General features: G+C 63.5%; 44 protein-coding genes and 1 tRNA gene. 21 read left to right on the plus strand and 24 right to left on the minus strand.

Features of this window, described 5'->3' with window-relative positions; all coding sequences use genetic code 11:
• Nucleotides 1–277 precede the first annotated feature (277 nt).
• Nucleotides 278–805 carry a gamma carbonic anhydrase family protein gene (locus tag FJW06_RS27035; RefSeq protein ID WP_140756305.1) on the minus strand — a complete coding sequence of 176 codons (528 nt, stop codon included), beginning with the start codon at nt 803–805 and terminating at the stop codon, nt 278–280.
• 19 nt (nt 806–824) lie between these two features.
• Nucleotides 825–1,169 carry a hypothetical protein gene (locus FJW06_RS27040; protein WP_140756377.1) on the minus strand — a complete coding sequence of 115 codons (345 nt, stop codon included), beginning with the start codon at nt 1,167–1,169 and terminating at the stop codon, nt 825–827.
• A 110-nt stretch (nt 1,170–1,279) separates the two neighbouring features.
• On the opposite strand from FJW06_RS27040, the gene FJW06_RS27045 reads away from it, so the two are divergent.
• A complete protein-coding gene (locus tag FJW06_RS27045) occupies nt 1,280–2,008 on the plus strand; it encodes a hypothetical protein (protein WP_140756307.1) in 729 nt (242 codons plus the stop codon).
• 145 nt (nt 2,009–2,153) lie between these two features.
• Nucleotides 2,154–3,401, plus strand: a complete 1,248-nt coding sequence (locus FJW06_RS27050; RefSeq protein ID WP_140756309.1) for a cytochrome P450 — start codon at nt 2,154–2,156, stop codon at nt 3,399–3,401.
• A 102-nt stretch (nt 3,402–3,503) separates the two neighbouring features.
• On the opposite strand, the gene FJW06_RS27055 is transcribed toward FJW06_RS27050, so the two are convergent.
• The 5 genes from FJW06_RS27055 to FJW06_RS27075 all read right to left on the minus strand — a co-directional run bounded on the left by FJW06_RS27055 (nt 3,504) and on the right by FJW06_RS27075 (nt 7,573).
• A complete protein-coding gene (locus FJW06_RS27055) occupies nt 3,504–3,848 on the minus strand; it encodes a cupin domain-containing protein (RefSeq protein WP_140756311.1) in 345 nt (114 codons plus the stop codon).
• Between the two features lies 1 nt (nt 3,849).
• Complete coding sequence (locus tag FJW06_RS27060) at nt 3,850–5,130, minus strand: O-acetylhomoserine aminocarboxypropyltransferase (protein WP_140756314.1); 1,281 nt, start codon at nt 5,128–5,130, stop codon at nt 3,850–3,852.
• A 160-nt stretch (nt 5,131–5,290) separates the two neighbouring features.
• Nucleotides 5,291–5,812, minus strand: coding sequence for a CoA-binding protein (locus FJW06_RS27065; protein WP_140756317.1), 522 nt, complete (start codon nt 5,810–5,812; stop codon nt 5,291–5,293).
• On the minus strand, nt 5,809–6,564 hold the full coding sequence (locus FJW06_RS27070; protein ID WP_246674868.1) for a GNAT family N-acetyltransferase: 756 nt from the start codon (nt 6,562–6,564) through the stop codon (nt 5,809–5,811). Before FJW06_RS27070 ends, FJW06_RS27065 begins: the two co-directional genes overlap by 4 nt.
• 187 nt (nt 6,565–6,751) lie before the next feature.
• Nucleotides 6,752–7,573: an enoyl-CoA hydratase gene (locus FJW06_RS27075; protein ID WP_140756321.1), complete on the minus strand. Its 822-nt coding sequence runs from the start codon at nt 7,571–7,573 to the stop codon at nt 6,752–6,754.
• A 151-nt stretch (nt 7,574–7,724) separates the two neighbouring features.
• On the opposite strand from FJW06_RS27075, the gene FJW06_RS27080 reads away from it, so the two are divergent.
• The 4 genes from FJW06_RS27080 (at nt 7,725) to rpsI (ending at nt 10,084) form a co-directional block, all read left to right on the plus strand.
• Nucleotides 7,725–8,189, plus strand: coding sequence for a PaaI family thioesterase (locus tag FJW06_RS27080; protein ID WP_140756324.1), 465 nt, complete (start codon nt 7,725–7,727; stop codon nt 8,187–8,189).
• A 165-nt stretch (nt 8,190–8,354) separates the two neighbouring features.
• Nucleotides 8,355–8,882: a LysE family translocator gene (locus tag FJW06_RS27085; protein WP_246674869.1), complete on the plus strand. Its 528-nt coding sequence runs from the start codon at nt 8,355–8,357 to the stop codon at nt 8,880–8,882.
• Nucleotides 8,883–9,149: 267 nt separating this feature from the next.
• On the plus strand, nt 9,150–9,614 hold the full coding sequence (gene rplM, locus FJW06_RS27090) for a 50S ribosomal protein L13 (protein ID WP_040983169.1): 465 nt from the start codon (nt 9,150–9,152) through the stop codon (nt 9,612–9,614).
• The gene (gene rpsI / locus FJW06_RS27095; RefSeq protein ID WP_040999876.1) at nt 9,614–10,084 is read left to right on the plus strand and encodes a 30S ribosomal protein S9; all 471 of its coding nucleotides are present in this window, start codon (nt 9,614–9,616) and stop codon (nt 10,082–10,084) included. Before rplM ends, rpsI begins: the two co-directional genes overlap by 1 nt.
• Nucleotides 10,085–10,138: 54 nt before the next feature.
• Here rpsI and FJW06_RS27100 read toward each other — a convergent pair whose 3' ends face one another.
• Nucleotides 10,139–11,044, minus strand: coding sequence for a LysR family transcriptional regulator (locus tag FJW06_RS27100; RefSeq protein WP_140756326.1), 906 nt, complete (start codon nt 11,042–11,044; stop codon nt 10,139–10,141).
• A gap of 95 nt (nt 11,045–11,139) precedes the next feature.
• On the opposite strand from FJW06_RS27100, the gene FJW06_RS27105 reads away from it, so the two are divergent.
• Nucleotides 11,140–12,012: an aldo/keto reductase family oxidoreductase gene (locus FJW06_RS27105; RefSeq protein WP_140756329.1), complete on the plus strand. Its 873-nt coding sequence runs from the start codon at nt 11,140–11,142 to the stop codon at nt 12,010–12,012.
• Between the two features lie 201 nt (nt 12,013–12,213).
• On the opposite strand, the gene FJW06_RS27110 is transcribed toward FJW06_RS27105, so the two are convergent.
• Nucleotides 12,214–13,272, minus strand: coding sequence for a glycerophosphodiester phosphodiesterase family protein (locus FJW06_RS27110; RefSeq protein WP_140756331.1), 1,059 nt, complete (start codon nt 13,270–13,272; stop codon nt 12,214–12,216).
• Nucleotides 13,273–13,367: 95 nt separating this feature from the next.
• The gene (locus tag FJW06_RS27115) at nt 13,368–14,582 is read right to left on the minus strand and encodes an acyltransferase (RefSeq protein ID WP_140756333.1); all 1,215 of its coding nucleotides are present in this window, start codon (nt 14,580–14,582) and stop codon (nt 13,368–13,370) included.
• A 123-nt stretch (nt 14,583–14,705) separates the two neighbouring features.
• On the opposite strand from FJW06_RS27115, the gene speB reads away from it, so the two are divergent.
• The 3 genes from speB to FJW06_RS27130 are packed head-to-tail and all read left to right on the plus strand — an operon-like array spanning nt 14,706 to nt 17,508.
• Nucleotides 14,706–15,707, plus strand: a complete 1,002-nt coding sequence (gene speB / locus FJW06_RS27120; protein ID WP_140756335.1) for an agmatinase — start codon at nt 14,706–14,708, stop codon at nt 15,705–15,707.
• A gap of 28 nt (nt 15,708–15,735) precedes the next feature.
• Complete coding sequence (gene argC / locus FJW06_RS27125) at nt 15,736–16,668, plus strand: N-acetyl-gamma-glutamyl-phosphate reductase (RefSeq protein WP_140756337.1); 933 nt, start codon at nt 15,736–15,738, stop codon at nt 16,666–16,668.
• 6 nt (nt 16,669–16,674) lie between these two features.
• On the plus strand, nt 16,675–17,508 hold the full coding sequence (locus FJW06_RS27130; RefSeq protein WP_181178612.1) for an aminoglycoside phosphotransferase family protein: 834 nt from the start codon (nt 16,675–16,677) through the stop codon (nt 17,506–17,508).
• Nucleotides 17,509–17,518: 10 nt separating this feature from the next.
• On the opposite strand, the gene FJW06_RS27135 is transcribed toward FJW06_RS27130, so the two are convergent.
• On the minus strand, nt 17,519–18,610 hold the full coding sequence (locus tag FJW06_RS27135) for a COX15/CtaA family protein (protein ID WP_140756341.1): 1,092 nt from the start codon (nt 18,608–18,610) through the stop codon (nt 17,519–17,521).
• 151 nt (nt 18,611–18,761) lie between these two features.
• On the opposite strand from FJW06_RS27135, the gene FJW06_RS27140 reads away from it, so the two are divergent.
• Nucleotides 18,762–18,977: a DUF2842 domain-containing protein gene (locus FJW06_RS27140; protein WP_140756343.1), complete on the plus strand. Its 216-nt coding sequence runs from the start codon at nt 18,762–18,764 to the stop codon at nt 18,975–18,977.
• Between the two features lie 103 nt (nt 18,978–19,080).
• Here the strand turns inward: FJW06_RS27140 and FJW06_RS27145 are convergent, their stop codons facing one another.
• Nucleotides 19,081–20,139, minus strand: coding sequence for a polysaccharide deacetylase family protein (locus FJW06_RS27145; RefSeq protein WP_140756379.1), 1,059 nt, complete (start codon nt 20,137–20,139; stop codon nt 19,081–19,083).
• 91 nt (nt 20,140–20,230) lie between these two features.
• On the opposite strand from FJW06_RS27145, the gene FJW06_RS27150 reads away from it, so the two are divergent.
• Nucleotides 20,231–21,460, plus strand: coding sequence for a GNAT family N-acetyltransferase (locus tag FJW06_RS27150; RefSeq protein WP_140756345.1), 1,230 nt, complete (start codon nt 20,231–20,233; stop codon nt 21,458–21,460).
• A 94-nt stretch (nt 21,461–21,554) separates the two neighbouring features.
• Here FJW06_RS27150 and FJW06_RS27155 read toward each other — a convergent pair whose 3' ends face one another.
• The gene (locus tag FJW06_RS27155; RefSeq protein ID WP_140756347.1) at nt 21,555–21,989 is read right to left on the minus strand and encodes a peptidylprolyl isomerase; all 435 of its coding nucleotides are present in this window, start codon (nt 21,987–21,989) and stop codon (nt 21,555–21,557) included.
• Nucleotides 21,990–22,209: 220 nt separating this feature from the next.
• Nucleotides 22,210–24,447: an exopolysaccharide transport family protein gene (locus FJW06_RS27160; protein ID WP_140756349.1), complete on the minus strand. Its 2,238-nt coding sequence runs from the start codon at nt 24,445–24,447 to the stop codon at nt 22,210–22,212.
• Nucleotides 24,448–24,709: 262 nt separating this feature from the next.
• Here FJW06_RS27160 and FJW06_RS27165 point away from each other — a divergent pair, with 262 nt between their 5' ends.
• The 5 genes from FJW06_RS27165 to FJW06_RS27185 all read left to right on the plus strand — a co-directional run bounded on the left by FJW06_RS27165 (nt 24,710) and on the right by FJW06_RS27185 (nt 29,872).
• Nucleotides 24,710–25,273 (plus strand): polysaccharide biosynthesis/export family protein, encoded by a 564-nt coding sequence (locus FJW06_RS27165; RefSeq protein WP_042643955.1) that lies wholly within the window; start codon nt 24,710–24,712, stop codon nt 25,271–25,273.
• Between the two features lie 7 nt (nt 25,274–25,280).
• Nucleotides 25,281–26,411: a glycosyltransferase gene (locus FJW06_RS27170; protein ID WP_140756351.1), complete on the plus strand. Its 1,131-nt coding sequence runs from the start codon at nt 25,281–25,283 to the stop codon at nt 26,409–26,411.
• A 97-nt stretch (nt 26,412–26,508) separates the two neighbouring features.
• Nucleotides 26,509–28,044, plus strand: coding sequence for an undecaprenyl-phosphate glucose phosphotransferase (locus FJW06_RS27175; RefSeq protein WP_140756353.1), 1,536 nt, complete (start codon nt 26,509–26,511; stop codon nt 28,042–28,044).
• A gap of 104 nt (nt 28,045–28,148) precedes the next feature.
• Entirely contained in the window at nt 28,149–29,387 is a 1,239-nt protein-coding gene (locus tag FJW06_RS27180) for an O-antigen ligase family protein (RefSeq protein WP_140756381.1), read from the plus strand.
• 161 nt (nt 29,388–29,548) lie between these two features.
• Complete coding sequence (locus FJW06_RS27185; protein WP_181178614.1) at nt 29,549–29,872, plus strand: hypothetical protein; 324 nt, start codon at nt 29,549–29,551, stop codon at nt 29,870–29,872.
• Nucleotides 29,873–30,043: 171 nt separating this feature from the next.
• Here FJW06_RS27185 and FJW06_RS27190 read toward each other — a convergent pair whose 3' ends face one another.
• The 4 genes from FJW06_RS27190 to FJW06_RS27205 all read right to left on the minus strand — a co-directional run bounded on the left by FJW06_RS27190 (nt 30,044) and on the right by FJW06_RS27205 (nt 33,421).
• Nucleotides 30,044–30,646 carry a DUF4142 domain-containing protein gene (locus FJW06_RS27190; RefSeq protein WP_140756355.1) on the minus strand — a complete coding sequence of 201 codons (603 nt, stop codon included), beginning with the start codon at nt 30,644–30,646 and terminating at the stop codon, nt 30,044–30,046.
• A gap of 47 nt (nt 30,647–30,693) precedes the next feature.
• The gene (locus FJW06_RS27195; protein WP_140756357.1) at nt 30,694–32,091 is read right to left on the minus strand and encodes a cytochrome B6; all 1,398 of its coding nucleotides are present in this window, start codon (nt 32,089–32,091) and stop codon (nt 30,694–30,696) included.
• Nucleotides 32,092–32,253: 162 nt separating this feature from the next.
• Nucleotides 32,254–32,330 (minus strand) — tRNA-Pro (locus FJW06_RS27200).
• Between the two features lie 59 nt (nt 32,331–32,389).
• Complete coding sequence (locus FJW06_RS27205; RefSeq protein WP_140756359.1) at nt 32,390–33,421, minus strand: sugar-binding transcriptional regulator; 1,032 nt, start codon at nt 33,419–33,421, stop codon at nt 32,390–32,392.
• A gap of 152 nt (nt 33,422–33,573) precedes the next feature.
• Here FJW06_RS27205 and FJW06_RS27210 point away from each other — a divergent pair, with 152 nt between their 5' ends.
• Entirely contained in the window at nt 33,574–34,359 is a 786-nt protein-coding gene (locus FJW06_RS27210; protein WP_140756361.1) for a hypothetical protein, read from the plus strand.
• Nucleotides 34,360–34,376: 17 nt separating this feature from the next.
• Here FJW06_RS27210 and ptsP read toward each other — a convergent pair whose 3' ends face one another.
• Genes ptsP through FJW06_RS27235 form a run of 5 tightly spaced genes read right to left on the minus strand, consistent with a single transcriptional unit; the run spans nt 34,377 to nt 39,096 of the window.
• On the minus strand, nt 34,377–36,362 hold the full coding sequence (ptsP, locus tag FJW06_RS27215; protein WP_140756363.1) for a phosphoenolpyruvate--protein phosphotransferase: 1,986 nt from the start codon (nt 36,360–36,362) through the stop codon (nt 34,377–34,379).
• 47 nt (nt 36,363–36,409) lie between these two features.
• A complete protein-coding gene (locus tag FJW06_RS27220) occupies nt 36,410–36,790 on the minus strand; it encodes a PTS glucitol/sorbitol transporter subunit IIA (protein WP_140756365.1) in 381 nt (126 codons plus the stop codon).
• A gap of 26 nt (nt 36,791–36,816) precedes the next feature.
• Nucleotides 36,817–37,821: a PTS glucitol/sorbitol transporter subunit IIB gene (locus FJW06_RS27225; protein WP_140756367.1), complete on the minus strand. Its 1,005-nt coding sequence runs from the start codon at nt 37,819–37,821 to the stop codon at nt 36,817–36,819.
• A 15-nt stretch (nt 37,822–37,836) separates the two neighbouring features.
• Entirely contained in the window at nt 37,837–38,604 is a 768-nt protein-coding gene (locus FJW06_RS27230) for a PTS glucitol/sorbitol transporter subunit IIC (RefSeq protein WP_041008501.1), read from the minus strand.
• Between the two features lie 54 nt (nt 38,605–38,658).
• Nucleotides 38,659–39,096 carry a transcriptional regulator GutM gene (locus FJW06_RS27235; protein ID WP_140756369.1) on the minus strand — a complete coding sequence of 146 codons (438 nt, stop codon included), beginning with the start codon at nt 39,094–39,096 and terminating at the stop codon, nt 38,659–38,661.
• 191 nt (nt 39,097–39,287) lie between these two features.
• On the opposite strand from FJW06_RS27235, the gene FJW06_RS27240 reads away from it, so the two are divergent.
• On the plus strand, nt 39,288–39,929 hold the full coding sequence (locus FJW06_RS27240) for a hypothetical protein (protein WP_140756371.1): 642 nt from the start codon (nt 39,288–39,290) through the stop codon (nt 39,927–39,929).
• Nucleotides 39,930–40,018: 89 nt separating this feature from the next.
• Entirely contained in the window at nt 40,019–40,693 is a 675-nt protein-coding gene (locus tag FJW06_RS27245; RefSeq protein ID WP_140756373.1) for an HAD family phosphatase, read from the plus strand.
• Here the strand turns inward: FJW06_RS27245 and FJW06_RS27250 are convergent, their stop codons facing one another.
• Nucleotides 40,694–41,860, minus strand: a complete 1,167-nt coding sequence (locus FJW06_RS27250; protein WP_140756375.1) for a DUF930 domain-containing protein — start codon at nt 41,858–41,860, stop codon at nt 40,694–40,696.
• On the opposite strand from FJW06_RS27250, the gene FJW06_RS30415 reads away from it, so the two are divergent.
• A partial coding sequence (locus tag FJW06_RS30415) for a hypothetical protein (RefSeq protein WP_210238997.1) occupies nt 41,850–42,079 on the plus strand: 230 nt, incomplete at its 3' end. The genes FJW06_RS27250 and FJW06_RS30415 overlap by 11 nt on opposite strands.

The following is a 42,079-nucleotide window of genomic DNA, read 5'->3' on the forward strand; positions in this document are numbered from 1 at the left end:
TCCCCGTCCCCAACGACCGGGTTTTAGGAGCCGGCCCCTGTCCCCAGGGCCGGCTCCGCCATTTTCGGCCGCGCCGTCGAGGTAGACGATCGGGGGCCTGGACTGCCCTTTCCGAGCGAGGTGGCGGGCGCGGACCCGTCACTGAGAACCCGCATCGACGACTATGAGACGGCACTGGAAGGCGCCGAGCAGGCCGGCTTCGAAGCCGGCGTCCTTCTACTGCGTGAAGCGCTGAACAACCGCCGCCTATGATGAAGGGCGAAACGGGCCGCCGCCGTCACACAGCCTTCAGCTTGGCCTTGAAGCGTTTGGCATTGGCCACATAGTGGGCGGCCGAGACACGCAGCCGCTCGATCGCCGCTTCGTCCAGCGTCCTGATCACTTTCGCCGGTGAGCCGACGATCAGCGAATTGTCCGGAAAAACCTTGTTTTCCGTCACCAGCGCTCCGGCGCCGACCAGCGAGTTGTTGCCGATCCTGGCGCCGTTCAGCACGATGGCGCCCATGCCGATCAGGCTGTTGTCGCCGATCGTGCAGCCATGCAGCAGCGCCCTGTGGCCGATCGTGCAGCCTTTGCCGATGGTCAGCGGAAAGCCCGGATCGGTGTGCATGATCGTATGCTCCTGCACATTGGTGTCGGCGCCGATCGTGATGGGCTCGCCGTCGCCGCGGATGGCGACGCCGAACCAGAAGCCGACATTGCGGCCGATCCGGATATTGCCGATCAGCGTGGCGTCCGGCGCAATCCAGTTCGTATCGGCATCCTCGAACTCAGGCGCTTTCCCATCGATCGCATAGACCGGCATTGTTCGTCTCCGAATCGTCTCAACCAGCGAATTCGAAGGACCCTAAGTTCTCGGTTGCCCAGGATGCAATGGCGATGAGCACGATGCCGAGCGCCAGTGCCCAGGCAATGGCCGTGCAGCCGCAGGACAACAGCGCCATCGTGCCGATGCGGCCTTCGCGGCGGGCGGCCAAGGCCTCGTTGGTGAGCATGAACGGACCGGCGCAGGCGGTTGCCGCGAGCGAGCGCAGGATATGGACCGGCGAAACATAGGGTTCTGCAAAGGCCAGGCGCTGGCCGGACAACAGTTCCATGGCCGATCCGGCCAGTCCGCAAGCCGCGACACCAACCGCAAACGCGTAAAGAACAAGCACAACGGGATCCATATTTACCAACCGTTTACCATGAAAACGCACAGTCGTGCCAACGCGCTGCAAGAGCCATGCCGCGCGGGCTGTGCCGGCGAAAGACAGGCGGGCGGATCGGGGAAGAGCGAATGAGAGACGCAACGGCTGCCGAGAGCCCGAAATTCGAGGTCGTCGATTCGACCTTGATGAAGCGGGTCTTCTACATTTTCGCGGCGCTTGCGCTGCTTTCGGTGGCGATCAGCGTCGGCGGCAAATGGCTCGGACGGTCGATCGCCATGGCCGGCTATACGGACGATACCACGGTGCACCAGATCGTCATGGGCAACAATCTGATCAGCGTCCCGGCAAACTTCATCCGCTTCGACCAAGCTAGGCGCGACGGCGTCGCCTCGCGGCTCGATCTCTATCTGCGCTATCCCGAGATGGACGGCTACAGCACGGCTGCGCGCGACGACTTCAACCACACGACGACCAGGAAGATCATCTTCCTGTCGTTCGAGCCTCGCATGATGTCGCGCGACATGAGCGGCCGTTTCGCGCCGATCTACAGCGCCCTGATCGAAAAGCCCGGCACGCCCGCCCCTGGCGGCACGACGGTTTACGCCTTCACGGAAAAATCAGGCTATCTCAACGAGGTGCTGGCCGTCGCGGAACGTCCCGGCAAGGATCCGTTCGTCGCCCGCTGCCTCAGCGGTCCGAGTGCCGAGGAATCGCTGGCGCCCTGCGAGCGCGACATCCAGGTCGGCGACGATCTCAGCCTGACCTATCGGTTTCCGCGCGAGCTGCTGGCGAACTGGCCCGCGCTCGACGCGGCGATTGCAGCCAAGGTCACGAGTATTCTGAAGACTGGGCACTGACGCTGGCGGCTAGCCGAATATCCAACTAGATCATTTCGGCGCGCAGCCAGCGCTTCAGGCCGGCAATCTGGCTCAACGCTTCGATTTCACGGGCGCCAAGAATACGGTCTGGCATCGGGCTGACATGGCGCGCTAATGGTCAGGCATGACCGATTTGAAGCCTTCCTATCTTGAGTTTGATCTCGCCAGCCGCCGCCTGCGTCTCGACCCGCACGAGATAGCTTTCGTGCAGAACCCTTACGAGGCCTACGCCTTCCTGCACGGCGCTGCCAATGCCTTCTTCTGGGAAGACTATGGTTTCTGGTGTTTTGGCGGCTTTGACGACGTCAACCGGTTGCTGCGCGACCGCCGTTTCGGCCGGCAGAACCCGGCAGGCATTCCAGACAGCCGGGGCGTCGGCCACGACCGCTCGCATCTCGTCGCCTTCGACGCAATCGAGGCCAATTCCATGCTGGAGCTCGAGCCGCCAGTGCATACGCGGCTCAGGACGCTGGTCAACCGCGCCTTCGTCTCGCGTCAGGTCGAGCGGCTCAGGCCGCGCATCGAGGCTTTGGCTATCGAGCTGATCGACCGCTTCGAGCCGGGCAATGTCGATCTTCTACCGGCCTACGCCTCGCCCTTGCCGATCACCATCATCGCGGAGATGCTCGGCGTTCCGGTCGAGATGGGGCCGCAACTGCTCGACTGGTCGCACCAGATGGTCGCCATGTACATGCATGGCCGCACGCGCGAAACCGAGGACACGGCCAACCGCGCCGCGCGCGACTTTTCCGACTTCCTGCGCAGTTACCTCGGCGAGCGGCGCAAGAAGCCGGGCGACGACCTGCTGTCGCTCTTGATCGAAGCCCAGGACAACGGCCAAAAGCTTTCCGAGGACGAACTGGTGTCCTCGGCGATCCTGCTTCTCAATGCCGGCCATGAAGCGACCGTGCATCAGACCGGCAATGCGGTGCGCTCGATCCTCGTGCAAGGCGGCGATCCGCGCCGGTTCTTCGAGACGCCGGAGAAAAATGTCGCGGCGGTCGAGGAATGCCTGCGTTTCGACGCGCCGCTGCATATGTTCTTGCGCTACGCCTATGAGGAGATCGAGGTTTCGCCAGGCATATTGGTCAAGCCCGGCGAGATGGTCGCCTTGCTGCTCGGCATGGCCAATCACGATCCTCTGGCTTTTGCCGAGCCCGATACCTTCAATCCGGGCCGCGCGGACCAGAAGAATGTCTCCTTCGGCGCCGGTATCCATTTCTGCATCGGCGCGCCACTGGCCAGGCTTGAGTTGCAGGTGTCGCTGAAGACGTTGTTCGACCGGTTACCGAATTTACGCCTGGCGGAGAGGCCACGCTTCCGCGACACCTATCACTTTCATGGGCTGGAGCGGGTGGCCGTCAGTTTCTGAGCGAGGCGTAGCCGGCTTCGTCATCCCCGGGCGTAGCGACACGAAGCGGAGCGCAGACCATGGAGTGACGAGGCGATATGCCTTCGCCAACCGGATACCCACTCAGAGCTTGATCACATATTCCTTGCGCGTCGTCTCGAGCACTTCCCATGTGCCCTTGAATCCTGGCCTCAGCACGAAACTGTCGCCGGCCCGCACGGTGCGCGCATCGCCGCCGTCCTCGGCGATCACCGACACGCCCGCCAAGATGTGGCAGAATTCCCATTCGTCGTAAACGATGCGCCACTTGCCCGGCGTCGCTTCCCAGATGCCGGCATAGAGGCCGCCGTCGCGCTCCTCGACATTCCAGGTGCGGAATTTCGGGTCGCCGGAGATCACCCGGTCGGAGGCCGGCGCGCCGGCCTCCGGTTCCACGGTATCGGTGTTGACGGCAAGAAAGGCCGACATATCAAACCTTGCTCAGCGCCTGCTCGAGATCGGCGACGATGTCGTTGACGTCCTCGATGCCGATCGACAGCCGCACCGTATCCGGCCCGGCGCCGGCCTTGACCTTCTGCTCGTCGGAAAGCTGGCGGTGCGTGGTCGAGGCCGGATGGATGACCAGCGACTTGGTGTCGCCGACATTGGCGAGATGCGAGAACAGCTCCAGCGCCTCGACGAATTTGACGCCGGCCTCGTAGCCGCCCTTGAGGCCGAAGGTGAAGACGGCGCCGGCGCCCTGCGGCGAATATTTCTTTTGCAGCGCATTGTTCTTGTCGCCGGGAAGGCCGGGATAATTCACCCAAGCAACCTTGGGATGGTTGGAGAGCCAGCCGGCGACGCTCGCCGCATTGTCGCAATGGCGCTGCATGCGCAGCGGCAAGGTTTCCAGGCCGGTCAGGATCAGAAAGGCGTTGAAGGGCGAGATCGCCGGGCCGATGTCGCGCAGGCCGAGCACGCGCGCGGCAATCGCGAAGGCAAAATTGCCGAAGGTTTCATGCAGGACCAGACCGCCATATTCCGGGCGCGGCTCCGACAGCATCGGATATTTGCCCGACTTCGACCAGTCGAAAGTGCCGCCGTCGACAATGACGCCGCCGATCGAATTGCCGTGGCCGCCGATGAACTTGGTCAGCGAATGGACCACGATATCGGCGCCGTGCTCGATCGGCCGCACCAGATAGGGCGAAGCCAGCGTGTTGTCGACGATCAGCGGCAGGCCGTGCTTGCGGGCGATGTCGCCGATCTTCTCGATGTCGACGAAGACGCCGCCGGGATTGGCAAGGCTCTCGATGAAGATCGCCTTGGTCCTGTCGTCGATCTGGCTCTCGAAGGTCGAGGGATCGATCGGATCGGCCCAGCGCACCTCCCAACCGAAATTCTTGAAGGCATGGCCGAACTGGTTGATTGATCCGCCATAGAGCTTGTTGGCGGCGATGAAATTGTCGCCGGGCTGCATCAGATTGTGGAAGACCAGAACCTGGGCGGCATGGCCGGAGGCGACGGCAAGCGCGGCGGTGCCGCCTTCCAGCGCGGCAAGGCGCTCCTCGAGCACCGCCTGCGTCGGGTTCATGATACGGGTGTAGATGTTGCCGAAGGCCTTCAGCCCGAACAGCGAGGCAGCATGGTCGGCATCGTCGAAGACATAGGACGTGGTCTGGTAGATCGGCGTGGCGCGGGCGCCGGTCGCCGGATCGGGCTTGGCGCCGGCGTGAACGGCTAAAGTGTTGAAACCGGGCGTACGGGTCATCGAAGCCTACCTCTCCTGATCTTTCGAAAATCGCCGGGCATTCTTGGCGAAGCGCGGCTGGGAATGCAAAGAAGAAAATACCTTTCAGGGCGCGATCCGCGATGAACGCCCGAGAAAAAGCATTTCTTCCCGGAATAATTTTGCGCGAACCGCGGCGCGCTTATTTCTGCCGCACGCCGAAGCTCTGGAACCCCTGGCGCATCAAGGGTTTCTTCGACGACAGCACGCCGGAGTTGACGCCGGTCCAGCCGATCTCGCCGGACAGCTTGCCGTATTCGATCTTCGGGCAGCGGTTCATCACCACCTTGATGCCGGCCGCCTCGGCGCGGGCTGCCGCCTCGTCGTGGCGGACCCCAAGCTGCATCCAGACGACTTTGGGCAGCGGATCGAGCTTCAGCACCTGATCGATGATGCCGGGCACCGCCGCGGATCCGCGAAAAACGTCGACCATATCGACTGGATGCGGCAGATCGGCGAGGCTCGCATAGACCGTCTGTCCGAGGATCTGCTTGCCGGCATGACCGGGATTGATCGGCAACACCGAAAAGCCTTTGGCCAAAAGGTATTTCAGCACGAAATAGCTCGGCCGTACGTCGTTGGGCGAAGCGCCGACCATGGCGATCGACCTCACCGAGTTCAAGATGCCGGCGATGTAGGCGTTGTCGTAGCTATCGTGATTCATGCTGCGGTGGTCTTCCTGCGGTAATGATAGCGATAGAGCTCGCGGTTGAAGCCGAGCGATGCGTAGAGCGCGCGTGCGGGCGTGTTGTCTGCGACCACCTGCAGGCAGCCGGCTTGGGCACCTACCCGCCTGGCCCAGCCGATCAGCGCGCCGACCGTCCTGCGGCCGAGCCCCTGTTGCCGGAATCCGGCGTCGGTTTCAACCGCCTCTATGACGAGCAGCCCGTTGCGGATGACGCCAAAGGCAAAGGCTGCGATTTGGCCATCACGCTCGCACGACACGAATGCCCTGTCGCCCACGATCAAACCCGTCATCTCACGAAAGATGCGACGTTCCGTGCCGTCATAACCACCTGTACGGAAGCGTGCCTCGAACCAGCGTTCGCTTGGCGCCTGAGAAACCGTGACGTCGTCGAATTGGCCTCCCACCAGCGCGTCGATGTCGGCATGGAGATGGATCGTGCCGCCTTCCCAGCCGTAGCCGCGACGCTCAAGCTCAGGCTCCACTTCGGCGGCGATCTCGGGAACGCGAAACAGCGGGGCCTGGCCATGGCTGGCGTAGAACGCCTCGGCGACGTCGATCACTCTCTCAGGCGCGCCGCGCTGGCCACGCAAGGGGTTGGCGGAATTCGGCCGTCTTATCTGGCCGCCTGAGCGGCGAAACGTCCATCCGAGAGCAACGGTCTCAAGCGCGGCAGGCCACGCCTCGCGACAGGCTTCTTCCACTTCCCAATTGAGATCTTCCCGGCTCACGCGCCCACCGCTACTCATCGTCGTCCCGCAACGCCTCCTCCATAAACATCCGTGGGTCGCTCCAGAAGTCGCGCATCGTGCGAAATGATCGGTGTCCTGAAAATCGATCGGTCGAGGCCGAAACGGCTGATCCGGGCAGCCACGTCGAACCTTCAGCGATGGAACCGCGCGGCTCCATTCAAGTCGGCTATTCGTCGGTCCATTCCGGCTTGCGCTTGCCGATGAAGGCGCCGATGCCTTCCTCGGCGTCGCGGGCCAGCATGTTTTCCACCATCACGCGGCCGGTATAGGCATAGGCGTCGGCCAGCCCCATTTCGGCCTGGGCGTAGAACGCCTCTTTGCCAGTCTTGACCACCAAAGACGATTTTAAAGCAATGGTTTGCGCGTATTTGTCGACAACCTGATTGAGATATTCGCGCGGCACGATGCGATTGATCAGGCCGAATTCCTTGGCGGTCGCGGCATCGATCGTCTCGCCGGTGAGCAGCATTTCCATCGCCTGCTTGCGCGAGACGCTGCGCGACAGCGCCACCATCGGCGTCGAGCAGAACAGGCCGATGTTAACTCCAGGGGTGCAGAAGGTGGCCTCGTGCGAGGCGATGGCGAGGTCGCAGCTTGCGACCAACTGCAGACCGGCGGCGGTCGCAAGACCGTCGACCTCGGCGATCACGGGCTTCGGGTGGCGCACGATGGTCTGCATGAGAGTCGCGCAAGCCGCGAAGGTCTTTTCGAAGAAAGCCTTGCCGCGGTCCGCTTCGGCGCGGTGCGCCGTCATTTCCTTGAGGTCGTGACCGGCGCAGAACACCTTGCCCGACGCCGCCAGGATGATGACGCGCACGGATTTGTCGGTCTTGACGCGGTCGAACTCCGCCTGCAGCGCCGCCATCGTCGCCAGGGACAGCGCATTGGCTGGCGGGCTGGCAAGCGTAAGGCGCAGGATACCGTTGTCCTGGCTGACAAGAACGGGGCCGTCGGCGACGGCGGGCTTGATGGCAACGACTTCAGCCATTTCCAACCTTTCGGGTCAGCGCGCGCGGCGCATGGAGCAACAGAACTAGCACGCTGCCGGTTGAAGAACAGCCGCGAGGCGTGTTTTCTCCGTCGCACCGTTTGGTCCAGGGCTATCGCCCGGAACTTGCCATCTCATATAGGACGTTGCCATGCCCGCCCAAAGCGATCTGAAGCCAATGCTCAATGCGGCGGAAGTCAACGCGCTGATGGCCAGCGTCTATCCGCAGCTCAACGACAATTTCATCTCCTATGAGGCGATCGACGTGTTTCCCGGCGGCTGTACCGTGCGACTCAACGCCGATGAGAGGCATCTGCGCCCCGGCGGGACGGTGTCGGGGCCGTCGCTGTTCACGCTGGCCGACATCGGCGGTTATGTGTGCGTGCTCAGCCACGCCGGACCGGACGCGCTCTCGGTGACCGTCAACCTCGACATTAACTTCATGCGCAAGGCCGAAGCCGGCCCGATCGATGGCCATTGCCGGATCCTGAAGCTCGGCAAGAGCCTGATGGTGTTCGATATCGACATCGTGGCAGGCCCCGACGGACACACTGTGGCGCATGCTACCGGGACTTATTCAATTCCGAGGAAGCGAATAGGCGATAGGCCGGGCTGACCTCTTGCCGGAACCCCCCAGTCAATACGTTCGTTCTGCGGCATGCCCGATGTTACAACCTACCTTGCCTTTGTCGGCGCCGTGCTCGCCTATCAGCTTTCTGGTGTCGGTCCCGACATGATGCTGGTGATCAGCCGCGGGGTCGGGCAAGGCTAGCGCCACGCCTTGGCGACCGCAGCGGGCTGCGTGTCGGCCGGCGTCGTTCAGATTCCATTACTGGCAATGGGGCTTGCCTCGCTGATCACATCCTCTCCATCTCTTTACAGCTTCCTTCAAATTGTCGGCGCCATGTATCTGATCGCCATCGGGATCAAATTCCTGTTGGTCCGTCGGCCGGGCAAAGATGGCGATGTGTCTACCTTTGTCGAAACGAGCAGTATCCCAGCCGCTTTCCGGCAAGGCATGATCTGCAATCTCACTAATCCCACGACGCTTGCTTTCATGCTAGCGGTGCTGCCGCAATTCGTTCATTCCTGGGTCGGTTCGCCTGCACTGCAGTTCATCATTCTCGGTACGACCATGAAGATGATGGGACTGGTTGTCCTCAGCGCTGTCGCGTTGACCTCCGGCGCGATTGGCGGCTGGCTGGCGCGCCGAGGCACGTTCCTCGTTTGGCAGGAAAGGCTGGCAGGAGCCTTGATGGTCGCCATCGGCGTCAGGCTTCTTCTTGCCGCCACGACCGGGCGGCGGTGAACGAAAGAAGCTGTTTTGATAACCGGGGCATGAGGTAAAATAATACCGTTCCAGTTAGTCGTTGACTTTAAACGTCTTTTCACGGCCTTAAACCGCAATCGATGCTTGACGTGCCAAGCGCCCTCGCCTATAAGCCCTCCCGAAGCAGCGGCCCGCAACGGCCGCCGTTTTGTTATTGGCGGATGGCCCCGGCTCTCCCGCCAATCCAAGCAACAAGAAACGCCTTTCTGTCCTTCGGGTCTGGAAGGTTCAACCTGAGAGAAAACTATGGCTACCTTTTCGCAGAAGCCTGCGGATGTGGTGAAGAAGTGGGTGCTGATCGACGCCGAAGGTCTCGTCGTCGGTCGTCTGGCCACCGTCATCGCCAATCATCTGCGCGGCAAGCACAAGCCCACCTTCACCCCGCATGTCGATGATGGCGACAACGTCATCGTCATCAATGCCGACAAGGTGGTGTTCACCGGCAAGAAGTACACCGATAAGGTCTACTATTGGCACACCGGCCATCCCGGCGGCATCAAGGAGCGCACCGCGCGCCAGTTGCTCGAGGGCCGTTTCCCCGAGCGCGTCGTCGAGAAGGCCGTCGAGCGCATGATCCCGCGCGGCCCGCTTGGCCGTCGCCAGATGAAGAATCTCCGCGTCTATGCCGGCGCCGAGCATCCGCACACCGCCCAGCAGCCCGTCACGCTCGACGTGGCCAAGCTGAACTCCAAGAACAAGAGGGCCTCGTAATGGCTGAGCTTTCCTCGCTCGCAGAACTCGGCACCGTCGCCGCGCAGCCGGCCGCGCCCGTGCATGTCCAGAAGCTCGACAAGTCGGGCCGCGCCTATGCCACCGGCAAGCGCAAGAACGCCATCGCGCGCGTCTGGGTGAAGCCGGGCTCCGGCAAGATCACCGTCAACGACAAGGAATTCGCGACCTATTTCGCGCGCCCGGTGCTGCAGATGATCCTCAACCAGCCGATCGTCGCGGCCAACCGCGCCGGCCAGTACGACATCGTCGCCACCGTCATCGGCGGCGGCCTCTCCGGCCAGGCCGGCGCCGTGCGCCACGGCATTTCCAAGGCGCTGACCTACTACGAGCCGGGCCTGCGTTCGGTGCTCAAGAAGGGCGGCTTCCTGACCCGCGACAGCCGCGTGGTCGAGCGCAAGAAGTACGGCAAGGCCAAGGCCCGCCGCAGCTTCCAGTTCTCGAAGCGCTAAGCGACACGATGTTCCAACTTACGAAGGCCGCCTCCGGGCGGCCTTTTTGTTTCCTTACCAGTGCCCGGCCGGCGTCCTGATGTAGTCGATGAAGGCGCGCAGCGGCGCCGGCACCAAGCGGCGCCCGGGATAGTAGAGGAACGGCCCGGAGAATTCCTGCCACCACGGTTCCAGCACAGGTTCCAGCGCGCCGCTCTCGAAATGCGGGCGCACCCAGTCCTCGAAGAGCCAGAGAATGCCGACGCCGGCGATCGCCGCATCGATAGCGAGATCGACGCCTCCACCGATGCTGACGAGCAATGGTCCCGTGGGATCGACCCGTACCACCTCACCATCCCGTTCGAACTCCCAGGGCGTCATGACCCCGCTCGGGAAGCGGCCGCGCACGCAGGCATGGCCAAGCAGGTCACGCGGATGCTGCGGCCGACCGTGCCGGTCAAGGTAAGCCGGCGCGGCGGATGTGGTGAAGCGCTGCGTGCGCGGCCCGATCGGCACGGCGATCATGTCCTGCTCCAGCCGCTCGTCATAGCGGATGCCGGCATCGCAGCCGGCGACCAGCAGATCGATAAAGTTCTCCTCGGCGATCACCTCCAGGCGAATGGCCGGATAGGCCGCCAAAAATCCCGGGACGATTCTTGGCAGGACCAGCCGCGAGGCGCTTATCGGTACGTTGAGCCGCAGGGTTCCGGCGGGCCGATCGCGAAAGCCGTTCACCACATCGAGCGCGGCTTCCACCTCTCCCAGAGCGGGGCCGAGCCGCGCCAGCAGGCCGGCACCAGCCTCGGTCAAAGCGACGCTGCGCGTGGTGCGGTTGAAGAGCCTGACACCGAGCTGCGTCTCCAGACGGCGGATGGCTTCGCTGAGCGCGGAGGCGCTGCCCGCCGTCGCGCGGGCGCCTTCGCGAAAACCGCCGGCGCGCGCCACGGCCATGAACGCCTGAAGATCGTTGAGATCGGTCATTGTTCTCAATTCCGCACAAGCCGTGCCGGTTATACGCGGTTATCGGGACAGCGGCCATGCTCTATCTCCGTCGCCGACAGCGAAGGAGAACCTTGATGTCCAGCGTAAACCAATCCGGCACCTATAAGCTCGGCGACCGCTCGGTCCACCGCCTCGGCTATGGCGCCATGCAGCTTGCGGGCAAAGGCGTGTTCGGCCCGCCGAAAGACCATGACGCCGCGATTGCCGTGCTGCGTGAAGCCGTGGCGCAAGGCGTGAACCATATCGACACCAGCGATTATTACGGGCCTTACGTCACCAACAAGCTGATCCGCGAGGCGCTGGCGCCGTACCCCGACGACCTCACCATCGTCACCAAGATCGGCGCCCGTCGCGGCGAGGACGCTTCCTGGCTGCCCGCCTTCACAGCCGATGAGCTCGAACAGGCGGTGCACGACAATCTCCGCAATCTCGGTCTCGAGGTGATGGACGTCGTCAATCTGCGCATCATGTTCGGGGTGCATGGTCCCGCGGAAGGCTCCATCGCGGCACAGGTCACCAAGCTTGCCGAGCTTCAGCGCAAGGGCCTGGTGCGCCATATCGGCTTGAGCAACGTCACCCGCGCGCAGATCGCAGAAGGCCGCAAGATCTGCGACATCGTCTGCGTGCAGAACCAGTATAATCTCGCGCACCGGGACGACGACGCGCTGATCAACGAGCTGGCGCGCGACGGCATCGCCTATGTGCCCTTCTTCCCGCTCGGTGGATTCAGCCCGCTGCAATCCTCGACGCTGTCCGGCGTGGCGGAACGGCTCGGCGCCTCGCCGATGCAGGTGGCGCTGGCTTGGCTGCTGCAGCGTTCGCCGAACATCCTCTTGATCCCGGGCACATCGTCGGTCGGGCATCTGCGGGAGAATCTGGCGGCTGCGGAGCTGAAGCTGTCGGCGGATGTGCTGCGGGAGCTGGACGGCGTGGCGAACGCCGCGTAGGTCGGCGCAGTATCCCACCCGCGCCTGCGGCGCTACCTCCCCATCAAGGGGAGGTAGGGCGCCGCGCTTTACACTCAAAAGCCGGTTTAGCATTCATGGACTTCGCAGGCATGCCGCGTCGGCAGGTTGGCACGACGCTCTACCTCCCCTCAATGGGGAGGTCGGCGCGAAGCGCCGGGCGGGGTGAAGCGCCGACGTCAGCTAATTAATACTCGCCGTATGCGCCGGCTCGGCCTGCTTGATTTCGGTCGTATAAGGCACGCGATAACCGTTCGCCGCCAGCCACTCGATCGCGGCCTTCGGCTCGTCGGTCTGGATGATGGTGGCGCCGCGGTCGACCCAGAAACCCCAGGCTTCGCGCGGCAGGCCGGCGGCGACGGCGAGTTCGTCGCCGCGGCCGCCTGCAAGGAAGCCGCCCGGCTTGTGGACGATGGCGTAAGTGTCGGCCCAGAGGTGCCAGTCGCCGCGAGCCGCTTCCGCCCGCATACGTGTGCTGAACAGCGGGCCGCCGGTCGACGTCAGCGTCTCGGCACCGTTGCGCCAGTTGATCAATTCGATGGCGCGCGGCGCAAACGCCTTGTCGACATCATCGGCGAAGGCGGCATCATGCACGGCATCGTCGGCGAGGATCGGCATGAACTGGAAGCCACCGCCGGCCTTGGCAAGCGCTGCGCTCGCGGCATCGATGCGCTGCCGGTTCCAGAGGTTCTCCTTGACGATCACCTGATCGGCCATGCCGAGATCGCGCGCCTCCGCGATCATGCCGGGCAGGTCGGTCACCTCCAGCTTGTTGTCGAGGTTGATCAGGATCCTGTCCCTGGTCGTAAGCAGCATCTCGCGCAGCGTCGATATCGTTTCGTCGGTGACGGCGCCCGTGCCCTCGACGATCAGCCGGCATTTCTTCAGCTCGGCCAGCGTATAGTTCACCACCTCGCCCTTGCAGGTGGTGGTGCGATCGAGCCAGCTGTCATGCATGATGACAAACGCGCCGTCCTTCGCGCGCCGGACGTCGACCTCGACGATCTCGGCGCCGATCGCGATCGAGCCTTCGACGGCGGCCAGCGAATTCTCTGCGTAAAGCGTTTTGCCCGCCTGCATGCTGCCGGCGCGGTGCGCGGCGATCATCACATGGTCGCGCCACTGATTGGCATGTTCAAAGCGGTCGAGGATTTGGGCAGCGCGCGTCTCGCCGGCTAAACTTTGGTTAGGAATTATGCCAAGCGCGGTGGACAGAAAAAGGCTCAGCCAGAGTGTTCGCATCGGGGAATCGCTCCGTTCCGGGTCGCCACCCGGTTAGGCGATGCCCATGACAGGGCGGTGAACGAAGCCGGCTAGCTGTTTCGTATCGAAGCCCGTCAAATCCGTTTGGAAAGGCGCCGGAACCAGGCCAGCGCCGGCATTTCAACGAAGCGCCAGGTGAACCAGGACGCGACGATGACAGCGATCAACATCGCGATCAAAGCCGCGAAGCCGATCCAGGGCGAGCCGGCGCCGAAGCCGGTCGCATGGTCGCCGCGCAGCATCAGATCGCCGACGATGCCGAGCCCGAGCTTGCGCTCGAGCAGGCCGCCGACATTGATCATGCGGGCCTGAACGAAGATGTGCACCATGTAAATCGAATAGGAGAGCGAGCCGAGCAGCAGCATCGGCCGGCTGCGCAAAGCCGCGCTGACCCATCCGCCTTCGTGGGCAAAGAGATAAAGCGCCAAGGCGAAGACGACCGGCGCCGCAATGCCGATGTCGTTGGTGCCGGCAATGGAGACGAACAGGGCGATTGCCGCGATCATCGCTAGCTCGGCCAAGGTCCAGGCGAGCCGCCCTGCCCCGCCGCTCAACGCCTGTCGCGCCTCTGCAATGGAATCGTGCTGAAACCAGGCAAGCAACGCGCCGAGCGAGAAGCCGTAAAGACAGCGGATGAAGCCGAAATCGAAGGACACGTCCATATGACGGGTCGAGACCGCGAGCAGGAAAAGCGGCGTCGTCACAGCAGCGGCGACGAACCATATCCAGGCGCGCTGGCCGGCGGCAAAGACGACGGCGGCAAACAGCAGATAGGTGAAGAACTCGGCCGAAATGCTCCAACTCGGCGCGTTCCAGCTCAGGTGGTCCTCGACGCCCATGCCCTGCAGGAGAAAGAGATTGGCCAGGAGGCTTTTGAGGTCGAAGCCGCCCGTGAAGGGCGCGGGGCCGGTTCCGTGCAGCGCCGGCAGGACGAGCCGCAGCGCCTCGAAGCCGGCGAAAGCGGCAAGCATCAGGAGATGCAGTGGATAGATGCGGCCGAAGCGCACCAGCGCGAAACGCGCAAGGTCGACCTGCTCGCTCAGGCGGCTGCCATAGGCGCTGGCGATGACGAAGCCGGAGAGCACGAAGAAGAAATCGACGAACAGGTAGGAGCTGCCGACAAAGGCGCTTTGCGAAATCATCGACGTGGTCGGGAAGTGGAACAGGGCCAACAGCAGGGCGCAGATGCCGCGCCAGGAATCCAGCACCAGGAAGCGCTCGCCGGCCATCGTGCCGACACGGGTCGCCGCGGGTGCGGGCGCAAGGTTGAGCAGAGCCGTCTCAGCCATAATGATACAGATCCTGTGTTGCCTTGGCACTCGCCGAGCGCCGCTTCCTTTCCACAAGCTGTAGCTGGCATGTTGCGTGCCGGTTCTGTAGTTGTGGCTGCCCGATAAAAACGAGGACCCGTAATGGCGAACAAAGAGATCGACCACGCCTTCACCGCTCGCTCCAAGACGGGCGCGTCGTTCGAGCCGACCTACGCCGGCGCTCTGTCGTTCATGCGGCGCAAATACACAAAGGAGGTGAAGGGTGCGGACGCCGTCGTGTGGGGCATTCCTTTCGACGCCGCCGTCACCAACCGGCCGGGCGCCCGCTTCGGGCCGCAGGCGATCCGCCGCGCCTCGGCGATCCTCGACAACGACCCGCAATATCCGTTCTCGCGCGATCTGTTCGAGCACCTGTCGGTGGTCGACTACGGCGATTGCCTGCTTGACAGCGGCAACCACCAGAAGACGCCAGGCACGATCGAGCGCGAGGCGGCCAAAATCCTGAAATCAGGCGCTTTCCTCCTGACGCTCGGCGGCGACCATTTCGTCACCTGGCCGCTGCTCAAGGCGCATGCCGCGATCCACGGACCGCTGGCGCTCGTGCAGTTCGACGCGCATCAGGACACCTGGCCGGACGACGGCAAGCGCATCGATCACGGCTCCTTCGTCGCGCGTGCGGTGAAGGAAGGGATCATCGACCCCGACCGCTCGATCCAGATCGGTATCCGCACCCATGCGCCGGACACGTTCGGCATAAAAATCCTCTACGGCCACGAGGTCGAGGAAATGCGCGCCTCCGACATCGCTTACGCCATTGTCGAGCGCACCGGCGGCAAGAAGACCTATCTCACCTTCGACATCGACTGCCTCGACCCGGCTTTCGCGCCCGGCACCGGAACGCCGGTCGCCGGCGGCCCTTCCTCGGCAAAGATGCTGTCGACGCTGCGCCAGCTCGGCCAGATAGACATCGTCGGCGCCGACATCGTCGAGGTTGCGCCGGCCTATGATCATGCCGATATAACGGCGATCGCTGGATCGATCATCGCCATGCATTATCTCGGCTTGCTGGCGGAGCGAAAGGCACGGGCGGAAGAGTTGAACAACGGCAATCATGCCGCGATAAGTTATGCTCACGGCATATGACACTGGAATCGCGGGGAATTTGGTAGCGATGAAACCGAAAATCTTCATTGACGGCGAACACGGCACGACAGGACTGCAGATCAGGGCGCTGCTTGCCGACCGCGGCGACCTGGAGATCATCTCCATCCCGACCGAGCGCCGCAAGGAGACCGCCGCCCGCGCCGAATTCCTCAACGCGGCCGATGTCGCGATCCTTTGCCTGCCGGATGCGGCGGCGAAGGAAAGCGTGTCGCTGATCACGAACGACACGACCAAGGTGATCGACGCCTCGACGGCGCATCGCGTCGCCGAGGGGTGGGAATATGGCTTTGCCGAAATGGACAAGGGCCAGGCGAAGAAGATCGCCGGCGCGAAGCGCATCGCCAATCCGGGATGCTGGCCGCAAGGGCCGATCGCGACGCTGCGGCCGCTGGTCTCCGCAGGCCTGTTGCCGGCCGATTTTCCAGTCACCGTCAACGGCATCTCCGGCTATTCCGGCGGCGGCCGGCCGATGATCGAGGAGTATGTCGGCAAGGGCGAGGACGCGCCCGAGTTCCTGCCCTACGGACTGACGCTGCAGCACAAGCACGTGCCGGAGCTCCGCACCTACGCGAAGCTGTCGCACGACCCGATCATGCAGCCGGCAGTGGGTAATTTCGCGCAGGGCATGATCACCGTGGTGCCACTGCAGCTCGGCGCTCTCGACCGCGTGCCGACCGGCGCCGAGCTTCACGCGGCGATCGCCGATCATTATGCATCGATCGACGGCGGCGTGGTCGAGGTCGCGCCCTACACCCACATGGAACGCATCCCGGAGATCGGCCCGGAAATCTACAACGGCACCAACCGGATGAAGGTCTACGTCTTCGCCAATGACGAAAGGGCGCAGGCGCTGCTGATGGCCGTCTACGACAATCTCGGCAAGGGCGCTTCCGGGGCCGCGGTGCAGAACCTCGACCTGATGCTCGGCATCAAGCACTGAGTGGTCATGCAGGCATTCCCTGAGCGCTGGAAGGTCAGCGCTCCCGAACTCATTGCCGAGACCTTTTCCAGCCGGATCTGGAAGGTCGCGCGGGACGGCGGCGCGGTTGCCATCGTCAAGGACCTGAAACCCTTCGACGACGTCGCGGACGAGTTGCGCGGCGAACATTACCTCGCCTGGCGGCGCGGCCAAGGCGCGGTGCAGCTGCTTGATCGCGATGGCAATCGCATGCTGCTTGAATATGCCGGCGACAGGCTACTTTCCGAACACCTTGCGGAGCAAGGCGACGATGCCGCGACTGCGATTGCAGCCGACGTGATGGCGAAGCTGCTGTCACCGTCCGAGCACACGCCTCCAGCCGACCTACAGCCGCTGCGGGAACGGTATGTCAGCTTGTTTCGGGCGGCCAAGGCCGATCGGGATGCCGGGCGAACCAGCCTTTATATCCACGCCGCGGACGTCGCCGAGCGGCTGCTCGCCGACCCGCACGAGATCAAGCCGCTGCATGGCGACCTGCATCACGACAACATCCTCTTCGGCCCGCGCGGCTGGCTGGCGATAGATCCGAAGGGGGTGCTCGGCGATCCCGGCTTCGATGCGGCCAACATGTTCTACAATCCGCTCGACCGCGACGATCTCTGCCTCGATCCGCGCCGGATCGCGCATATGGCCGACATATTCGGAAAGACGCTCGATCAGTCGCCGCGCGCCATTCTCGACCACGCGATCGCATATGGCTGCTTGTCGGCCGCATGGCATCGCGAGGACAAGAACGCGGTCGGCGAGGACCGCGAACTGGCCATCGCCAAGGCCGTTCGAGAGGTTCGCTCGCGATACTGATCGCCGGCCGTCAGCTTCTGACGTTTTTCTCGGTCGGCAGCGGATAAGCGCCCTTGGTGCCGCGCCAATGCGCGGCGGCGAAGCCAAGCAACAGAAGCGCGATGGCCTGATGCGTCAACGCCATGTGCAGCGGCACCTGCATCAAGAGCGTGCCGATGCCGATCGAGACCTGGACGACCACCAGCGCGAACAGAAGCGTGGCCCGGCGGGCGTGGGTGGTGCCAGGCTGGCGCCGCCAGGTGGCGATCATATGCCAGAGCGCCACGACAAAGACCGTATAGGCGCCCACCCGGTGGACGAACTGCACCGTCTTCGGGTTTTCGAAGAAGTTCAGCCAGGCGGGCTTCAAGAGAAGCAGATCGGACGGGATCACGCTTCCATCCATCAGCGGCCATGTGTTGTAGGAAAGGCCGGCATGCAGCCCAGCGACGAGCCCGCCGAGATAGATCTGGATCAGCGCCAGCAGCACGATGAAGCCGGCGAGCCGCTGCGTCGGCCGGTTGGCCGCTGGCTGCGAATGCGGCGCCAGCCCGCGCGCGACCACCATGGTGGCGGTGAAGATCAGCGCGGCGAGCGTCAGATGCGTCGCCAGCCTGTATTGGCTGACCGAGACACGGTCGGCCAGGCCCGAAGCCACCATCCACCAGCCGATGGCGCCTTGCAGTCCGCCGAGCGCCAATATACCGACGAGCTTCAGTCCAAGGCCGCGTTCGATGCGGCGCGTCGCCCAGAAGAACAGCAGCGGCAGGGCAAAGACGACGCCGACGCTACGCGCCAGGATGCGGTGCGCCCACTCCCACCAGAAGATCGACTTGAAGTCCTCGACGCTCATGCCCTTGTTGATCTCGGTATATTGCGGGATCTGCTGATAGCGCTGGAACTCCTCCCGCCATTCGGCGTCGTTGAGCGGGGGGATGACGCCGTGAATCGGCTGCCATTCCGTAATCGACAGCCCCGAGCCGGTGAGACGCGTGGAGCCGCCGACCAGCACCAGCGCGAACAGCACCAGCAGCACGACGTAGAGCCAGCCGCGCACCAAAGCGCGATTGTGGAGATCGCGGTCGCGTGCGGCATAGGAGGCTGTGGCGGTGATGGCAGCCATTTCGGTCTTCCGGCGGTTGAAACGCGCGATTGGTGGACCAAGGCCGCTCAACTGGCAAGACTGGACAGCGCGGCACGCCGTCGCGCCGGACCGCGACGGTTGCGCGCGCCCGTCATTCGGCCTAAGCGGGACCGATCAACGAGATCGAGACATGCCCATTCGCCTGAAAAAGCTGATCGGAACCATATTGCTGGTGGCGCTGGTCGTCATCTACGCGCTGATCGCCTCGGCGGTCGCGGTCACCAGGCTCGCCGAATACGGGCCCACGGCGCATTTCCTGTTCTTCCTGCTCAGCGGCTTTCTGTGGGTTCTGCCGGCCATGGCCATTATCAAATGGCTGATCATCGAGCCGCGGCCAAAGGGCTGAGCTTCGCCAGCGGATGGCGGGTTTGAAACGCAACTCAAATGGATGAGCGCGCCGAATACCTGCCGTTATTTCCACGAGTGCTCACGCCAGCAGCGTCAACTGGCTAGATGGTCACGACCATCTTGCCGGCATTGGCGAGCGGCGTGGTGATGCCGGACAGCATCGTGCGAATATGCGCCACGCTCTGGTAGCGCCCGTTGACGGAGATGCGCGGCAGCGCGTGCAGGAAGCCGGCATGCTCGGCGCGCAGCACGCCATGCCGCGTGGTCACCGCCGAGGCATAGCCCGCATCGCGGGCGAAGCCCACCTCACGGCAGCCGACGGCGCTGGCATAGCCATAGGGATAAGCCAGATGACACGGCTCCTCACCGAGCTTTTCCTTGAGGATACGACGGACGTCGCCGATTTCATGGCGCGCATCGGCTTCGGACAGCCGCTTCAAGTTCCGATGGTTGACCGTGTGCGCGCCGATGGTCACCAGCGGATGGGCGGCCATGACGCGGAGCTCATCCCAGTTCATCAAGGTGCACCGGCGACCCGCGTCGAATTCATAGCCGTTCGAACGGGCCAGTTCGCGCAATGCCGCGCCCTGCTCCTCCTCGGAGACTTCCAACGTCAGCCAGGCGTTCAGCCGCGCGACGGCCTGGATCTTCCTGCCTGGTGTCGAGCAATCGATCACCGTCGGCTTGCCCGCCATCGTCAGCGTCAGGCGCGAACTGGTGTCGACGATGTCCTCGATCACGTCCCACCAGAGATCGACGGCGCCGTCGATCAGGCCGGGCGCGACGTAGATGGTGATCGGCGCGCCGTGCTTTTCCAACACCGGAAGCGCCTCGGTCATGTTGTCGCGATAGGCGTCGTCAGCCGTGATCGTCGCGAACTGGCCGCCTTTGCCGCCCGTCTTGATGCGTTCGATCGCTTCATCAAGGGAAACAAAGGCATAGCCTCGCCCCTTCATGTCCGTGACCAGCCTGTCGAGGAAGGCGGGAGCGATGTTCAGATGCCGGTTGACGCTGCTCGGCTTCTCCGGTGTCGCCGTGACGCGGTGCAGCATCAGGATCGCGCCGATGCCGCCGACAAACGGCCGCGCCAAGGGCGCGAGGCCGGAGTAGCGGGCAAGGTTCAACGCCAGTTTGCGGATTGCCTCGCCCCCGTCGATCATTCCTTCACCTTTTGCGCCTAGGCTCAACCAAGCACGACATTCGCCTATGCGAACCCCCAAGTCGGAACCAATACGTCTTAAGGATTGAGGGATGGTTGACGCCGCCGCGTCATTTGACGGCAACCGGGTCGCGGCCAACGAGATTTCCGCGCGCTCCATGCGAACCGATCAGGGTCGGTGGACTGCGGCAGCAAGCGATGGTGCCGGCCTTGCCGATTACGCTCAATTCTGCGCCTCGGCGCTGTTCGCGCCGGCGCAGAGCGCATCCTGGGTGAGCAACTGGGCGACCGCGACCGGCGCCGACATGGTTGTCGCGACGCTGGCCTGCGATGCTCGCCCGGCGCTGTCGCTGGCATTGGAAGTGGTGCGACGCGGCCCGTTCAAGGTTGCCCGTTTCTGCGGTGGTCGGCATGCCAACGGCAATTTCGCCGCCGCCGACCCGCGGCTCCTACCCGCCATCGACGGCACGGCGATCCGCTCGATCTTCAAGGCAATCGCCAAAGAACGGCCCGACATCGACCTGATCTCGCTGGAAAGGCTGCTGCCCGACCTCGATGGCGTGGCCAATCCACTAGCCATGCTGCCCGGCTTTCCGAGTCCGAACCTCGCTCTCGCGGTCGATCTCGACGGCGGGTTTGACGCGCTGCTGGCGCGTGCGAGCGGCAAGCGCAAGCGCAAGAAGCATCGCTCGCAGACGCGCAAATTCGAAGCTGTCGGCGCCTTCCGCCGCGTCGAGGCCCGGACCCGCGAGGAGGTCGACAGGTTGCTTGATGCCTTCCTCGAGATGAAGGAAGTGCGTTTCGCCAAGATGGGCATCGCCAATGTCTTCGGCGACGGGCAGGTACGCATCTTCTTCCGTGCGCTGTTTACCGATGCGCTGGCCGAGGAAAAGCCCCCCTTCCTGCTGCACGGCCTGGATGTGGCGGGCAAGCTGCGCGCGGTGACCGGCTCCAGCCGGTCCGGCAAGCGGTTGATCTGCGAGTTCGGCGCCATCGCCGAGGACGATCTCGCCTTCACCAGCCCCGGCGATTTCCTGTTCTTCGACAATATCCAGGAAGCCTGCGAGCTCGGCTTCGACGTCTACGACTTCTCGGTCGGCGACGAGCCTTACAAGCGGCTCTGGTGCGATATCGAGGTCCAGCATTTCGAGGTGCTTGCGCCGCTGACGCTAAAGGGCGGGGTGCTGGCGACAGGGCTGCGGCAAGGCGCGCGGGCGAAGGCTTTCATCAAGAACAATCCGACCGTCTGGAAGCTGACCAAGATGCTGCGTCGCAAGGCTGCCGGACAGCCAGTACCTGCCGCGGCCGAAGGCGACAGCTAGGCCTGGTAAGAGGCGCACAATCGCCGTCGCGTTCCCGGGCGATGCTTGGCAAGCGGGCCGAGACCCTGAGGGACCCGACGGGAGCGCTCTATTCTTACGCCGCCTGGACGATCTCGACCAATTCAACGTCGAATACCAGGTCCTTTCCGGCCAACGGATGATTGCCGTCGAGCTTGACGCTGGCGTCGTCCACACCGATGACCGTTACTTGCATGGCTCGTCCCTCGCGGGTGCGGGCCTGCAATCGGGTGCCAATATCGACGTTGATGTTTTCCGGCACGCTGGCGCGGTCGATGGTTACGACCGCTTCGGGGCGATGGGGGCCATAAGCGGCATCAGCGGGGACGGTGACCGTGGTTTTCGCGCCGACTTCCATGCCTTCGACATGGTTTTCGAGGCCAGGGATTACCTGTCCTTCACCCAGTGTAAATTGCAACGGTTCACTGCCGGAAGCGTCGAATTGGGTGCCGTCGACCAGACGCCCAGTGTAGTTGATGCGTACAGTGTCGCCATTCTTGGCCTGTGTCATAACAGCCATCCTTTGGGAGTTTTGAGGGACCGGCCTAGGGTTCACGGTCCCGCTCACGATCATCCACGCATGAAAATGCGCGGCGCGAAACATCAAAACTAGGTGCCTCGCCGCCGATGTAAAGTGCAGGAGCCGCCGAGAAATGCCCGGTTCGGTCTTGTCCCTAAGAACTGCCTCGGGCTGAGTTGGGCCCCATTCGTCGCGGTCCCGGTCTTCGGTCTTATGCGGCCGACCGGCGTCCGGGCAATGGATCTACCGGTTCATGGCCGACCGGTGTGACCAGCGTGACGTCCGGATAGCCGTTCTCGATCAGCTTCACCGCGGCCTGCGTCACCTGGTCGTCGGCTTCCAGCATCGACAGGAAGACTTCGGTGCCGTCGCCGACCAAACGACTGATGCCCTGCGCATCGGCCGGGCCGCATTCGACAACGACGAGGTCGTAGGCCGTAGTCAGCGACTGCATGATGATGGGCAACCGGTCGGCGGCGCGCATGGCGCGGACCGGGTCGGCGGTGCCGACCGGAATGACATGCGCGTCCGAATAGAGATCGGGATGGATGACGTCGCTGAACTGCGCCTCGGAAGCGAGCAGATTGGTGATGCCCGGAAAGAGGCTCGAGTCCAGCATCGGCCGCGTCGCCGCACCCGATGCAGTGAGATCGAGCAGCAGCACGCGCAGGCCGGCGTCGGATACTTCCCGCGCCACGAGCACGGCGGACGCGGCCGCCTCGTCGCCTTCCGGCGACACGAAGATCGCCCGAGCGGCGCCTGAGGCGATCAGCTTCTCAGCAGCCTTCTCGACATCGATCTCGCCGAGCCTGGACTGCCTTCGTTCAGGTGTCGATTCGCTCGGCTCGGAGGCCTCCACTGCGCTTGCACGATCCTTGGCCGGCTCGCTTTCGGCCGGTCTCGGGAGCTCCGCTTCGGCGATCGAATGTCCTGCAGCGGCTTCCTCGTAAGGCGCAAACGCCCGCCCCTCGTCACGGGTCCCGGCGACCATGGGTTCCACCCTGACCGCAGGCATCGCCACCTGCTCGATATCGGTGAAGCGGGCGCCGGCAGCCGGACGCATGGCGCGGCCGGAGAACAGCTCCGCCAGCAGCGTGCCGATCGCCATCAGCAGCAGCGAAGCGGCTGCGGCGGCGCCGGTGATGGGTCCGATCTTCGGGAAGTAGGGCTGGGACGGGATCTGGGCGCTTGCAATCAGGCTCACCGCGACGGGCGAGTATTTGCGGTCCTTGCGCGAGGCCACCGCATTGTAACTTGCCATATAGGATTCAAGCTGTTGGCGCTGAACGTTCGCGTCGCGCTGCAAGGCGTCCAGCTGCACCTGCTGCTCGCCGGCGCGCGCCGAAGCGGCTTTCAGCGTGTTGACGTCCGCGACCAGCTGATCCTCGCGAGCCTTGGCCGTCTGAGCCTGGGCCGACAGGCCTCGGATGATCTTTTGCGCCTCATTGCGAATCTGGCCGTCGAGGTCGGCAAGCTGGGACTTCAGGGCGCGAATGCGCGGATGATTGTCCAGCAGCGTCGTGGAAAGGTCGGCAATATTGGCCCGGAGCTCCACCTGGCGCTCACGCAGGCGCTGGATCAGCTCGGAGGACAGGACTTCCGGGACGCTGTCCAGCGAACCCCCATTCTGCAGCGCCCGGCGCACGCTCTCGGCACTCGCCTCGGCGGCGGCGCGGCTGGCGCGCACGCGCGACAACTCGCTCGATAGCTCGGCGAGCTGCTGAGTCGGCAGCACCGCATTGTTCCCGCCCATCAGAAGGTCGGACTGCGCACGGAAGGCCGCGACCTTGGCCTCGGCGTCCTTCACGCGATTCTGCAGGTCGGCGATTTCCGGCGCCAGGAAGTCGGTAGCGGCGGCGTTCGATTCGAGCTTGGCGTCGCTCTTCGAGGCGATATAGGCGTTGGCGATGCCGTTCGCGATGTCAGCGGCAAGCTTGGGATCCTTCGAGGCGAACTCGATGGCGATCGCACGAGTCTTTTCAACGGCGTACACGTTGAGCTTGTCGTGCATGGCATTCAGCACGCGCTCTTCCGGCGGAATATCGAAGGGATCGCTTTTCAGGCCGACAAGAACGAGCATGCGCCCGAGCGCCGACATCTTCAGCGTTTCGTCAAACTCCGGCAGCTTGTCCAGGTTGAGCTTGGTCGCCACCTGCTTGAGGATGTCGGGCGAGGAAATGATCTGGACCTGGGTAGCCACGCCCTGTTCGTCGAGAATTGGCTTGTCATCGTCGTTGGTGCCCGGCGGCCGGGTATATTCCGATTCGCGCGAGCCGATCTCCAGCTTGGCCGTCGCCTTATAGTAAGGCGTCGCGAGCCAGGCCAAAGCGAAGGCAAATCCAGTGACCGCGAGGGTCACGAGAACAATGCGCAGCCAGTTTCGCGCCAGGCTGGCGAAAAGCTGCCTCAGGTCGACGTCGACATCAGCGGCCGCGGACTGAACGGACATGCATCCTGCTCCGAACTTTGAGTCGAGCTGGACCGTAAACAACTATGGTAACTCACCCGTTAAGATCAGAATGCATGCCTATTAGAGGGCGCTCAAAGAAGACTGCTGGAAATCAATAGAACAATTGGGCTTTTTGCAGATCGACGCGGTCCCGGACCGCACTCCTTTACCGCCCATTAACCCTAACAGGATGATAACGGTCGCACTTTCCTGGGGTTGTGCCGCGGCTTGCGGCAAGAGCGATGAAGGTTCCTGGCCGGTCATGAAAAGCACTGCTTCCCTCTTTCGCGCTTTGCTTGCCCTGTCGCTGCTCACCGGTTGCTCGAGCTACCGCCCGGCGCCTGCCGCCTTTCATGAGGTGCTCGACCAGCCCTACCGGCTCGGCGCCGGCGATCGCGTCCGTGTCACGGTGTTCGAGCAGGACGGATTGACCAACACCTACAGCGTCGACCAGTCCGGCTATCTTTCCTTCCCGCTGGTCGGCGCAGTGCCGGCGCGCGGCCACACCGCGCAGCAACTGGAAAAGGAGATCGCCGACAAGCTGCGCCAAGGCTATCTGCGCGATCCCGACGTTTCGGTCGAAATCGACCGCTACCGGCCGATCTTCGTCATGGGCGAAGTGGGCGCTGCCGGCCAGTATTCCTATGTGCCGGGACTCACGGTGCAAAAGGCGGTCGCCATCGCCGGCGGCTTCACGCCGCGCGCCAATCAGGAGAGCGTCGACATCACCCGCGACATCAACGGCAAGGTGATGACCGGACGGGTGCTGACGTCCGATCCGCTCCTGCCCGGCGACACCGTCTACGTCCGCGAACGCCTGTTCTGAATCCGACGTGACGGTGAATCTCAGGATCGTCCACTGCTTCCGCTCACCTGTCGGAGGGATCTTCCGGCATGTGCGCGACCTGACCGAGGCGCAGGTCGCCGCCGGCCATGCGGTGGGCATCGTCTGCGACTCGACGACCGGCGGCGACTACGAGGAGCGGCTCTTCGAGGCGATGAAGGACAGCCTCGCGCTCGGCATCCATCGCACGCCGATGCAGCGTCATGTCGGGCCCGGCGACATCGCCTCGGCTTGGCGCACCTATCGAATCATCAAGGAATTGCGGCCGGACGTGCTGCATGGGCATGGCGCCAAGGGTGGCGCCTATGCCCGGCTGTTCGGCTCACTGTTGCGGGTTTCAAGGTCTCGCGTGGCCCGCCTTTATTCGCCGCATGGCGGCTCCCTCCACTATGACGAAACGACGGCGACCGGAAAGCTGTTCTTCGGCCTGGAGCGTTTCATGGCGCGCTTCACCGACTGCCTGCTGTTCGTTTCCGACTATGAGCGCAGCACTTACCGGCGCAAGGTCGGCGAGCCGCCTATACCCAACACGCTTGTCTATAACGGCCTGCGCGCCGCCGAATTCGAACCGGTGGCGACGGCGGCGAATGCCGCCGACTTTCTATACATCGGCATGATGCGCGATCTGAAAGGCCCGGATATCTTCATCGATGCCCTGGCCTTGGCCGGCAGCGAGCTGGGCCGTCCGCTGAGCGCCGTCATGGTCGGAGACGGCGACGACCTGCCGCGCTACCATGCGCAGGCGGAGCGACTCGGCCTGAAGAGCCATGTCCGTTTCCTGCCGCCCATGCCGGCAAGAGACGCGTTCGCGCTGGCCGGGCTGGTCGTGGTGCCGTCCCGGGCGGAAGCGATGCCTTATATCGTGCTCGAGGCTTTGGCCGCCGGCATGCCGATGATCGCGACCGCGGTCGGCGGCATTCCGGAAATCTTCGGCGACGGCTCCCCTGCCCTGATCCGGCCGGATCCCGCGCAGCTCGCAGGCAAAATGGAAACAGTGTTCGGCGACCGCGACACGTACCGGAAGGCGATGCCGCAGATAGACGAGCTCAAGACCCGATTCGGAGCCGATGTGATGGCCGCCGAGATTGAGAAGGCCTATTTTGCCGCGTTGAACAAATAGCTGCGGCCGGCCCGACAGCTTCAAAACCACCGGTTGTTTCAAGTCTTTCTTAGCTCTCTTTTGCTATGCAGCTTCGCGAAGCTCGCGGACAGTTCCCATGAATGAGATCGACCCCGCGCACCGCTTTTCCATAGATGCGGTGCGCAACTACGATGCTCCCGCCGATGGCGGAAAGCCCGGCGGCATCAACGATGTGGCGCGCCAGGTCGCCTCGCAATACCGGCGCGATACGATGTCGCCGATCATGGTCAGCGGCGTGTTGCGGATGGTCGAGTTCGCGGTGCTGTTCCTCTCGGGGCTCGGCGTCTATTTCTACTATGTCGGATTCTTCAGCTATCTGGCCTGGCAATATCCGCTGGCGATCGCGGCGACGTCGTTCCTGGCCGTGGTGCTGCTCGACGTGACCGACAGCTACCAGATCGCGGCGCTGATGCGCCCGCTTGCCAATTTCGGCCGCGTGCTGCTTGTCTGGGCCGGCAGCTTCGCGCTGATGGCGCTCACCGCCTTCGCCATCAAGGCCTCGGAAGACTATTCGCGGCTGCTGTTCGGCACCTGGTTCGTGGTCGGCTTCGTGCTGGTCTTCGGCCTGAGACTGGTGATGTCGAGGCTGATCCGCCGCTGGGCGCGCGACGGCCGCATGGAGCGCCGCGCCCTCATCGTCGGCGGCGGCAAGGCGGCCGAACAGCTGATCCGCTCGGTCGAGAAGCAACCTTACAACGACATCCGCATCTGCGGCATCTTCGACGACCGCAACGATAAGCGCTCGCCACCGATCGTCGCCGGCTATCCGAAGCTCGGCACGATCTCGGAGCTCATCGAATTCGCCCGCATCGCGCGCATCGACATGCTGATCGTGTCGCTGCCGCTGACCGCCGAATCGCGCGTCTTGCAGTTGCTCAAGAAACTCTGGGTGCTGCCGGTCGACATCCGGCTCTCGGCGCATTCGAACGCGCTGCAGTTCCGGCCGCGCGCCTACTCCTATATCGGCTCGGTGCCGATGCTCGACATCTTCGACAAGCCGATCAACGACTGGGATTCGGTCGCCAAGCGCGCCTTCGACATCGTCTTCTCGCTTGTCGGCATCATCCTCTTCTCGCCGGTGATGCTCGCCACCGCGATCGCCATCAAGCTCGACAGCAAGGGCCCGGTGCTGTTCAAGCAGAAGCGGCACGGCTTCAACAACGAGATCATCGAGGTCTACAAGTTCCGCTCGATGTATGCCGACCGGTCGGACCCGACCGCCAAGCAGACGGTGACCAAGAACGACCCGCGCGTCACCCGCGTCGGCCGCTTCATCCGCAAGACCTCGATCGACGAGCTGCCGCAATTCTTCAACTCGCTGCTCGGCTCGCTGTCGCTGGTCGGGCCGCGCCCGCATGCCATCGCCGCGCAATCGCACAATCTGCTCTACAACGAAGTGGTCGACGGCTATTTTGCGCGCCACAAGGTCAAGCCCGGCGTCACCGGCTGGGCGCAGATCAATGGCTGGCGCGGCGAGATGGACACCAATGAAAAGATCCGCATGCGCACCGAATACGACCTCTATTACATCGAGAACTGGTCGATGCTGTTCGACCTGCGCATTCTGTTCCTGACGCCGATCCGCCTCCTCAACACGGAAAACGCCTATTGAGCGCCGTCGCCCATGAGTTGACAGTCGGCGGGTTGCCGGCTTCGGCGGTCAACAAGTTGCCGGCTTCGGCGGTCAACAAGTTGCCGGCTTCGGCGGTCAACAAGTTGCCGCCGCAGGCGGTCAACGCCAAGCTGATCTCTCTGATCGCCTCGGTGGCGATCGGCATCGGAATCCTGCTTTCCGGCTTCGTCATCAGCGAGCCCGCGCCTTACGAAATCTACATGGCCGGGCTGATCGCGGTCTGGGCGCTGTTCGGGCTTCGGATCTCGCGTGCGATCGTGCCGCTGCTGGTACTTCTGGTGGCGATGAATATCGGCGGCATGATCGCCATGACGCAAATGGCGGATCTCGCCAATACGCCACTCTATCTCGCCGTCTCGCTGTTTCTCGCGTTCAGCGCGGTGTTTTTCGCCTCGGTGACATCGGTCCAACCCAGCCTCTACCGGCTGATCTTCGTCGCCTATGCCGTTTCGGCAGTGGCGACGTCGCTGCTCGGCATCGCCGGCTATTTTCATGCCTTTCCCGGCGCGGAAATGTTCACCAAATACGACCGCGCGGCCGGCGCCTTCCAGGACCCGAACGTGTTCGGGCCGTTCCTTGTGCTGCCCGGCACCTATCTGCTCTATCTGCTGCTCACCGACCCGGTGTCGCGCATGCCGCTTCTGGCGGCGCCGCTGCTCATCATCACCGCCGGCATCTTCTTCTCCTTCTCGCGCGGCGCCTGGGGCATGTTCGCGGTGTCGGCGGTGCTGCTCACCGCATGCCTCTTCCTGCAGAGCGCCAGCGGCAAGTTCCGGCTGCGGGTCGTGGTGATGACGGTCGCGGCCGTGGCGCTGTTGATCATCGCTTTCCTGATCATCCTGCAACTGCCCGGCGTGTCGGACATGTTCACGCAGCGCGCGCAACTCGAGCAGAGCTACGATTCGGCGCGGCTCGGCCGATTCGCCCGCTACACGATCGGCTTTCAGCTGGCGATGGAGCACCCGTTCGGCATCGGCCCGCTGGTGTTCGGCACGATCTATGGCGAGGACACCCACGACATCTGGCTGAAGGCGCTGATGGATTACGGCTGGCTCGGCTTCGTCTCGTTCCTCACGCTGACGCTCTGGACGATCGGCGCCGGTTTCCGCATCCTGTTGCGCGACCGGCCGTGGCAGCCTTACCTGCTTTGCGCCTATGTCGCCTATCTCGGCAATATCGGCCTCGGCACGTTCATCGACATCGACCACTGGCGCCATCTCTATCTGCTTATGGGACTGGTTTGGGGCGCGATCGCGCTGGAGTACCGGCACCAGCGGGAATTGCGACTGGCAGCGGTCGCGCAAACGACCCCAAATCGCTGATCAACATAGAAGGCGCAGTCGCCGCCAGAGACGCCGCGGACCAGAAATGTCCGTGCCTGGTGCGCACACGTTCTCAGCCAATCGTCGTGGGTTCCTCTTCGGAACAACGGGAACCGCTGCAGGGTTATCCGTCATGACACTCCAAAAGAAGGATGAGCATCATGAAACGACTAGTGTTGATTTTGGCAGCAACGTGCACAGTGCTCGCCGGGCCAGTATTTGCGGCCTGCCCTAGCAATTCAGCTGGCACTGACCAGACCCGAACTGCCGGAATCTCGAAGGACGGCACTCGCGCACCGCTTCAGCCTCCGGCTCCGCAGGTCGACAAGAAGGCAGCTCAGAAGGACGGAAGCACCATGCCTCTGGCTTCCCAGGAAGGAGCTGGCAACAAGAACCTTGCAACCTCACAGCAAGACGTCGAAGCACAACAGCAAGGCGGCAAGACAGCAGCAGCCCAAGCTGATGAAAACTGCAAGACGAAATAGTTCGCATGGTATGCTCTCTGGGCGCCTAACCGGCCGAAAGAATTTGGTTACATTGGCGATTGGGGGCGCTTTGCCGGCGCCCGGAGAGCGACCGATCACCTGGCTCGCTATACGATCGGGTCGGGGTGGCGCTTTGACACTCGCCGGCGTTGGCCAAGTGCCTGGAACTCGCTATTTTTTGGAGGCTTTCGATGCATCCGCCACCTGCGGATTGATCAACTTGGCCTTAATGTTTCCGGCCATCCGCAAATGTTCCAAGACAACCGGCAGCGTGTCCGCGGCGAAGCGCTGTATATCGGCGTCCTGACCGGAATCGATTTCCCATTCCAGCAGTTGGACCGTTTTCTGGTGATCGACGATTTGGCCGCTGATATAAGCCAAATCGAACGCCTCATCCGTAAGTTTCTCCAGCTCGACGCGCATCTGCTCCTGCTCGTCATCCAGTCCCTCCGGCAGCGGGATCTTGCTTGCCGTAGCCAACTGCTTCAGGCGGTCATTGGCCATGCGATGGTCATCGATCATCCTGCGGGCAAAATCTTTCACGTCGGCATTTTTCGATTTTCCGGCAAGCTCACCAAAGCGGACCTCAGCCAAACCGCCGGCAGCAACGAGTTGCGCAAACAACCGGTCCTGATAATTAGTTTGGTGAGCCATGGGTTGGCCGGGCGACTTCTTCAGCGTGTCCGGCGCCATTCCAGCCGGGTTGCCAAATTGAGCACCGGCTGGAACAGCCGGGGCGAGTACCAAGGCCAGGACAACTGCAAACAGGCGCATATGAATCTCCCTTCGCGAAGCCGGCGCGGTCTTCACGGCGTGCCTTCTCACAGCACGAGCAGATAGGCGACCAGCGCGTCCTTTTCCGACTGATCGAGCTTGGTGCCGAGTACCAGGTTGAAGAACTCGACTGTGTCGGCGAGCGTCATCAAGCGTCCATCGTGCATGTAAGGCGGCGTATCCTTGATGCCGCGCAGGGTAAAAGTCTTGATCGGACCGTCGGGAAGCTCGACCATGTCGTTGACGGTCTGCCCCGGCTTGTAGAAACGCTCGAGCTTCAAGTCGTGCATGTTGTTGTCCATGAAGGACGTCTGCGGATTGTGACACTGCGAACAGCGTCCTTTGCCCATGAAGACCGCCTCGCCCTTCAATTCCTCGGCCGTCGCCAGGGACGGGTCGAGACGCCCGAACGGATCGAGCTTGGGTGCAGGCGGAAAATCGATGATGTTCTGCATCTGCGCCATCATGGCCACCTGATTGGTGCGGTCGGGCAGATTGACGCCCTTGCGAGTGGCGCTGACATGATCTCCGTTGAAATAGGCGGTGCGCTGCTCGAATTCGGTGAAGTCCTCGACCGACCGAAGCGATCGCTTCGACCCGTGGATTTGCTGGTTGAACAGGCCGCGCAGGCTGGTGGTGTCGAGGCGGAAGCGAGCCGCCTGCGGCCTGATGTCCGGCGTCTGGTGGAAGGCGGCATTGGTGTTGAAGTTCGCATGGCAATCGAGGCACGCGACGCCCATGCTCTGGCCGGCAACCTTGCGGTCTTCGGTCTGGTTGAACTCCTCTTGCGGAAACGGCGTCAGCAACAGCCGCAATCCTTCCATCTGCACCGGCGTGATGATGCCGTTCATGATTTCGTAGTAGTTGCGAATTGTCAGCAGTTGGCCGCGTGAGACATCGCCAAGTTCCGGATGGGTGGTGAGGAAGATTGGCGGCGGAAATTCCGGCGTCATCCGGTCCGGCAGATCGAAATCGACGTCGAAGCGCCGAAGATCCCGTCCCTCCTGCCTGCTGATCTCGCTAATCTCTTCTTCCGGGAAAACCTGGCCGCCGGTCGCCTGCTTGACGTGGGGCAACGGCAAGAAACCCGCCGGCAACAGGGCACGGTCACGAATCTCGGCCGGACTTATCGAGGCAAGCTTGTCCCAGCTCTGCCCCTCCGCAAGCTTGACCCTGACGCCGCCCTGCACGGCTTTTTTGCCGCCCGTCATCATCACGCCGGGAATCGGATGATCGGTCAGGTCGTAACGCTGATCGAGCAGCTTTTTCTGCCGGTCCATAACACCGGCCTTCTGAGCCTCGTCATCCGCTTTTACCACGGAAAAAGGTTGGCTCGGCAGCGGCCGATAGGTGACGTCGGGCGGCAGCGGATCCGAAAACGCGCTGAGACTGGCCGCAGCAACGACGAACGCGCACGGGACTGCGATGCTGAGCTTGCTGATCATTCATCCCTCCAGAGACTCGCACGCCGAACCATGGTGGCTGGCGTTTGTTCCACCGCGCGAGCGGGAGAATGCGGAATCTGGGAAGGCAGGCCGAGAGTCCGGCCACAACGCCAGATTCGTCGCCAAAAACGGGATTCCCGTCAGGGGCAAGTCTTGGAAAAATGGTCGGAGTGGCCGGATTCGAACCGACGACCCCTTGACCCCCAGTCAAGTGCGCTACCGGGCTGCGCTACACTCCGGACCGAGTGGCGATGTATCGTGATAAGGCAGTGCGGGTCAACCGAATTCCGCGGCTATTTCAGGATGATACTTCTAGGCCGGTCCCATGCGCCGAAAGCATGCGGCGCGCGCTTTCCTCGTCGGTGATCAAGATGGTCGGCGCGATCAGGTTCATGGCGCCGAGCAGCGCATCGGTCTTCTCCTCGCCGCCGGAGGTGAGGATGCGGATCGGCGCCTTGCGCAGGCGGTCGACGTCCACCGACATCACGTGGCTGTTGACGGGATGGTCGACCAGGTCGCCGTTGCGGTCGTAGAAATGGAACAGAAGGTCACCGACGGCGCCGCGCGCCAGCAGGGCCTCGCGGTCCGCTTCCTTGAGGAAGCCGCCGCGCGAGAAGGTTGTGGCCGACGCAATGCCGCCGACGCTGAGCAGCACGGCATCGAGCGCATCGGCCATCTCGAAGATCTCCTGCAGGCCGCAGCGCTCGACCAGCGCGATCTTGGTCTCGACGCTGTCGACGACGGCCGGCGTCGGCATCAGATAGCCGTCGCCCTGGAATATCTGGGCAAAGCGCCAGGCGAATTCCGCCGGGTTGACCCGCCGCGCGACGCCGACGCCGCCAAGCAACGAGATAACACTGAAATCGGTCAGCGATTTGGCGCTGATGAAGGGCAAGGTGTTGAACAGCGTCACGCCCCAGCCGACGCCGACCCGCATGCCGGATTTCATCGCATCGGATAGGAACATGCCGGTCTTGGCGGCGATCGCCGGGATCGGATCGGCCTTGGGATCGGTGAGTGGCGCGACCAGCGCCTGCTGCAGGCCGAAGGTCCTTTCCAGCGCGCGCTCCAGCCGCACGATCTCCAGGAGCTCGCTCTCGATGGTGATCTTCACCTCGTTGCGCGCCCTCGCCTCGGCCAGCATGCGCACGATGGTGACGCGGCCAACGCCGAGCACGTCGGCGATCTCGTTTTGCGTCATCTGCTCGACGAAATACATCCAGGCGGCGCGGATCCTGAGCCGGTCGGTCCGGCTTTCGCTGACGACCTGCTCGGATGCCTCGGCAGCCGCACTGCCGTTTTCTGGTTCGCCCTGCCGTCGCCTGCCCAAGTTCCCCTCCAACTCCGGCGATGACACCGCCTCGCCGATTCTGCATGCTGGTTAAATATCGTCTATTGATCTACCAAGCGAGACGAACAATCTAGATAGGGCGACTGGCGCCCCAAGCCGTGAACGGCTTCAGCATTTCGAGGCGATTGGCGATGCTGCGACAAATCTCCGAGGATGTCCGCGCCAACCTGAAGGACCGGCTTCGGGAACTGCGCGACGCGATCCGACAAAGCCGCCACGACAGCGCCGGCGAAAGCTCGCACGACATCGCGAGCAACCTGCCGCCCTTTCCGGGCCGCAGCCTGCTCGGTCATGCCGCGAGCGCGGTGGATGAGGCGCTGACGATCGCCGAATCCTTTGTTCCGCATTCCCGACCGCTCAAGGTCGACGGCACGACCGTAAAAAGCTTGCGGGCCTATTTCCCGCAAGGCGGTGAAGACCGGCAGATCGGCGGCGAACGTCAGTTCAGGCGTGACATGTATTATCTGACACGCGCGGTTCTCGCCGGCTACGGCATCGACAATCCCCGCGTTCACGAAGCGAGCTTTTCCGCCGTGCATGTCGCGATGCGCAAGCGCCACCCGGATCTTCTGGCTGGCGCGACGGCGGAAACGGCCTCCACGGACCAGGTCGCTGCGGTCTGCGCGGCTCTCCTCGTCGAATGCCTCAACCACCGTCCGGTCCAGCCTGGCGAAATCGGGACGGGTCCGGCGATCGCCGGCGACCGGTCTCTCGACATCAGGTGCCTTGCGCCCGTAGTGCTTGCCTGCGGACTGGCGACCAAGGCGGACGGAGGCACGCCCGAGCCCGATATTCTCGAGATCGCCGTGCTGGCGGCCGAAGTGCGGGAGGACCGCATCCGACTGGCCTGCGCCCAGGCCAATGCCGTCCAGGAACTGACACCGGTTCTCGCCACCCTGCTCGCGCATCTGACGTAACCGCCGCGAATTATCCGCTACCGCTCGGCCGCCATGGCCGCGATCGTCTTCTTGGCGCGCTGAATCGAGGCAGGGCTCATGCTGAGCTCGGTCAGGCCCATCCCGACGAAAGTCGGGATCAGGTCCGGGCGGCCGGCGGCCTCGCCGCACATGCCCACCATGATGCCGGCGGCGACGCCCGCCTTGGCCGTCAGCTCGATCGCCGACATCACCGCCGGATTGGTGACGTCATTGAGCTTGGCGACAGTCGGATTGAGGCGGTCGGCAGCCATGATGTACTGGGTCAGATCGTTGGTGCCGATCGAGAAGAACGCCACTTCCTTCGCCAGCGCGGGCGCGATCAGCACGGCGGCCGGCGTCTCGATCATCACGCCAAGGTCGAAGCTCGCGTGCGGCACGCCTTCGGCCTTGAGTTCAGCCGCGCATTCCGCGACCAGCGCGCGGGTGCGCGTCACCTCCGCGATCTCCGAAACCATCGGCAGCATCACCTTGATGTTGCCATGAACGGCTGCCCGGAGCAGCGCCCGCAACTGACGCTTGAAGATGTCGGGCCGGTCCAGGCACATGCGGATGCCGCGCCAGCCGAGGAAGGGGTTTTCCTCATCGGGGAATTCGATGCCGGCGATCGGCTTGTCGCCGCCGATATCGAGCGTGCGCACGATGACCGAATGCGGCGCAAACGCCTTGGCCAGCGCGCTGTAGGTCTCGGCCTGCATGTCTTCCGACGGCAGATGCATATGGCGCATGAAGAGCAGCTCGGTGCGAAACAGGCCGACGCCCATGGCGCCGGCTTCCTGCGCCGCCTCGATCTCTTCCAGCGAGCCGATATTGGCCGCGACCTCGATCACCGTGCCGTCCGCGCGGGTAGGCGTCAAGCCCTTGAACACCTTCAGCCCGGCGCGTTCCTGCGCCGCGGCTTCGACACGCCGGGTGAAGTTGGCGCGCACCGTCTCGTCCGGATCGACGATCACATGCCCGGCATTGCCGTCGATCGCCACCTCCCGGGCGGTGCGCAACCCGTTGACCTTGTCGCCTAGACCCAGCACGGCCGGGATGCCGTGCGAACGGGCGATGATGGCGATATGCGAGGTGGCGCCGCCATGGCCGCAGACTACGCCGCCAATGCGCTTCAGCGGCGCGCGCGCCAGGTCCCAGGCGCCGATATCCTCGGCAATGAGGACCGCGCCCTGCGGAATGGTTTCAAGGCTGACCTCGTCCTGGCCGAGCAGCACCAGGCAGATCTGCCGGCCGACGGCGTGGACGTCGTCGGCACGGGCGTTGAGATAATGATCGTCGACGGCGCTGAAATCGGCGGCGATGGTGGCCGCGGCCGCAATGACCGCGGAGACCGCGTCGTCACCGCCTTTGATCAGCCTTTCGACCTCGCCGGTCAGGCTGTCGTCGGCGGCGATGTCGCGCAGTGCCACGACGATGCCACGGTCGCCGGCGGAGAGATTGTTCTCGGCAAGCGTGCGATCCATGCGCGCCTGGACGCTGGCGACGGCGTCGCGGAAGCGCTCGAGCTCAGCTTCGATCTCATCGGCCTGCAGGCGCCTGCCCGGTCCCTCGATCTCCGGTGGGAAATGGGCGAAGGCCGGCCCGATCGCCACGCCCTCGCTGGCGGCGACGCCTTGAAGTTTCGGGGTTCCATCCGCCACCGCGGCGACAGTCGGCACGGCCTCGGGAGCGGGCGCCGCGGCCGCGGTTTCCGAACCAGCTTCACCGGCCTCACCCTCGTCGTCGAGGCCGGCGCGCGGGTTCTCTAGATAGCCGATCAGCGCCTCGATCGCCTCGATCGCGTCGGCGCCGTTGGCGCGCACGGTGACTTCCTGGTTTTCCTTGACCGCCAGGAGCATCAGCTTGACCGAGCTCTTGGCACTGACCGCCTTGCCGTCCTTGACTAGCTCGACATCGGACTCGAAACCCTTGGCGAGTTTCACGAACCGCGTGGCAGGACGGGCATGCAAACCTTCGTGCACTCTGACGATGGTCGAGCGTTCCATAGCAATACTCTAGGTTTGGGCGCCGTCGACAGACAGCGCGGATATTATCAGGCGGCGATGGTGATGACAGCGCCCGGTGTCAGGGCTGCCACGAGCGCTCCGGTATCGACCTCGGACGCGCAAACCTCGCCCGGCCTTTCGGCCTCTGACGCCCCATTGAAGGAGATCACGACATGGCCCATTTCGCGGACCTTGCTCCAGGCCGTGTCGCCAACGGCCGTTATAACAGCCGAAACCGGTCCGAGCGTGATCGACGCGCCTTTCGCTGGCCCGTTGTCGCTCGGGCCTTCCTCCGTCTTGTGCAGCACGGAGACTTCGGCCAGTTCGGGAGGCGAGCCGTCCGCGAACAGGATGACCACGCCGCCCTCGGCGAGGTCCGCCACTTCGGGTCCTATTGCCGTGACCCGTGTCTTGAGAAGAACCGACATATGGCGAACCTCGTTTTACTACTGGTTTAGAACACGATCAGGGAGACGACCCATGCGATCAGCACGGAGACCGGGCCCATGATCTGGCGGCTGATGAGCACCGCCGGCACACCGATTTCGATCGTCTTCGGCTTGGCCTCACCGAGCGCCAGACCGACGGGAACGAAATCGCAACCCACCTGGGTGTTGTAGGCAAACAGCGCCGGCAGCGCCATTGCGGGCGAGATGGTGCCGTTGGCGATCTGCGGGCCGATGATGGCGACACCGATGACCTGGGCGATGACCGCGCCTGGCCCCAGGATGGGCGACAGGAACGGCAGGCCGCAGATGGCCGAGATGACCAGCAGGCCGACGATGTTGTTGGCGAGCGGACCCATCGGCTGCGCCAGCACGTCGCCGATGCCGGTATAGAGGATCAGGCCGATCAGCATGGTTACGAAGGCCATGAAGGGCAGCACGTTGCGGACGACCTGATCGATGGTGCGGCGGCCGGAATTGAAGAAGATACCGACCACGCGACCCATGACGCGGCCGATGGAGCTGATCAGGCCGATAAGCCCGCCTTCGCTCGGCAGCGGCTCGGCCGCCCTGGCAGTGGTGTTGTTGCTTGAACCCATCGTTGCTGCTCCCCCTGCAGTGGTGACCGCTTCGGATCCGTCCGCCATTGTGACGTTGGCCGGCTTCACGCCCGAAACGTAGATGTCTTCCGTGATGAACTGGGCGAGCGGGCCCGCCTGGCCGACCGGCGTCAGGTTGACGGTCGGGATACGCTTGCGCGGATAGACACCGCAGCGCGCCGTGCCGCCGCAGTCGACGACGACGACCGCCATCTCGCTTTCGATCGGCGGCGACTTGAAGCCGTCGACGGCCTGGGCCCCGGTCATGTCGGCGATGAGCTGTGCCACCGGATGGATGCCGCCGCCGGTTACCGAGACGACCTTGTTGCGCTGTTCGGTCGGCTCGATGACCAGAGGGCCGCCCCAACCGGTGGAGCCCTTCGAGATCTTTACTGCCTTGTATGTCTTGGCCATGGTGTCCTCCCGCCCTTAGAGCTCGACGCCCTGGCGGCGTGCCATGATGGCGGTGATTCGCTCGGTCAGGATGCCCTTCAGCAGGATGACAACGAGGCCGACGATGGCGTACCAGATGGCCACCTTGACGTGATAGCCGTTGGCGATGACGCCCCGCTTCTCGAGGTCGAGCAGCGCGACCAGCATGCCGCCCCAGACGAAATATTCGCCGGGGTTGATGTGCGGGAAGAGGCCGAGCGGCGGATGCACATAGGATACTGCAGCGTCATAGAAGGCAGGCTTGTGCTTTTCTTCCAGGAAAGAGCCGAAGGTGTAGGCCATCGGGTTGGTGAGGAAGAACACCGACAGGACCGGCAGCACCGTATAGCGGGTCAGCGCGATGCGGCCGGCGCCACGCGCCAGGCCGTGGACGCGCTCCTCGCCGACCAGTTCGGTCACGGCGTAAAAGGCCGTCATCAGCACGACCAGGGTCGGGATGATGCCGGTGACGAAGCCTGCGAACACTTCGCCGCCCTTTTGGAAGATGCCGATGAAATACTTGCCGATGGCGGTCAGCCAGCCGAGCTGCTCTTCCTGCTGCACGTTCTTCAGCTGTTCCTTGAGCTGATCGGCGGTGACCGGCGCGTTGTCGGTCGTCGCCTGCGCCAGGACTACGAGATGATCGGTGGCATGCTCGACGCCGAGCTTGCCGTGCCAGGCAGCATCCGAGACCATGGTGCCTGCGACATGCAGGTTGTGCACCGCCAGGTCGGCATGCTGCGCCAATAATGTAATTACAGACATTTCTCCTCCTTATGACCCCTGCCGGTCATTCCCAGCCGGCTGCCGGCGTCCGTTTTATGCCCTTGCTACGTTCAAGCCGGACAGGCCCGGCTTCTTCCCCGGCTCCGACCGCGCGCGGTCGATCTGCTCGATCGCCCGTTTCACGGCCTCGGCCATACCGGGTTCCCCCTCCCCCATGATCGCAGGGTTGGACCGGAGTCGATCGAGGGGGATGCCCTCGAATTCTTCATGTCGCTTGAACTTGGTCAGCACCGAACGGCCGCTCATGACCATCATGCGGCGCACGATGAGATCCGGTGTCACGACAATCAGCGCAATCGTGCCCTTGGCGAGCCGTCCGCGGAAATTGCCCGCGCCGACGAACCCGTCCTTGTACTGGGCCGTGACACCTTTGAAGACGTCCGAATAATGCCGCATCTGCAGCCAGACACCGAGCGATTGCAGCGCCCAGACAACAAACAGCAGAAGCAGCGCCCACTGCCAGATGGCCATTTCGGTTTCCTCCCGAGTCGCTTTCCCCCGGCACATATTGAACGGAGCCGAGACGACCCGAAAGTGAGAACATTTGTTTCCTCGAATGTCAACATGTATTATATTAGCCGCCATAACGCTCCACAGCCGGCTGGCCGATTTCGGCATCGGCAGCGCCTGTGCTAGCCTGTCGTCAAACGGGATAATAAGACATGGATCTGCCTTTCAGGCACGAACTCGCGCTTATGCCGGACCTTCGCCATCGGCTGCGGCAGTTGCGCTGGTTTCGCGCCACGTTCCGCAGCAGCGCGAAGGTGGTGTCCGAGACCTTCGGCGTTCGCTTCGAGATCGACGAGGCCAAGCTGACGCGTGCCTTTCTCGACTGGATCGAAGTCATGGAAGCGCAGAAGCGATTCGCTGCGGTCGACCGCGCGGACTTCATCGTCTTTGCCGCGGGGCTGGTGCTGCGCGAGCTGATTCGGCAGGCGCCGGCGCGGGAGGTCTCAGGTCTGACGGAAATGATCGAGACCGAAGCCAATGCCGGCACGGTGGAAATCGTGCGCTTCTGGCCGGAAGGTTTTCTCTATACCAACTACTGCGTGTCCGCGATCCTGGCTGTGCACGAGCAGGAGTTCGGCACGGCGCCCAGCATCGACAAATGCGCCGACGACCTGCGCACCTGGTGGTCCTACCGCGAGAACGCGACGGAAATGCCCGCCTATGCAGTGGCCTTCCTCGACCGCTTCCTCGGCGCGGAGCCCAACTGGATCACGCCGGACCGCGCCCAGTCGCGCCAGGCCATGCAGCGCGCGCTCGGAGCCTCGCCGGTCAGCGAGGCGCTGCGCCAGCTTTGAAGCGTTGGAGTCGCAGCCGCCTTACTATTGAACATCTGACTTTTTATCGATAGCGATGTGCGGGTTCGAACCGAGGCCGGGAGTGGCGCGTGGCGCAAGCTAGACTGATGATTTTCGACTGCGACGGCGTTCTCGTCGACAGCGAGCCGCTGGCCGCCAAGGCCTATGAGCGCGTCTACGAGAAACACGGCATGCCCGGCGTCCATGGCGGCATCATCGCACAGTGCATCGGCATGAAGCAGGCTGACATTATCGTGAAGATCAAGGAACTGACCGGCCACCAGTTCCCCCCGGCGGCCGACGGCGACATCTGGGCCGAGACCAAGCTGCTCTTCTCCGAGGAGTTGAAGCCGACGTCAGGGATAGCGCCGTTCCTGAGCGCGCTTGCCGGAGACCGCTGCGTCGCCTCATCGTCGTCGGTCGAACGCATCAACCACAGCCTGTCGGTGACCGGACTGTCGCGCTTCTTCGGCGAGGCGATCTTCTCCTCCTCGATGGTGAAAAACGGCAAGCCGGCGCCCGACATCTTCCTCTACGCCGCCGAGAAGATGGGCGCGAAACCGGCCGACTGCATCGTGGTCGAAGACTCGCCTTTTGGCGTCCAGGGGGCGGTGGCGGCCGGCATGATCGCGATCGGCTATACCGGTGGCGGACATACCTATTCCGAGCATGGCGCGCGGCTGAAGGCCGCCGGGGCGGATTTCGTTTGCGCCGACTGGCACGAAGTCAGCCGGGAGTTGGGCAGGCTGGGTGTCCCGGCCTGACTAGCGGAGACTGGGGAAGCGACGCCGGGTCCACTCACCGGGCGGGACCGGTCCCCCCACACGGAAATTGAAGGACAGGACCCTCGTCGCATCGGCGTCGACCTCGCAGCGGAAGCTCAGATCGTACCATTGGGTTGTGGTGCTGAAGGCGGTCTGCGTAGGATTGAGAACATTGCCCTGCTTCAGGGGAATGGTCGGCAGCCATTTCGGCGCGTAATCGGCACTTTGCAATTCCTGGTTCAGGACGTTGGCACAAAGGTTGGCAACGCGCTGATCGCGCGGCACGTTCTCCATCGAGCTTGTGGCTAGTGCGTTGCCGGTCGCACCCGGCGAGTAAAGTTTTCTGACGCCCGGCAGGCCGGAATAGATCGGCGATCCCGCGACCTCGCTGTCGGCGGGGTTTGACCTACCCGGATTCGCGCTTGGCGCTCTCAAGGCTCTTGCGGATTTGAACTTCGTCGTCTTGGAAGGCTTAGGCCTTGCCTTTTCGGCTGGCGCAGGCTTGTCGCCGGTTTCGGCCGCCAACGGCTTTGGCGCTTCGGCAGCTTGCTTTTCGGCGGTCTGCGGAGCTGCCTCCTGCTTTTCCGGCTGCTGTTTATCGGTGCCCTCGGTCGCCTGCTTCTCCTCGCTTTGCGCGGGTTTCTCGTCCGGCGCGGTGGTTACCGGCTTCTCTTGAGCCTTGTTGGTGTCCGCCTGCTGCTCAGGCGCTGCGGGCGGAGCGGATTGGTTCGGCACGGGCTGCGATGCGACAGGGGGCTTCGCGGGTTCATCCTTGGCCGGCGACGGCGCGTTGGCTGGCACGCCGCCGCCGTCGGGAGCTTTCTGCGGGCCGGTATCCTTCTCGCCATATTGGAAAACGCGCTTCAAAACCGGGATGTCCTGCGGTTTCGGCGGCTGCGGAGGCGGTGGCTTTTGCACAGGCTGCTCAGGCGGCTTTTCAACCTTCTTTTCAGGCGTCGGCTGCGGCGGCTTTGGGGCGGGCTTCGGCTTGGGCTGATCGGGCGGCGGCACGATCGCGACGTTGACCGGCTGTTCCTGCTGTTCGGGCAGTTGCGGCGGTCTCGGCAGGCCAAAGAAGAGGAACGCTGCGATCAGGGCATGCAGGAATAGCGATGCGACCACGGCCCATCGCCAATTCCGAAACCATTCCCGTATCTTGCCGTTCATTGCGCCCGATGTGGAACGAAATGACGGCGGCTTCAAGCACCGGGTCGGGATTTGCGCGAGCTGCCGGCCTGACAAGTCGGTGATCGCAGGGCCACGCGGCGTAAGAGCAAGCCGGATCAAGGCCCTGCGGGGACTGGCTTACACCAGCATGCCCATCGGGTTTTCGATCATGCGCTTGAAAGCGCCGAGCAGTTCCGCGCCGAGCGCGCCGTCGACGGC

This window comes from Mesorhizobium sp. B4-1-3 (assembly GCF_006439355.1).
Lineage (GTDB): Bacteria > Pseudomonadota > Alphaproteobacteria > Rhizobiales > Rhizobiaceae > Mesorhizobium.

What these genes read in the sequence shown, in the direction of transcription:
- FJW06_RS27035 (WP_140756305.1), bottom strand. Translation starts at nt 805, where the DNA reads ATGCCGGTCTATGCGATCGATGGGAAAGCGCCTGAGTTCGAGGATGCC.
- FJW06_RS27040 (WP_140756377.1), bottom strand. Translation starts at nt 1,169, where the DNA reads ATGGATCCCGTTGTGCTTGTTCTTTACGCGTTTGCGGTTGGTGTCGCG.
- FJW06_RS27045 (WP_140756307.1), top strand. Translation starts at nt 1,280, where the DNA reads ATGAGAGACGCAACGGCTGCCGAGAGCCCGAAATTCGAGGTCGTCGAT.
- FJW06_RS27050 (WP_140756309.1), top strand. Translation starts at nt 2,154, where the DNA reads ATGACCGATTTGAAGCCTTCCTATCTTGAGTTTGATCTCGCCAGCCGC.
- FJW06_RS27055 (WP_140756311.1), bottom strand. Translation starts at nt 3,848, where the DNA reads ATGTCGGCCTTTCTTGCCGTCAACACCGATACCGTGGAACCGGAGGCC.
- FJW06_RS27060 (WP_140756314.1), bottom strand. Translation starts at nt 5,130, where the DNA reads ATGACCCGTACGCCCGGTTTCAACACTTTAGCCGTTCACGCCGGCGCC.
- FJW06_RS27065 (WP_140756317.1), bottom strand. Translation starts at nt 5,812, where the DNA reads ATGAATCACGATAGCTACGACAACGCCTACATCGCCGGCATCTTGAAC.
- FJW06_RS27075 (WP_140756321.1), bottom strand. Translation starts at nt 7,573, where the DNA reads ATGGCTGAAGTCGTTGCCATCAAGCCCGCCGTCGCCGACGGCCCCGTT.
- FJW06_RS27080 (WP_140756324.1), top strand. Translation starts at nt 7,725, where the DNA reads ATGCCCGCCCAAAGCGATCTGAAGCCAATGCTCAATGCGGCGGAAGTC.
- rplM (WP_040983169.1), top strand. Translation starts at nt 9,150, where the DNA reads ATGGCTACCTTTTCGCAGAAGCCTGCGGATGTGGTGAAGAAGTGGGTG.
- rpsI (WP_040999876.1), top strand. Translation starts at nt 9,614, where the DNA reads ATGGCTGAGCTTTCCTCGCTCGCAGAACTCGGCACCGTCGCCGCGCAG.
- FJW06_RS27100 (WP_140756326.1), bottom strand. Translation starts at nt 11,044, where the DNA reads ATGACCGATCTCAACGATCTTCAGGCGTTCATGGCCGTGGCGCGCGCC.
- FJW06_RS27105 (WP_140756329.1), top strand. Translation starts at nt 11,140, where the DNA reads ATGTCCAGCGTAAACCAATCCGGCACCTATAAGCTCGGCGACCGCTCG.
- FJW06_RS27110 (WP_140756331.1), bottom strand. Translation starts at nt 13,272, where the DNA reads ATGCGAACACTCTGGCTGAGCCTTTTTCTGTCCACCGCGCTTGGCATA.
- FJW06_RS27115 (WP_140756333.1), bottom strand. Translation starts at nt 14,582, where the DNA reads ATGGCTGAGACGGCTCTGCTCAACCTTGCGCCCGCACCCGCGGCGACC.
- speB (WP_140756335.1), top strand. Translation starts at nt 14,706, where the DNA reads ATGGCGAACAAAGAGATCGACCACGCCTTCACCGCTCGCTCCAAGACG.
- argC (WP_140756337.1), top strand. Translation starts at nt 15,736, where the DNA reads ATGAAACCGAAAATCTTCATTGACGGCGAACACGGCACGACAGGACTG.
- FJW06_RS27130 (WP_181178612.1), top strand. Translation starts at nt 16,675, where the DNA reads ATGCAGGCATTCCCTGAGCGCTGGAAGGTCAGCGCTCCCGAACTCATT.
- FJW06_RS27135 (WP_140756341.1), bottom strand. Translation starts at nt 18,610, where the DNA reads ATGGCTGCCATCACCGCCACAGCCTCCTATGCCGCACGCGACCGCGAT.
- FJW06_RS27140 (WP_140756343.1), top strand. Translation starts at nt 18,762, where the DNA reads ATGCCCATTCGCCTGAAAAAGCTGATCGGAACCATATTGCTGGTGGCG.
- FJW06_RS27145 (WP_140756379.1), bottom strand. Translation starts at nt 20,139, where the DNA reads ATGATCGACGGGGGCGAGGCAATCCGCAAACTGGCGTTGAACCTTGCC.
- FJW06_RS27150 (WP_140756345.1), top strand. Translation starts at nt 20,231, where the DNA reads ATGGTTGACGCCGCCGCGTCATTTGACGGCAACCGGGTCGCGGCCAAC.
- FJW06_RS27155 (WP_140756347.1), bottom strand. Translation starts at nt 21,989, where the DNA reads ATGACACAGGCCAAGAATGGCGACACTGTACGCATCAACTACACTGGG.
- FJW06_RS27160 (WP_140756349.1), bottom strand. Translation starts at nt 24,447, where the DNA reads ATGTCCGTTCAGTCCGCGGCCGCTGATGTCGACGTCGACCTGAGGCAG.
- FJW06_RS27165 (WP_042643955.1), top strand. Translation starts at nt 24,710, where the DNA reads ATGAAAAGCACTGCTTCCCTCTTTCGCGCTTTGCTTGCCCTGTCGCTG.
- FJW06_RS27175 (WP_140756353.1), top strand. Translation starts at nt 26,509, where the DNA reads ATGAATGAGATCGACCCCGCGCACCGCTTTTCCATAGATGCGGTGCGC.
- FJW06_RS27185 (WP_181178614.1), top strand. Translation starts at nt 29,549, where the DNA reads ATGAAACGACTAGTGTTGATTTTGGCAGCAACGTGCACAGTGCTCGCC.
- FJW06_RS27190 (WP_140756355.1), bottom strand. Translation starts at nt 30,646, where the DNA reads ATGCGCCTGTTTGCAGTTGTCCTGGCCTTGGTACTCGCCCCGGCTGTT.
- FJW06_RS27195 (WP_140756357.1), bottom strand. Translation starts at nt 32,091, where the DNA reads ATGATCAGCAAGCTCAGCATCGCAGTCCCGTGCGCGTTCGTCGTTGCT.
- FJW06_RS27210 (WP_140756361.1), top strand. Translation starts at nt 33,574, where the DNA reads ATGCTGCGACAAATCTCCGAGGATGTCCGCGCCAACCTGAAGGACCGG.
- ptsP (WP_140756363.1), bottom strand. Translation starts at nt 36,362, where the DNA reads ATGGAACGCTCGACCATCGTCAGAGTGCACGAAGGTTTGCATGCCCGT.
- FJW06_RS27220 (WP_140756365.1), bottom strand. Translation starts at nt 36,790, where the DNA reads ATGTCGGTTCTTCTCAAGACACGGGTCACGGCAATAGGACCCGAAGTG.
- FJW06_RS27225 (WP_140756367.1), bottom strand. Translation starts at nt 37,821, where the DNA reads ATGGCCAAGACATACAAGGCAGTAAAGATCTCGAAGGGCTCCACCGGT.
- FJW06_RS27230 (WP_041008501.1), bottom strand. Translation starts at nt 38,604, where the DNA reads ATGTCTGTAATTACATTATTGGCGCAGCATGCCGACCTGGCGGTGCAC.
- FJW06_RS27235 (WP_140756369.1), bottom strand. Translation starts at nt 39,096, where the DNA reads ATGGCCATCTGGCAGTGGGCGCTGCTTCTGCTGTTTGTTGTCTGGGCG.
- FJW06_RS27240 (WP_140756371.1), top strand. Translation starts at nt 39,288, where the DNA reads ATGGATCTGCCTTTCAGGCACGAACTCGCGCTTATGCCGGACCTTCGC.
- FJW06_RS27250 (WP_140756375.1), bottom strand. Translation starts at nt 41,860, where the DNA reads ATGAACGGCAAGATACGGGAATGGTTTCGGAATTGGCGATGGGCCGTG.